Annotated in this window: 39 protein-coding genes, 4 tRNA genes and 1 pseudogene; 33 read left to right on the top strand and 11 right to left on the bottom strand. The window is 39.5% G+C overall.

What is annotated here, in order from left to right:
• Both filE and HMPREF0014_RS24850 read left to right on the top strand, forming a co-directional pair.
• Positions 1 to 884, top strand: an 884-nt coding sequence (gene filE, locus HMPREF0014_RS24845) for a putative pilus assembly protein FilE (RefSeq protein WP_020992404.1), incomplete at its 5' end; no start/stop codon positions are given.
• 18 nt (positions 885 to 902) lie between these two features.
• Positions 903 to 2,828 carry a hypothetical protein gene (locus HMPREF0014_RS24850; protein ID WP_006581516.1) on the top strand — a complete coding sequence of 642 codons (1,926 nt, stop codon included), beginning with the start codon at positions 903 to 905 and terminating at the stop codon, positions 2,826 to 2,828.
• Between the two features lie 46 nt (positions 2,829 to 2,874).
• Here HMPREF0014_RS24850 and HMPREF0014_RS24855 read toward each other — a convergent pair whose 3' ends face one another.
• Positions 2,875 to 3,423 (bottom strand): NUDIX hydrolase, encoded by a 549-nt coding sequence (locus HMPREF0014_RS24855; protein ID WP_000006666.1) that lies wholly within the window; start codon positions 3,421 to 3,423, stop codon positions 2,875 to 2,877.
• A gap of 114 nt (positions 3,424 to 3,537) precedes the next feature.
• Here HMPREF0014_RS24855 and HMPREF0014_RS24860 point away from each other — a divergent pair, with 114 nt between their 5' ends.
• The 6 genes and pseudogenes from HMPREF0014_RS24860 to fghA all read left to right on the top strand — a co-directional run bounded on the left by HMPREF0014_RS24860 (position 3,538) and on the right by fghA (position 8,723).
• On the top strand, positions 3,538 to 4,164 hold the full coding sequence (locus HMPREF0014_RS24860; RefSeq protein WP_006581515.1) for a CoA pyrophosphatase: 627 nt from the start codon (positions 3,538 to 3,540) through the stop codon (positions 4,162 to 4,164).
• 22 nt (positions 4,165 to 4,186) lie between these two features.
• Positions 4,187 to 4,714, top strand: a pseudogene (locus tag HMPREF0014_RS24865) (gamma carbonic anhydrase family protein).
• 132 nt (positions 4,715 to 4,846) lie between these two features.
• Positions 4,847 to 5,512 carry a tRNA (adenosine(37)-N6)-threonylcarbamoyltransferase complex dimerization subunit type 1 TsaB gene (gene tsaB, locus HMPREF0014_RS24870; RefSeq protein ID WP_006581513.1) on the top strand — a complete coding sequence of 222 codons (666 nt, stop codon included), beginning with the start codon at positions 4,847 to 4,849 and terminating at the stop codon, positions 5,510 to 5,512.
• A gap of 11 nt (positions 5,513 to 5,523) precedes the next feature.
• Positions 5,524 to 6,315, top strand: coding sequence for a class I SAM-dependent methyltransferase (locus HMPREF0014_RS24875; protein ID WP_004888684.1), 792 nt, complete (start codon positions 5,524 to 5,526; stop codon positions 6,313 to 6,315).
• 136 nt (positions 6,316 to 6,451) lie between these two features.
• The gene (locus HMPREF0014_RS24880) at positions 6,452 to 7,903 is read left to right on the top strand and encodes a C13 family peptidase (RefSeq protein WP_004888682.1); all 1,452 of its coding nucleotides are present in this window, start codon (positions 6,452 to 6,454) and stop codon (positions 7,901 to 7,903) included.
• On the top strand, positions 7,872 to 8,723 hold the full coding sequence (fghA, locus tag HMPREF0014_RS24885; RefSeq protein ID WP_020992406.1) for an S-formylglutathione hydrolase: 852 nt from the start codon (positions 7,872 to 7,874) through the stop codon (positions 8,721 to 8,723). Before HMPREF0014_RS24880 ends, fghA begins: the two co-directional genes overlap by 32 nt.
• Here fghA and HMPREF0014_RS24890 read toward each other — a convergent pair.
• A complete protein-coding gene (locus HMPREF0014_RS24890) occupies positions 8,720 to 8,992 on the bottom strand; it encodes a DUF2218 domain-containing protein (protein WP_004888677.1) in 273 nt (90 codons plus the stop codon). The genes fghA and HMPREF0014_RS24890 overlap by 4 nt on opposite strands.
• A gap of 184 nt (positions 8,993 to 9,176) precedes the next feature.
• On the opposite strand from HMPREF0014_RS24890, the gene rpe reads away from it, so the two are divergent.
• The 14 genes from rpe (at position 9,177) to HMPREF0014_RS24960 (ending at position 19,348) form a co-directional block, all read left to right on the top strand.
• Complete coding sequence (gene rpe, locus HMPREF0014_RS24895; protein WP_004710471.1) at positions 9,177 to 9,863, top strand: ribulose-phosphate 3-epimerase; 687 nt, start codon at positions 9,177 to 9,179, stop codon at positions 9,861 to 9,863.
• Positions 9,864 to 10,218: 355 nt separating this feature from the next.
• Positions 10,219 to 11,040 (top strand): Cof-type HAD-IIB family hydrolase, encoded by an 822-nt coding sequence (locus tag HMPREF0014_RS24900; RefSeq protein ID WP_006581511.1) that lies wholly within the window; start codon positions 10,219 to 10,221, stop codon positions 11,038 to 11,040.
• 101 nt (positions 11,041 to 11,141) lie between these two features.
• Positions 11,142 to 11,537, top strand: coding sequence for a hypothetical protein (locus tag HMPREF0014_RS24905; protein ID WP_016804354.1), 396 nt, complete (start codon positions 11,142 to 11,144; stop codon positions 11,535 to 11,537).
• Between the two features lie 40 nt (positions 11,538 to 11,577).
• Positions 11,578 to 13,512, top strand: a complete 1,935-nt coding sequence (locus HMPREF0014_RS24910; protein WP_006581509.1) for a copper resistance system multicopper oxidase — start codon at positions 11,578 to 11,580, stop codon at positions 13,510 to 13,512.
• Complete coding sequence (locus HMPREF0014_RS24915; protein WP_020992407.1) at positions 13,499 to 14,254, top strand: copper resistance protein B; 756 nt, start codon at positions 13,499 to 13,501, stop codon at positions 14,252 to 14,254. Before HMPREF0014_RS24910 ends, HMPREF0014_RS24915 begins: the two co-directional genes overlap by 14 nt.
• Positions 14,255 to 14,282: 28 nt before the next feature.
• Complete coding sequence (locus HMPREF0014_RS24920; RefSeq protein WP_006581507.1) at positions 14,283 to 15,278, top strand: cation diffusion facilitator family transporter; 996 nt, start codon at positions 14,283 to 14,285, stop codon at positions 15,276 to 15,278.
• Between the two features lie 148 nt (positions 15,279 to 15,426).
• Entirely contained in the window at positions 15,427 to 15,747 is a 321-nt protein-coding gene (locus HMPREF0014_RS24925) for a multidrug efflux SMR transporter (RefSeq protein WP_002050323.1), read from the top strand.
• 11 nt (positions 15,748 to 15,758) lie between these two features.
• Complete coding sequence (locus HMPREF0014_RS24930; protein ID WP_002050401.1) at positions 15,759 to 16,238, top strand: methylated-DNA--[protein]-cysteine S-methyltransferase; 480 nt, start codon at positions 15,759 to 15,761, stop codon at positions 16,236 to 16,238.
• A 136-nt stretch (positions 16,239 to 16,374) separates the two neighbouring features.
• Positions 16,375 to 17,595 carry a bifunctional glutamate N-acetyltransferase/amino-acid acetyltransferase ArgJ gene (gene argJ / locus HMPREF0014_RS24935; RefSeq protein WP_006581506.1) on the top strand — a complete coding sequence of 407 codons (1,221 nt, stop codon included), beginning with the start codon at positions 16,375 to 16,377 and terminating at the stop codon, positions 17,593 to 17,595.
• A 146-nt stretch (positions 17,596 to 17,741) separates the two neighbouring features.
• Positions 17,742 to 18,806 carry a quinolinate synthase NadA gene (gene nadA / locus HMPREF0014_RS24940; RefSeq protein WP_006581505.1) on the top strand — a complete coding sequence of 355 codons (1,065 nt, stop codon included), beginning with the start codon at positions 17,742 to 17,744 and terminating at the stop codon, positions 18,804 to 18,806.
• 142 nt (positions 18,807 to 18,948) lie between these two features.
• Positions 18,949 to 19,025, top strand: a tRNA-Pro gene (locus HMPREF0014_RS24945).
• Between the two features lie 56 nt (positions 19,026 to 19,081).
• Positions 19,082 to 19,158 (top strand) — tRNA-Arg (locus HMPREF0014_RS24950).
• Positions 19,159 to 19,191: 33 nt separating this feature from the next.
• Positions 19,192 to 19,267 (top strand) — tRNA-His (locus HMPREF0014_RS24955).
• Between the two features lie 4 nt (positions 19,268 to 19,271).
• Positions 19,272 to 19,348 (top strand) — tRNA-Pro (locus tag HMPREF0014_RS24960).
• A 157-nt stretch (positions 19,349 to 19,505) separates the two neighbouring features.
• Here HMPREF0014_RS24960 and add read toward each other — a convergent pair.
• A complete protein-coding gene (gene add / locus HMPREF0014_RS24965) occupies positions 19,506 to 20,501 on the bottom strand; it encodes an adenosine deaminase (RefSeq protein ID WP_031944404.1) in 996 nt (331 codons plus the stop codon).
• A 402-nt stretch (positions 20,502 to 20,903) separates the two neighbouring features.
• Here add and HMPREF0014_RS24970 point away from each other — a divergent pair, with 402 nt between their 5' ends.
• Positions 20,904 to 22,079, top strand: a complete 1,176-nt coding sequence (locus HMPREF0014_RS24970) for a zinc-binding dehydrogenase (protein ID WP_006581503.1) — start codon at positions 20,904 to 20,906, stop codon at positions 22,077 to 22,079.
• 90 nt (positions 22,080 to 22,169) lie between these two features.
• On the opposite strand, the gene HMPREF0014_RS24975 is transcribed toward HMPREF0014_RS24970, so the two are convergent.
• On the bottom strand, positions 22,170 to 23,117 hold the full coding sequence (locus HMPREF0014_RS24975) for a LysR substrate-binding domain-containing protein (protein WP_001254610.1): 948 nt from the start codon (positions 23,115 to 23,117) through the stop codon (positions 22,170 to 22,172).
• Between the two features lie 245 nt (positions 23,118 to 23,362).
• On the opposite strand from HMPREF0014_RS24975, the gene HMPREF0014_RS24980 reads away from it, so the two are divergent.
• From HMPREF0014_RS24980 to HMPREF0014_RS24990, 3 genes are all read left to right on the top strand, one after another.
• A complete protein-coding gene (locus HMPREF0014_RS24980) occupies positions 23,363 to 24,583 on the top strand; it encodes an acyl-CoA dehydrogenase (protein ID WP_006581502.1) in 1,221 nt (406 codons plus the stop codon).
• A gap of 224 nt (positions 24,584 to 24,807) precedes the next feature.
• A complete protein-coding gene (locus HMPREF0014_RS24985) occupies positions 24,808 to 26,130 on the top strand; it encodes an MFS transporter (RefSeq protein WP_006581501.1) in 1,323 nt (440 codons plus the stop codon).
• A gap of 51 nt (positions 26,131 to 26,181) precedes the next feature.
• Complete coding sequence (locus HMPREF0014_RS24990) at positions 26,182 to 27,411, top strand: CaiB/BaiF CoA-transferase family protein (RefSeq protein WP_006581500.1); 1,230 nt, start codon at positions 26,182 to 26,184, stop codon at positions 27,409 to 27,411.
• Positions 27,412 to 27,514: 103 nt separating this feature from the next.
• On the opposite strand, the gene tcuB is transcribed toward HMPREF0014_RS24990, so the two are convergent.
• The 7 genes from tcuB to HMPREF0014_RS25025 all read right to left on the bottom strand — a co-directional run bounded on the left by tcuB (position 27,515) and on the right by HMPREF0014_RS25025 (position 35,339).
• Positions 27,515 to 28,648 (bottom strand): tricarballylate utilization 4Fe-4S protein TcuB, encoded by a 1,134-nt coding sequence (tcuB, locus tag HMPREF0014_RS24995; RefSeq protein ID WP_006581499.1) that lies wholly within the window; start codon positions 28,646 to 28,648, stop codon positions 27,515 to 27,517.
• Positions 28,638 to 30,044, bottom strand: a complete 1,407-nt coding sequence (gene tcuA, locus HMPREF0014_RS25000) for an FAD-dependent tricarballylate dehydrogenase TcuA (protein ID WP_006581498.1) — start codon at positions 30,042 to 30,044, stop codon at positions 28,638 to 28,640. Before tcuA ends, tcuB begins: the two co-directional genes overlap by 11 nt.
• Before the next feature lie 103 nt (positions 30,045 to 30,147).
• Positions 30,148 to 31,077, bottom strand: coding sequence for a LysR family transcriptional regulator (locus HMPREF0014_RS25005; RefSeq protein WP_006581497.1), 930 nt, complete (start codon positions 31,075 to 31,077; stop codon positions 30,148 to 30,150).
• Between the two features lie 131 nt (positions 31,078 to 31,208).
• Complete coding sequence (locus tag HMPREF0014_RS25010) at positions 31,209 to 32,003, bottom strand: substrate-binding domain-containing protein (protein ID WP_006581496.1); 795 nt, start codon at positions 32,001 to 32,003, stop codon at positions 31,209 to 31,211.
• A 93-nt stretch (positions 32,004 to 32,096) separates the two neighbouring features.
• Positions 32,097 to 33,407 (bottom strand): MFS transporter, encoded by a 1,311-nt coding sequence (locus HMPREF0014_RS25015; protein ID WP_006581495.1) that lies wholly within the window; start codon positions 33,405 to 33,407, stop codon positions 32,097 to 32,099.
• A 278-nt stretch (positions 33,408 to 33,685) separates the two neighbouring features.
• Positions 33,686 to 34,615 carry a LysR family transcriptional regulator gene (locus tag HMPREF0014_RS25020; RefSeq protein WP_004710433.1) on the bottom strand — a complete coding sequence of 310 codons (930 nt, stop codon included), beginning with the start codon at positions 34,613 to 34,615 and terminating at the stop codon, positions 33,686 to 33,688.
• Between the two features lie 115 nt (positions 34,616 to 34,730).
• Positions 34,731 to 35,339 (bottom strand): LysE family translocator, encoded by a 609-nt coding sequence (locus HMPREF0014_RS25025; RefSeq protein ID WP_006581494.1) that lies wholly within the window; start codon positions 35,337 to 35,339, stop codon positions 34,731 to 34,733.
• Positions 35,340 to 35,594: 255 nt separating this feature from the next.
• Between HMPREF0014_RS25025 and HMPREF0014_RS25030 the strand changes: the two genes are divergently transcribed.
• The 7 genes from HMPREF0014_RS25030 to HMPREF0014_RS26420 all read left to right on the top strand — a co-directional run.
• On the top strand, positions 35,595 to 36,467 hold the full coding sequence (locus HMPREF0014_RS25030) for a LysR family transcriptional regulator (protein ID WP_006581493.1): 873 nt from the start codon (positions 35,595 to 35,597) through the stop codon (positions 36,465 to 36,467).
• A 368-nt stretch (positions 36,468 to 36,835) separates the two neighbouring features.
• Positions 36,836 to 37,822, top strand: coding sequence for a DUF1852 domain-containing protein (locus HMPREF0014_RS25035; RefSeq protein ID WP_020992410.1), 987 nt, complete (start codon positions 36,836 to 36,838; stop codon positions 37,820 to 37,822).
• A gap of 21 nt (positions 37,823 to 37,843) precedes the next feature.
• The gene (locus HMPREF0014_RS25040) at positions 37,844 to 38,887 is read left to right on the top strand and encodes a methionine synthase (protein WP_006581491.1); all 1,044 of its coding nucleotides are present in this window, start codon (positions 37,844 to 37,846) and stop codon (positions 38,885 to 38,887) included.
• A gap of 185 nt (positions 38,888 to 39,072) precedes the next feature.
• The gene (locus HMPREF0014_RS25045; RefSeq protein WP_004888630.1) at positions 39,073 to 39,564 is read left to right on the top strand and encodes a flavin reductase; all 492 of its coding nucleotides are present in this window, start codon (positions 39,073 to 39,075) and stop codon (positions 39,562 to 39,564) included.
• Positions 39,565 to 40,243: 679 nt separating this feature from the next.
• Entirely contained in the window at positions 40,244 to 40,795 is a 552-nt protein-coding gene (locus tag HMPREF0014_RS25050; RefSeq protein WP_020992411.1) for a TetR/AcrR family transcriptional regulator, read from the top strand.
• 423 nt (positions 40,796 to 41,218) lie between these two features.
• On the top strand, positions 41,219 to 41,920 hold the full coding sequence (locus HMPREF0014_RS25055; RefSeq protein ID WP_020992412.1) for a hypothetical protein: 702 nt from the start codon (positions 41,219 to 41,221) through the stop codon (positions 41,918 to 41,920).
• Between the two features lie 34 nt (positions 41,921 to 41,954).
• On the top strand, positions 41,955 to 45,198 hold a 3,244-nt coding region (locus tag HMPREF0014_RS26420; protein WP_020992413.1), incomplete at its 3' end, for a calcium-binding protein.

The following is a 45,198-nucleotide window of genomic DNA, read 5'->3' on the forward strand; positions in this document are numbered from 1 at the left end:
CACCGACTGCACCGACTGCACCGACTGCACCGACTGCACCGACTGCACCGGAGCTTCCTTTAAGAATGAGTAAAGCTCAGAAGGAGGAAGTTAAAAAACAGACTAGTAGCGTTAAGACAGAAAGTGTTCCAGCAAAAATTTATTCATCTTCACAAAGTACTTCTCAAACTGTTTCAATACAAGATCCTTCAAATGATCGATCTAAATTTACAAGTATTGATGGCGTAGAGTATGTAAATAATGAATATCTTGAAGATCAGGAATTTAATCTTGAAGGTAAAAAACGCTTTTATGTTATGCCGGATGGACTTGGAAGAACAGAGTTTATCGAAAGAAAAAAAGGTGTAAGCAAGTCTACTTTAGAACAATTGTTTAATAAGCAATCTCAGGAAGATCAAGGAGCGATTGTTTTAGCTCCAACTTATATACGACTGTCTCAAAAAGAATTAGAAACGACTTTTGAGCAAGATAAATGTTTTGTTCAAGGCTATAAAAAGTCAATCAAAGTGCTTGGAGCTAAAAAAGAAGTAAATTTATGGCCTCGAAAGCCATTAAAAGAAAAGTTTGAATATGAGTTGGTAAAACTAGATCCATCTGTACAACATTTACAACTTATGTCATTTGCAGCGAGTAATTCCGCACCTCTATATTATTGGCCTTTAGCTATATTCTTAGATGAGAAGGGCTGTATTTTAGAAGGGGCAAGTGGTTTCAAGAGCAAGTCTTATCCTTCTACGATATTACAACATGCATCGATTCAAGGTACTTTAAGAGTGCCGCCTCATGCGCGTTATATGATGTTAACTCCTTTATCTTCTTCGATAGATGTAGCAGAACAAGAGTTATCAAATCAGGGACAGATTCAAATTTCAGTATTACGTTAAAAATAAGTAGGGTATCTAATGAATAAAAAATTATTATGGCCTTTTGCATTAACCACATTAGCAATCATGCTGAATGGTTGTGGCGGTGGTAGCTCAACCATTAATGAAGATCCTACAAGTGGTTCTGGTAGTTCAAATGCAAATGGAAGTTGTGATGCATCAAATAGTGACTGCTTACAGTTTTCACTCGATTATCCCATTGCTGGTCTTAATTTTACCTGTAGTAGTGCTGCAAATCAGAGTTTTGTTACTAAAGCTTCAGGAAACAGTGTGGTTGGTACATGTAAACTTGGTGATACAGCAAATTTCTTTTTACAAGGCACTCAAACTAAAACAAAGATCGATTTAGGTTCTGTTCAATTAGATAATATTTCAAAGATTAAGGTGGTCGTTCCGCCACGTTTGAAAGTTATGGATATGGCTACGGCTTTAACAGGTGTAGCACCAGCTTCACTAAGTCCAAATGATCCAACCATCCGTGTAGCAATGGCCTTGGTTAAACTCTTTCAAAGCGTTGGTTTAGAGCGTGGTGATAATGTAGTGGGAGATATACAACCTACACTATTTACCGAAGATAAGAAAAATACGCTAAATGTAGTACTTCAAAATATTACTGCTGCTGAATGGCAAAGTGGAGCATACGCCAGTATCTTGAAACCTTGGTTAGATGTTAGCCAAATTGATGATAATCAGGCTTTTGCTTTAGTAACTCAATTGACTCATTTGAGTTTGGTAGGTTTATATCAGTCAGATTACTTGACCTTAGCTCAACCAAACTTAATTTCAGAAAATTTTTATGGATGTAATTTAGCTAATTTAGCGGATTGTCCAAAAAATGCTGCTAATACCCAACACGTAATAGGCAATTTATTTTTACTCTCAGATCGCCAAGGTTATACATTTGGTTACGGCTTACAGTGGAAAGGTACAAGTACTACTACAAGTAACTCAACAGTTACAGCAGTAATGGAAGTATTAACTAAATCTAAGCCAGCTCAACTTACAGCGAATGCTCAAACCACATGGCTCGATCCATTACAAGCTGAGATTAAATCGACGCAACCCTTCCATTTAAAAGCTTCAGCTAATAGCGCTGAAGATTTACTGATTTATCAAGGTAAATTATTAAATGATTCATTTATTGCTGGTCGCGAAAGTCTTTATTTAGGTGCAACAAATAGTAAAACACCAAATCCTCAACAATATGCGTTATGGCGCCAGAGTATAGGTAATCAAAACTATAATGGTTCGCTAGATATCTATAAAGTAACTCCAGCAAGTTATCTTGCAAAAGATATCTTTAGAACTTCAAAAAATGTGAGCTCAGGGCAAACTTATATTTTCCCGTTATATGGTACTTTAAATATTAAATTTGATACTGCTGGAATTTCACCAATCGATTTAGGTATTGTGATTGATGAAAATGGTGACATTCGTACTGATATTAAACCTAATGCAACAGCAACAGATATGTCTGGACAGTGTGGAGTGGTCTCAGATAACACTTTAATTGATAACAATGGCGTTCAACAGTATCGTATAGGGACAACCGGTGGTACAGAGTCTTCTTCAAATGACAAATCAATTACAGTAAAAATGATTTTTGCTGAACCGAAGCTCGGTAATCTCAATGGTATTTTGGCTGGTTTAAATTCGAATGTTGTTCAAGGTACTACTGCAACTGGTAGTCAAACACTGATTGTAAGTGGGGCAAAAATTAACGTTGCCAACTTATTACAAGGGCAGTTAAATGGTATTAACCTTACAACTTATGATAACAAGACAGTTTCATGGTTAAATCCATATGCCTTCTATCAACGAGTCTATAATAATATTAAGGATGTGAGCCCAGCTCCTACAGAAGAGGATAAAGCTTTAGCTGAGCGAATGAGTGGAACGATAACGATTAGAACGGCTGATTGTTATCAAATTAAGACAAAATAAAAACCATAAAAAAAGACCGTGAAAGCGGTCTTTTTTATTAACTAAATTAACCTGTATGGTCTAAACGAGTTCCTAGTGTTTCTAGGTGCGTTGGAAAAACTTGTTTTTTACGATCTTCAAAATAATGTCTGAGTGTGTGTTCGACACTCGGAAAGGCAAGTTCACCCCATGGAATCTCATGCTCTTCGAATAATCGGCTCTCTATGCTTTCTTCACCCGCACCAAAAAGTCCATCTTTTAGCTGAGCTTTGAAAAGTACATAAATTTGACCAATACGAGGAATATTGTACATACAGTAAAGTTGTTCTATTTCAATTTCGGCTTCTGCCTCTTCACGAGTTTCTCGCGCCGCACCTTGTTCCATGGTTTCGAACAACTCCATATAACCAGCCGGCAAAGTCCATAAGCCATAACGAGGTTCAATTGCACGACGGCAGAGGAGTACTTTATCTTCCCATAACGCTAAGGCACCGCAGATTACTTTGGGGTTTTCATAATGAATATTTCCACAATGAGTACAAACACGGCGTACTTTATGATCACCTAAAGGAATTTTTTGTTCGGTTTTATGCCCACACGCTACACAGAAACTCATAATTATCATCGAGTATAGAGATGCCTCAGCATAACTGAATTTTTAGACTTACGCATCAACTCTATTCCCTAAGTTTGATTTTCAGATATGATGCAAAGAGAGACAGAATAATAGGTGAATGGTATGGAAGAGCACTTGCTAACACAAAAGTTACAGCAAAGATTGCGCTTTTCCACCCGCATACAAGAAGCACAAGCTGCAGTACTGATTGCGATTACAAATGAAAATAATCCTAAGGTACTGCTTACACGCCGTTCAATACATATGAACAACCATGCGGGGGAGGTTTCTTTTCCGGGTGGCAAACGTGACCCTAGTGATACAAGTAATATTGTTGTAGCGCTAAGAGAGGCTCAAGAAGAGACGGCTTTAAATCCGTTTGATGTGCAGTTGCTAGGTGATCTGCCTATGCAACGTGCAAGAAGTGGCTTGTCTGTAAAACCGATTGTTGGGCTTATTCCTCCTGAGGTAACTTTAATTCCTCAGCCCACCGAAATTGATCGAATTTTCTTTGTGCCTTTACAGCAACTTATAGAGACGCGTCCGACGCCATATGAAGTGCGATATGCTCATCAATCTTTATACTTCCCAAGCTTGCAGATTGATAATGAAATTATTTGGGGGCTCACAGCGCGGATGTTAATTGCCTTATTTAAATATGGTTTAGGCTACCAAAAAGAGTGGCCATTTCTACTGAACTCACCAACGTTTGGAATGCCAAAATTTTCTCATAAAAAATAAAGATCAGGACTGATAAATTATGATGTATAGCTATTAAGGACAGCATCCAAAAGCCTTACATGAGCCATGGGATGGCTGGGTTGCTCCAACTGCAACGCTTATTGGACAAGTAGAATTAGGCCGTCAGGTCAGCATTTGGTTTGGTGCTGTAGTACGTGCCGATAATTGTATAGTGCGCATTGGTAATTTTTCTAATATTCAAGAAAATTCGGTATTACATACTGATGCTGGACTTGAGCTAAATATTGGTGAATATGTCACGGTCGGACATAAAGTCATGCTGCATGGTTGTACGATTGGTGATAATAGCTTGATTGGTATGAACGCCGTAATTTTAAATCGGGCTGTGATTGGTAAAAATTGTATTATCGGTGCTAATGCTTTAATACCAGAAGGTAAAGTGATTCCAGATAACTCAGTAGTGATGGGTTCACCAGGAAAAATTGTGAAAACTTTGGATGAAGATGGCGCGGCAAAAATACGTTTGAGCGCACTACATTATGCTGAACACTTTAAAAGCTATGCTGATTTAAAAGAATTTCACTTTTAAAATTTTAGTAAGATATTTTCTATGCCAAGCACTCGCTTGGCATTTTTATTTAGATAGGAACAACTCGCCTAACAGGGCCGAGTGGGGTATCATTACTTCCGTTTTTAATCTGATTGAATACTAAGGTTGTGCATGAAACTGCTGGCGTTGGAAACTGCAAACGAGCAATGTTCCATTTCATTAATTGATGAAACCCAAGAACTATTTTTCCAACTTGATACGCGAGCGAAAGCACAAACTCAAACCATTCTGCCAATGATTGAGCAGGGCTTAGAGCAAACTGGACTAGACGCTACTGGTTTAGATGCAATTGCCTTTAGCCGAGGGCCAGGTTCTTTTAGTGGTGTTCGAATTAATGCTGCTGTTGCTCAGGCTTTAGCTTGGTCACAAGATTTACCTGTGGTTCCCGTTTCTACCTTGCAAGCTCTCGCACAAGCGGCTTACCGTCTTGAAGGTTTAGAGCAGGTAACTGCGGTACTCGATGCACGTATGAACGAAGTTTACATTGCAAGTTTTGTTCTAGATGAGCAAGGCATCATGCAGTGTATCGATGAAGAAAAATTAATGAACTACGAGCAAGCGGCTGCCTATGCAAAGCATTGCTTGATTGGTTCAGGTGCTAAACTTCTTCAAGCTGATGCAGAGTATCAAACAATCACTGCCACTGCACAGGACATTGCTTCGATTGCACGTGTCTATGCTGCCCAAAAGCAGTGGGTTGATGCTGAACATGCTTTACCGGTTTACTTGCGTGATGATGCATGGAAAAAAATTGCGGATCAGGGTAAAGCAAAGTAAAGGCACTGCGCATGCATATATATTTTGAAGTGGATTTTCAAGAACAAGCACAGCATTACCAAGCTGTGCTTTCTTCTAGAGGCGTGACTGCCGATTTACAGCCGATTGAAAAGCTCAATGCCCGTTTTTTACGTTTAAATCCTGAATTAGCACTTTGTGTAGATGAAAACGGACTTTGGTTATCTGCGAACGGCATGAAAATGCAGCCTGACTGGAAAGCTGAAATCCCACGTTTAAAACGAGCAAGTCTTAAATCGGAAATGATTGCTCGTGCTTGTCAGTTAGGGGAAAAGCCAGTACTGGTCGATGCTACAGCGGGCTTAGGTCATGACAGCTTACTTATGGCTTATCTGGGTGCCCAAATCCAGCTTGTTGAGCGTCATCCGATTTTATTTACTTTACTTGAAGATTCAAAAGCTCAGGCACAGCGTGATCCATTTTTAAGTCAATTTATAGATCGTATTCAACTAATCTTTGCCGATTCCGCAAGCTATTTACAGCAATTAGATCAAGACGCACAAACGGTTGATGTAGTCTACCTTGACCCGATGTTCCCACAGCGCGACCAAAACCAACAAGCAATTAAAAAACAAGCCCAGGTCAAAAAGCAGATGCAACTTTTGCATTTACTTTTACCCGAAGATGGAGAAATGGATTTGGGAGATAATTTGCTTGATTTGGCCAAAAAAGTTGCCAAGCGAGTGATTGTAAAACGTCCACGTCATGCTGTTTTCTTAGCAAATCAAGAGCCAGCTCATCAGTGGCAGGGGGATGCTTGTCGTTTTGATGCTTACTTTCAGTAAGCTTATGTAAGGATAAGTTTTATTGTTTGAATAATGCACAAATATATGTGATATAGTTCAAAAGCATGATTGCTAAAATTCTTAGCAGGCATACACTTATGATGCCTGACAAAAACGAAATTTTTGAAACCTTTTTATGATTGATCTCAAACCTTCCATTAACTTTTGGCATGATTTTAAAAGTAACCAGCTTGCCGGAATGTGGTTATTTTTGGGGTCAAGACGTTCCTTACAGATTGTACATCCCTCTATTCTTCAACTTATAGTTTGGGGAATATTAGGCGGATGTACCAACTCACTTTATAGCTGGCTCGTAGCTGGTCAAATGGGTGATTTTAACTCCCAAGGCCTAATTGGGTATGCACTATGGCCTTTTATTGCGCTTATTGTTGGTATTTTTTTATCACAGCGTATTAATCAGCCGCGTTTAATGTTAGTCCCAGCCTTACTGTGGCTAGTTTTAGATACCAATATTTTATTAATTCAATGTTTAATTCAATATCTGGGCTCTAATGGTTATTTGAACTTTGTTCCCGACGCTATTTATAACGGTATTTTACCGAGTCTGTTTGTGGCACTTTTTGTGTGGCAAAGTTTGGCAGTTATTTGGGTTTTCTCGCGTGAGCTGAAATGGCCTTGGTGGGAGCGGGCATTGGTCATGGTTGCGACCATTGCAACTATGGTTGTTTGGCAGCTTTCTGTAAAAGATCAGCCTATTTGGAAAGTGGAAGATTCTCCACCTACCTTTGCCGAAGATGCTTTCTATGCACAAAGTAAGTTGCTTCATGATGCGTTAGAGCAAGTCCAATATGGTGAGCTAGCGAAAAGCCACTGGTATTTCTTAGGTGTTGCGGGCGACAGTTACCAAGACGTTTTTAAATCGGAAGTGGTTCGTATTAAAGAACAATTCGATACACGTTTCGGTACTGTCGGACGTTCGATGATGCTAGTCAATAATCCAGATACCCGAACCGAAATTCCGATTGCGTCTAAAACTAGTATAGAGTTGGCTCTACGCCGTATGGGCCAGCAAATGAACCGTGATAGTGATGTGTTATTTTTATATATGACATCGCACGGTGAACAAAACCATTTTGAAATTGAAAATGCACCGCTAGATTTGGGGCAAGTCGATCCGAAATGGTTACGTGAAACGCTTGATAAAGCGGGGATTCGTTGGCGTGTAATTGTCATTTCTGCTTGTTATTCAGGAAGTTTTATTCCTGCATTACAGTCGCCTGATACTTTAATTATTACTGCATCTGCTGCAGATAAAACTTCTTTTGGCTGTAATAACGAAGCTGATTATACGTATTTTGGACGAGCTTTCTTTGACTTGGCGATGCGAGAGCAGTCTTCAATGAAAGATTCGTTTAATGCCGCTAAGCAAACCGTAACCAAATGGGAAGTCGCTCAAGGTGTAGAACCTTCAGAGCCGCAATGGATGATTGGTAAGAATATGGAGCTTATGCTACCTCAGTTGGAAAAATATCTTTTCCCACAGCAAAGCACAGGTAGTGTAAATATTGCTCAAACACAAACAGAGGCTAAAAACGATGCAACTCCTGCAAAAAAACCGCTGCTTTGAAGGTGAGCAGCGCACTTACCAGTTCGATTCTCAATTATTAAAGGGCTCTACTAAGTTTGGTGTTTATTTGCCACCTGCAGCTTTGGAAGGTAAACCTTGCTCAACTTTGTTTTACTTAGCGGGTTTAACGTGTACTGAGGAAACTTTTGCAATCAAAGCCCATGCACAACACATGGCCGCGCAGCTTAGCCTCATACTGATTACACCAGATACTTCTCCTCGTGGTGAACAAGTCGCTGTAGGTGACCATTGGGATATAGGGCAAGGTGCTGGCTTTTATATTAATGCAACGCAAGCGCCTTGGTCTGAGCATTATCAGATGGAAAGCTATTTAATTGATGAGTTATATCCACTCATTTTAAAAAGTTTTCCGGTAAATACTAAACAAGTTGGTGTCTTCGGACATTCGATGGGTGGCCATGGTGCCTTAACTTTAGCTTTTAAATATCCTGACAAGTTTAAGTCGGTATCTGCATTTGCACCGATTTGCGCGCCAAGTGAATGTGCATGGGGTGAAAAAGCATTTAGCCATTATTTAGGTACAGACCACGATAGCTGGTTGGCTCATGATGCTACAGCTTTAGTCTTAAAAAATGGTGCAGTTTTTAGCGAAATTTTGGTTGATCAGGGATTGGATGATCAATTTTATGAACAACTTCACCCTGAAAAATTTAAGCAAGCATGTTTAAAAGCAGGACAGCCCTTAACTTTAAGACAACATGCTGGCTATGATCATGGCTATTATTTTATCCAGACCTTTATGGATGAGCACTTGCAGTTTCATGCAATCCAGTTAGAAAAGGTAACATCAGCGAGTTAGTGCTGCCATTCCACCTGAAATTCTTGTTGAGCCATACGGTTTAGGTGATCAAGGACAACTTTTTCCAAGTGGTCGTGATCATCTAACTGACTATCAATAGCAACATTTAATTGCTCTGTTTGAGGTGCAAGTGTAATGGTTGCACTAGGCATGAAGATTTTAAAATCTTGATCAGTTTCTTGTACTTCAAATTTGTGCTTCCAATGATTGACTAGACGTTTTGCAATGCGTTTACCATCATTTGTTAATAGATGAGTTGTGCTTTTCATTATCAATCCTCACATTGGTTTAATGTACCTTAACAAATTCGTTTGGCACTTAGCATTCTATAGTAGCAACGTTACGTTGCAAGTTTGAAATGTTGCCATTTAAGCAAGGAAGAGCGGGCCAACTAGGTTCTTTTTTGTTATAATTTTTAGCCTCTCCTTAAACTTCTAGCCAGGTCATCCACCTATGTCCAAGCCTTATTTGATTGCTCCTTCTATTTTATCTGCCGATTTTGCTCGTTTAGGCGAAGATGTAGACAAAGTGTTAGCTGCAGGTGCAGATGTAGTGCATTTTGACGTTATGGATAATCATTATGTTCCAAACTTAACTTTTGGTGCAGGGGTGTGTAAGGCTCTAAAAAAATATGGTGTTAAAGCTCCTATTGATGTGCATTTAATGGTATCTCCAGTTGATCGTATTATTGGCGATTTCCTAGAAGCTGGCGCAGATATTATTACGTTTCACCCAGAAGCATCTCACCATATTGACCGTTCATTGCAACTTATCAAGTCAGGTGGTGCTAAAGCAGGTCTAGTTTTCAATCCAGCAACCCCATTACATTATTTGGACTACGTACTTGATAAAGTTGACCAAATTTTATTAATGAGTGTAAACCCAGGTTTTGGCGGACAAAAGTTCATTCCAATGACTTTAGAAAAATTACGTGAAGCTCGTAAAATTATTGATGCAAGTGGTCGAGATATTCGCTTAGAAGTAGATGGTGGTGTTGGTCCTGCAAATATCCGTGAAATTGCAGAAGCTGGTGCAGATATGTTTGTTGCTGGTTCAGCAATTTTTGGTCAACCAGATTATAAAGTTGTAATTGATCAAATGCGTGCAGAGCTTGCTAGAGTTGGTACTGTGAGCGTTTAAAAAAGCTTATTAAGCTGAGAGTAAACTTGTGGATAACTTTGTTTATAACTTTATGGATAACTGTGTTGATAACCGTATGGATAAAATGTTGGTAAAATAAACAAAAAGAGATCAACCGATTACTCTCTACACAAAATATATAAAAAAAGAACGCTTTGGGGTTCTTTTTTTATACGTATTGGATATTTTATTGTCTGTTTTTTTATTAAGCTTTGCTAAAAAATGACCTGTGCAAAAAATGAGATGGAGCTGTGTAAAACTTTTAAAACATAATAAATAGAAAACTGTAAAAGTGTCATGAAAAGTAAAGCTAAATTTGATTTAATAAGATTTTAGTAAGAGACCTAGATCATTAATGACAGTAAAAATTTTAGCGGTAGATATGGATGGGACTTTTCTTAATTCTAAGAAGCAGTACAACAAAGCACGTTTTTTAAAACAGTATGAACAACTAAAACAAAATAATATTCATTTTGTGGTGGCCAGTGGTAACCAACTTGCAAAGCTTGTTACTTATTTTCCAGAAATTAATCATGAAATTGCTTTCATTGCAGAAAATGGAGCACATGTTGTAGATGCAGGGCAAGAACTCGCTTTTGCTCATTTAAGCAAAGAACAGTTTGGTAAGATTCTAAAAGCGATTGACCCTGCGTATACCTCGACCATGGTGATCTGTGGGAAACAGAGTGCTTATGTACATAGGAGTATGAATGCAGAGGACTACGCTAAAGTCGCTCGATATTTTGAGAAGCTGACAGTTATCGATGACTTTTATACGTTAGATGATCTGGTGTGTAAAATTACTTTTACTGCTCAGGAAAACGAAAGTTTTGCAATTTTTGAACATTTTCAGAAGCAAAGCTTCGTAGCAGATAAGGTTTTAGTGCCTGTTTCTAGTGGCTTTGGTTTTATTGATTTGATCCTTCCAGATCAACATAAAGCGCATGGTTTGAAACTATTACTACAAAAATGGCAGATTGAAGCCAATCAAGTGGTTGCGATTGGCGATAACAATAATGATATCCAGATGATCAAAGCAGCAGGTTATGGGTTTGCGGTTGAAAATGCTATTGAAGCTTTAAAAGCAGTAGCACCTTATACAACACGAAGTAATGAACGAGAAGGTGCACTAGAAGTGATTGATTTAGTTCTTCAGCATCAACCTCCGTTTGCTTAATGACCATAAAAACAATCAATTAAGATGTAAAATTGTATCTGTTTTAAAACTTGGTTATGCTTATACCCCATAGATAAATGGATTGCTCAAGGCAATAAATGATGACGCTGCAACACTTACGCAAGTATGCTTGGTTTGTGTTCCTAATGACTTTGGTCATTGGGTGGAGTGGCGTGTCTGTTGCTCAGATGCCTATGCAGCATGATCTTCATACAATGCCATGCCATAGTAAGCAAATGACACATCACACTATGCATGTTCAAGCTGATGATCAAGCGATGTGTCATCAATCTATGGTTAAAGTTTCTCATCAACATGGTGAACACTGCCAAGACTGTAACCCAGTCCATTGTCAAATAGTGAATCTGGCTTTACAGCAAGCTGTACCAGATATTGAAACATCATTTATTCCTAGTACATCTCAATTTAGTAGTATTTATCAGGCACAGCATTTAGCTGGATACTGGCAAGAAATCTTACGTCCACCAAAAGCTTAATCCTTTCTTAATTATTTTTTTAGTTAAAAGGATTACAGCAATGTCTCATAAAACAATTAGCAGCCTCGTCGCTGTATTTGGTCTATTGGTTTCACCATGGACCCTCGCGGCAATTAAGGAATATCACCTTAATATTAATGAACAACAGGTCAATGTTACGGGAAAACCCCTTAAACGAATTACCGTAAATGGCAAGTTTACAGCCCCACTTCTTGAGTTTGAGGAAGGGGATGAGGCTGTTATTCATGTTCATAACCAATTAAAGAATCAAGATACCTCTTTACACTGGCATGGGTTGTTACTACCGGGGTTAATGGATGGTGTGCCGGGTTTCAATGGTTTTAAAGGAATCGCGCCAAACGGAGATTTTGTTTACCGTTTTAAGGTGAAACAAAATGGCACATATTGGTATCACGCCCACAGTAAAGGCCAAGAACAAGATGGTCTATATGGACCACTCGTGATTTATCCAAAAGGAAAAATACCCGTTGCAGCGCATGAAAAAACTGACCGTGATTATGTGGTGATGCTTTCAGATTTTCATCAGTCTTCTAGCGATAGTATTTTAAAGAATTTAAAGAAATCTGCTGAGTATTATCAAAACCGCCGTGAAACCGTATCTGATGTTTGGAAGCAAGTGAAAGCACAGGGCTTAAAAGCAACTTGGCAAGATCGTTCGATGTGGAATCAGATGCGGATGTTAAAAACCGATATGTCTGATGTGACGGGTTATACCTTCTTAGTTAACGGCAAGACACCAGAGCAAAACTGGACAGGTAACTTTAAAGCGGGCGATAAGGTTCGATTACGATTTATTAATGCTTCAGCTATGTCTTTTTTTGATGTCAGAATTCCAAATTTAAAAATGACTGTCGTGAGTGCAGACGGACAGCCAGTTAAACCTGTTGCAATTGATGAGTTTCGTATTGGTACAGCCGAAACTTACGATGTCATTGTAGAACCTAAACAAGCAAATTATCAGATTGAAGCAGAGTCTATTGACCGCAGTGGTTTTGCCATTGGTACTCTGCATGATGAAAACACCCAAGCTGTAGGGCCAATTCAAATGCCACAGCCGCGCCCACGTGCTTTATTAACCATGGACGATATGGGCATGAGTCATGGGGGTAAAAGCGATCAACATGCTGGCCATCAAATGAACATGCAGCATGACATGTCGGCTATGCCTGAGATGAAAAAAGAGACGAGTCAGGCTAATCATGATCACACAATGATGAAAATGGACCATGACATGAAAGATATGTCATCTGACGGGCATGATCATTCCATGATGCACATGAAGCATGACATGTCGGCCATGTCTGAAATAAATCATGATATGCAGACTATGTCATCTAGCGAACATGATCACGCTATGATGAATATGAATCATGAGATGCCATCTCAATCTGAGAATAAGCCTAAAAATGATGAACCCGTTTATGGCTGGGCAAATGCTTCAACACCAGCAGGTATGAAAGCACTGCAATATAGTGATTTGCAGTCTTTAACACCGCAGCCAGATACTCGTGCGCCCGAGCGTGAATTAGTCATTCGTTTAGGGGGCAACATGGAACGTTATATCTGGACTATTAATGGTAAGAAATTTAACGAAGCTGAACCATTACAAGTTAAATATGGCGAACGTATTCGCTTGAAGTTTGTAAATGACAGCATGATGGCTCATCCAATGCATTTACATGGCATTTTTATGCAATTGGAAAATGGTCAACAAGCTGAAAACTTACCAAATAAACATACCGTTATTGTTCCACCCGGAAAAACCGTTACTGCGTTATTGACAGCCGATGCTTTGGGAGAATGGGCGATTCATTGTCATTTGCTCTATCACATGAGTGCGGGGATGATGAATAAGTTGATTGTTGCTCAAGTAAATGACAGCCAACAACCAGCTCAATCACAGCCACCTGTTCAATCTGAAAATGAGAAAGGAGCTAGTCATGCGCATCACTAAGTTATTTTCTCAAATGATATGTTGCGGTGCTTTCTCGGGTATATCTTTATTTGCTTTTGCTCAAGAACCTTTAACACACGATCATTTACGCGAACATGGTGGACAGGTTTATCAAGCAACTAAGATTGATACTGGCTGGACTCAAAATGAAGAGGGTGAAGGCAGTTTTTCTTCTGAATTGGAAAGCTGGGTGGGAACGGATGAAAATAAATTGTTCATTAAAGCCCATGTTGAAAAGGCCGAGTCGGAAGATGCCAATTATGGCGGTTCAGTACTTTATAGCCGCAATATAGCTGATTATTGGGATGTACAGGCTGGGGTAAACTATGAACGTTTACAACGGGAAGACGAAAAGCAAGAACGTTGGGCTGGTGTAGTGGGTTTACATGGCATGGCGCCTTACTTTTTTGAAACCGATGCTTATCTTTATGCAGGTGAAGATCAGTTATGGAAGTTGAGCCTAGAGACCGAAAGGGACTTACTCTTTACCCAAAAGTTGATTGGTAAGCCCTATTTAAAAGCAAATGTTGTTTTGCAAGATGAATCTCGCTATGCCAGTAAAACGGGGCTATCAAGTTTACAGGCAGGTTTTCAAACCCGTTATGAAATCAATAAAAAGGTCATGCCATTTGTTGATGTCGGTTATGGTTATGAAAAAGGTTTAAAACAAACCGCTTGGCAAACTGGAACCGACTCAGAACATGGTTGGTATTATGGAGCTGGGTTAACACTAAAATTCTAATTGCCGAACAAAAAGTAAGCTTAATGACATGCCATTGGTTTATACTGATGGCATTGTTTTTTGTGTCAGTTATGGTGCAAAGATGGCTTTAGAAAAACAAGAGAATCAAATAAATGTAAATAAAAGCTGCTCAAGCTGTGGGTGTTCAAGCGTAGTAACTCAGGAATATTCTATGCCGAGTGAACTTATGGCAAATAAAATCCAATGGGTGAGTTATTACCATATTCCTCACATGGATTGTGCAGCCGAAGAACAAATGGTGCGAATGGCGTTAGCACCTTATGCTGGACATATTCAAGAACTTGATTTTGATTTGCCTGCTCGGCATTTAGCGGTATATCACAGTACAGAAGCTGAAAAAATTACCCAAACCCTGCAACGCCTAGGTTTAGGGGCAGAGTTACAGCAAACTCAACCTCACTATGAACCCGTTGAAAAGCCTAAAAAGGTACGTGTTAGCTCTTCAGCTAATGCAGCACAAAAACAGGTTTTACAATGGTTGTTACTTATTAATGCAGTGATGTTTTTTATCGAATTTATGGCAGGCATCATTGCGTCATCAACAGGATTAATTGCTGACTCACTCGATATGTTTGCCGATGCGGCAATTTATGGAATTGCTTTATTTGTGGTAGGTAAAAACCTCAATGCTCAATTAAAGGCTGCACATATTTCCGGATGGTTTCAGTTTGGCTTAGCCATGATTGTGTTAGTTGATGTATTACGTCGTTTTATATACGGCAGTGAACCTGTTTCAATTCTCATGATTTTAATTGGCGGTTTAGCGCTTGCAGCCAATGTTAGTTGTCTTTATTTAATGAGAGATCATAAGGAGAGTGGGGCACATATGAAGGCGAGTTATATATTCTCTGCCAATGATGTCATCGTAAACTTAGGTGTCATTATTGCGGGAATATTAGTTGCAATCACTGGCTCTCGTTATCCTGATTTAATTATTGGATTGATTATTGTTTTGTTTGTTTTAAATGGTGCTCGGAAAATTCTACAACTCAAAAATGAATAATATTTTCTGATAAAGGCAAGCTTGAGTTCGGGTTTGCCTTCATTTTTTATTTTAAAGTAAACTGAGTCTTCACATAAGGAGGAACGACCTCCCCCATAATGGGTAATCATGTCAGGACGACCTGACACTATAAAAATTAGTGAATGTTATGGCTTGGGCTATTTTAATTTTAGCAGGTGTATTTGAAATCATTTGGGCATATTCTATGAAAATGTCTGAAGGTTTTACACGTTTAACCCCTAGTGTTATTACCGTAGTTTTTATGATTTTGAGTGTGGTTCTGCTTTCAATATCAATGAAAACTTTACCCCTTGGTACTGCTTATACGGTTTGGACAGGCATAGGTGCAATTGGATCATTTTTAGTGGGTATATTTTTTCTCAATGAACCTATTGGTGCAATGAGAATGATTGCCGCTGTACTGATTGTATCGGGACTGGTTCTAATGAAAATTTCGTCTCCATCTTAAAAGGATAAAGTATGTTGCTGTCTTATAAGTATATCAATTCGCCTGTTGGGCAATTAAAACTAGTTGCGAATGAAAATGCTTTGGTGGCAGTACTTTGGGACAATGAAAATCCAAAACGTGTTCGACTGGCAGAGCTGGTCGAACAAGCTGAGCATCCGGTTTTATTAAAAACTGAGCAACAGTTAAAAGAATACTTTGAAGGCAAACGCCGTGAATTTACATTGCCATTAGATTTTGAAGGTACAGCATTCCAAAAACAGGTGTGGACCGCATTACTCAGCATTCCTTATGGCGAAACAAGAAGTTATAAAGAAATTGCTGTTCAAATTGGAAATGAAAAAGCAGTGCGAGCAGTAGGGGCTGCCAATGGTAAAAACCCAATTTCGATTATTGCACCTTGTCACCGAGTCATTGGCGCGGGTGGCGCTTTAGTGGGTTTTGCTGGTGGTCTTGATAAGAAAGATATTTTATTAAAATTAGAGCAAAAATAAGCTATTTTTAGCGCTCGATTTTTTCAGGCTTTTCTAATAAGCTGTCAATACTGATATTTCATATAAAGCGGGTTTTATGACCTCGCTATTTTCTGAAATATTGATCTTTTCATAACAAACTCTGGATGTTCTAAAAATGGCTGTCGGCGACGTAACAATGCCACAAATGCATGTGGTAAAAGGTGTAAAAATTGGCTCAACAGAAGCATATGTACGTTACCAAAACCGACGAGATTTAGTCATTTTTGAGTTTGCAGAAGGTTCAAATGTTGCGGGTGTATTTACTCAAAACGCCTTCTGTGCAGCACCTGTTCATGTCTCTAAAGCTCATCTTGCCGAAGGCAATCCTCGTTATTTAGTAATTAATACAGGTAATGCCAATGCAGGTACTGGACCTACAGGCTTAAAAAATGCTCAAGCTACTTGCGCGAAGTTAGCTGAGCTTGCTGGTGTGAACAGTTTTGAAGTACTTCCGTTTTCTACAGGGGTGATCGGTGAACAGCTTCCAATGGAACGTTTACTTGCTGGTCTTCAACCTGCATTAAATAGCGTACAAGATGCTGCTTGGAATGATGCAGCAACTGGCATTATGACGACAGATACAGTTCCTAAAGGTGCATCTGAACAATTTGAACTTGATGGCATTACTTATACCATGACTGGTATTAGTAAAGGTGCTGGAATGATTCGTCCAAACATGGCAACCATGTTGAGCTTTGTTGCTACAGATGCGCCTATTAGCCGCGATTTAGTCCAAAAGCTATTAAAGACAACGGTTGAGCATTCATTTAACCGTATTACCATTGATGGTGATACTTCAACAAATGACTCTTGTATTTTTGTGGCGACTGGTCAGGCTGGTGGCACTGAAATTACATCGGAAAGCGATGTGCGCTACGCAAAAGTATTAGAAGTGCTTGCTCGTGTCATGAACCGTTTAGCACAGTTAATTATACGTGATGGCGAAGGTGCGACCAAGTTCATTACTGTTGCTGTAGAGGGTGGTGGTAATACTCAAGAGTGTTGTGACATTGCGTATAGCATTGCACATTCTCCACTCGTTAAAACTGCACTGTTTGCATCTGACCCGAACTGGGGACGTATTTTAGCGGCAATTGGCTATGCAGGAGTGAAAGACTTAGACGTGTCTAAAATTCAGGTGTGGTTAGATGACGTTCAAATCTGTAAAGATGGTGGTGCAGCCGAGGACTATACCGAAGAAGCGGGTGCGCGCGTTATGGCACAAACCGAAATTACCATTCGCGTTGATTTAGGTCGCGGTCAAGCCAAGGACACAGTCTACACATGCGATTTATCTTACGACTACGTCAAGATTAATGCAGATTACCGTTCGTAAATATTCAGTTATAATCAAGCCTCGACAAAGAGGCTTTTTTATTAGCCCCATCTTTTGATATTAAATGATTCAATTTAGTAAATCATTTAAGCAGTAACGTTATATGCGAGCAGGTATGCCAGCATGAAGGATAGAGAAGACGTTTTATGAGTGATGCGACTTTAATTGCCAACGATGCAAAAAACATTGTACAAGCGCATTTAGACCGTTTAGGTGAACCAAAAGACAACCGCCTAAGTGAAGAAGCAAAACAACAAAAGTTTGCACAGATCGAAGCAGAGCTCAAAAAACGTGATGCTGTCCTTGTTGCTCACTACTATTGCGATCCCGATGTACAAGAACTTGCAGAAAAAACAGGTGGATGCATTTCTGACTCTTTAGAAATGGCCCGTTTTGGACGAGATCATGCAGCCTCTACACTGGTTGTAGCTGGTGTTAAGTTTATGGGAGAAACAGCTAAAATTCTGTCTCCTGAAAAAACAATCCTGATGCCGACTCTTGAAGCAACTTGTTCACTTGACTTAGGTTGTCCAGTCGATGAGTTCACAGCATTTTGTGATCAACACCCTGACCACACCGTAGTGGTTTATGCCAATACATCGGCTGCTGTTAAAGCACGTGCGGATTGGGTAGTGACTTCCAGCTGTGCAGTTGAAATTGTTGAGCACCTAGACAGTTTGGGCGAAAAAATTATTTGGGCACCAGATCAGCACTTAGGTCGCTATATTCAAAAGAAAACTGGTGCAGATATGTTGCTTTGGGATGGCGCATGTATTGTGCATGAAGAATTCCGTGCACGTGGCATTGCCAACATGAAAGCATTGTATCCAGATGCGGCTGTATTGGTACATCCAGAGTCACCAGAGTCGGTAGTAGAAATTGCCGATGCGGTAGGTAGTACTTCTCAACTCATTAAAGCTGCACAGACTTTGCCAAATGAAAGACTCATTGTGGCAACTGACCGTGGTATTTTCTACAAAATGCAGCAAGCAGTACCAGATAAGATTTTAGTTGAAGCTCCAACAGCGGGTGAGGGAGCAACTTGTCGTTCATGTGCTCATTGTCCGTGGATGGCAATGAATGAACTCGACGGAATTTTAGAAGTTTTACAAAAAGGCGATCAAGAAATACACGTTGATCCAGCGCTAGCTGAACGTGCCAAAATGCCTTTAGATCGAATGTTAGCCTTTAGTGCATCGTTAAAACGTTAAAAAGCCTCAAAATGCTTGTTAAATATACATTTGATAAGGATTTTTAACTTTTTTTGACAATAGGTGTTGACGTCTGAGGGCGTCGCGCCTAGAATGCACACCGTACCGCACGATGTGCGATACAGCAAAAGCTGAGATAGATCGGAGCATAGCACAGCCTGGTAGTGCACCTGGTTTGGGACCAGGGGGTCGTAGGTTCGAATCCTACTGCTCCGACCACTTAAAAGAATATTTTAAGATCGGCGAAGTATCGCATGATAAGCATCATCGGTTAAGCGCCTGTAGCTCAGTTGGATAGAGCATCCGCCTTCTAAGCGGATGGTCACAGGTTCGAATCCTGTCAGGCGCGCCATTTGGTAGCTTGGTACATAGAACTTATTTGATGGTGGATGTAGCTCAGTTGGTAGAGCCCTGGATTGTGATTCCAGTTGTCGCGGGTTCGAATCCCGTCATTCACCCCAATTTCGGAGCATAGCACAGCCTGGTAGTGCACCTGGTTTGGGACCAGGGGGTCGTAGGTTCGAATCCTACTGCTCCGACCATATTTAAAAGCGTTCAAGCTTTCTAAAATATCCCAAATATTGAAAATAATTTCTTCTAGTCTTACAGACAGAAGGAATTTTTTTGTTTTTATATATTTAAATTTTAATTCATACACACTCCAATATTTGAACTTGTTTAAATAAGTTCTGTTCTCTGTTATTGATATTTCTGCCTTAACTCATCTTTTTCTTGTTCTGATAAAAATGCGATTTTAAGTCCATTTTGTTGAGCTGTATAAATTTGCTCTGGGCTTAAACCTGCTAGTGGGGCAGCAGTTAAATATTCATGTTGTATTTCAATACCTTCAACCGCTGGGTCATCTGTATTAATAGTGGCAAGCACACCATGTTCTAAAAAAGTCTTTAATGGATGCTCTGCTAAAGAAGGCACTGTGTTGGTTTGAATATTTGAGGTGAGACAAGATTCAATACCAATCTGGTGTTTAGCCAAATAATCTAGAAGTTTTAAATCTTGAACGGCTTTAACACCATGCCCAATCCGTTCTGCACCTAATTCTTCAATGGCTTGCCAAATACTCTCTGGGCCAGCAGCTTCGCCTGCATGTACCGTAATGTGCCAACCTGCATCACGCGCTTTTTTAAAGTGTTCAATAAATAAATTGCCCGGAAAACCAAGCTCATCTCCAGCGAGATCCAGCGCTTTAATATCATTTTTATGGGCAAGTAGGGCATTTAATTCTTTTTCGCAGGCTTCTTGGCCAAAAGTACGGCTCATAATGCCAATTAAATTCGCTTTTACCCCGTAAGCTTGGCTGCCTTCTTTTACGCCAGCAATAACTGCTTCAACAACCCCTTCAAGTGGAAGTTGATGTGTCATTCCCATATAACCCGGTGAAAAACGTAACTCTACATAGTCTAGGCCTTGTTGTGCTGCATCTTGCATATTTTCAAAAGCAATACGTTTGCAGGCATCTAGGCTCGCTAATACCTTTACGCCCCAATCGAGCTTCGATAAAAAACTTAATAAGTCTGGTTGGTTATCCATCACTTGTACGTGTGGTCGTAAAGATTCAATGTCGTAAGCAGGTAAATCTAAATGGTATTGTTGCCCCAACTCTAAAATGGTTTGAATGCGAATGTTTCCATCAAGGTGGCGGTGTATATCTGTAAGTGGAAGCGTTTTTGCAATCATGGATTTCTTCTTATCTGTTCGTATCAGTTCATCATGCCTGTTTAGAGCCACTGATAATAGTTTGGTTTTGCTATGTTTTTGTGAAAAGCGTTGAGTTGAGTTTTTTGAACTTACTATATTTGTATAAGTTTTAATTTTGATGACATTGTTCTGGCCTAAGAAGACAACCCAGTCTGTGTAAGATACGAGCATAAAGATTTTTATTGTTTTTAATTTCGCTGAGCCTGTTTTTTGTTGACTCTTCAAGAGTAGATTGGCTGAAGAATGGTCATTGGTATTTTGGCTTTTACTTGTAAAGATGAATAAAGGCTTGCTAAAGACCAAACCGATAAAGCGATTAATTTATCTGTAGAAATCTATTTCTGGCAAGTAAATGAAAAAGAAGAAATAGGAAGCACTCAAATGAAGTCGGTACTTTGTCATCAAGCAACATTACAAGTCGTGGAGCAACCGAACTTAACACCTGCAAAAGGGCAAGTTTTATTGGAAGTGGTGCGATGCGGGATCTGTGGTTCAGATTTACATATGCAGCACCACTGCGACCACATGCATGATTTGGCTGCACGTGTAGGGTTTAATGGTTTAGCGAAGTCCACAGACCCGTTTGTACTAGGACATGAGTTTTGCGGCAAGGTTTTAGACTACGGCCCAAAAACACGCCATAAATTTAAAGCGGATACACTCGTTTGTGCAATGCCGCTTTTAAATGTAGATCAGCATGGTTATTTGTCAACAGGCCTTTCTCCAAATGCTTCGGGTGGTTATGCCGAGCAAGTATTGGCTCAATCAAGCTTGATGTTTGAAGTACCGAATGGTCTAGATGCAGATAGTGCTGCCATGACTGAACCGATGGCAGTTGCATTGCATGCTGTTCGCCGTAGCCGTGTAAAAACAAGTGAGCCTGCGATTGTGGTCGGTTGTGGTCCTGTTGGGTTAGGTGTCATATTAATGCTTAAAGCAGCGGGGGTTAAAACCGTAGTTGCCAGTGACTTTTCTCCAAACCGCCGTAAGCTTGCCGAGCAATGTGGTGCGGATATTGTGGTAGACCCTAAAGAGACATCGCCATTTGCCAACTGGAAAGAGTTTGGTTTACTTGGCAATGTTTCGGATGCCATTAACATGGGCATGGGGCTGTTTGATAAGTTACAAGCGACTCGTTTACCGTGGTGGCATGGATGGCGCATGATTGATAAATTAGGCGCTCTGCCAAAACGCCCTGTTATTTTTGAGTGTGTTGGCGTACCGGGCGTTTTACAGCAAATTATTGAAGGTGCACCTTTATTTTCCCGAATTGTTGGGGTGGGCGTGTGCATGCAAAGTGACAAAATAGAACCAGCACTTGCGATTAATAAAGAGTTAGAAATTCAGTTTGTATTGGGATACACGCCGCTTGAGTTTAGAGATGCGCTACACATGATTGCAGAAGGTAAAGTGAACTGTTCACCGCTCATTACGGGTGTTGTTGGCCTAGAAGGTGTAACTAATGCATTTGAAGCGTTACGTGATCCTGAACAGCATGCCAAAATCTTGATTGACCCTAAACGTAGCGGTTCAGATATTCAATTAATGAGTCATTAATTTCAAAGCCATTAACGCTTAACTAAAAAGGTTGTGATTTGATTAATCACAACCTTTTATGAGTATTGAGTGTAAATGAAAGCTGCTGAGCTAATTCGTATTAGTCTTTAGTTGTTCTAGTTCTTGGTAAATCCACTCAACAAATTTTTGAATAGTCGGTGAGATGTCTTGGCTCGAATGAATGAGATAGTACTTCCGGCTGCCTTTTAGTTTTTTATTGGAAACAATCACCAGTTCTTTTTTTTGTAGTTCAGACTCAATCAGCATTTGTGGAATTAAAGCCATTCCCATGTCATGACTCGCAGCAACCGCAAGCATTGAAAATAACTCGTGACGTTGTCCATCAAAAGGTTTCGGGTGCTGCATGTGATGAGTCAGAAACCATTCTTGCCAAATACTAGGCCGAGTGGTTTGTTGTAGTAGGGGGATTTTCAGCAAATCTTCAGGGCTTAAATCATAAGTATTCTCATTAATCATCACAGCATCTGGAAAATACTTTTCGATGAGTCTTGGTGAGCACACAGGTACAATTTCTTCATCCATTAAATAATGTGCTTGTATGCCGGGCCAGTGGTCAATCTGCTGCTGCGTACCTGCAAAAATCGCAGCATCAAAAATATTGTCATTAAATAAAAAGGGCTTGGTACTGGTTTCTAAATGAACCGTAATTTCAGGGTGTTTTTGATTTAAAAGATGGAGCTTGGGTAATAACCATCGCGTTGCGAAGGTAGGAACTACACCTAACTTTAATGTTCCACCTAAACCTTTATGAGAAATCACATCGGCCGTACATTTCTCTAAGCCTAATAAGTAAGGTTTAATACTTTTAAAATACTGTTGACCAGCAATGGTGAGTTCAACACCATGCCGAGTACGTATAAAGAGTTCAACGCCCAAGAAGTCTTCTAACTGCTGAATTTGGCGCGAAACTGCACTTTGAGTAATGCATAGCTCTTGCGCAGCATAGGTATAACTTAGATGTTTTGCTGCACTTTCAAAGCAAATCAGGCCCTGAATGGATGGGATGCTTCTTCGCATAAATAAATCCTTTTATTTGTCATCATATTTCAAAACAGCATATGACCTACATGCAAATATCCGAGTTTAGTATAAAAATAAGCCATTTTTAATGAAATACAATGAATTAAATATCTAAATTTAAACCTTCTTATTTTAAATATGCGTAAGTTGCATATCTGCATGAACATTTATCGTTTGATTACTGAATTTTTCACGCATAACATCGAGTTAAATAAAGAAGATCAAATCAAGCAGAGGATGCGATGAATCACATGGTGACAACAAAAAAAGCAAAAGTTCAATTTAACTGGCAAGACCCATTTTTAATTGAGCAACAGCTTAGCCCAGATGAGCGCATGATTCGTGATGCGGCTCATGCCTATTGTCAAGAACGTTTGCAACCACGTGTACTTGAACAATTTCGTCATGAAACAACAGATCCATCTATTTTTCGTGAAATGGGAGAGCTTGGCTTACTGGGGCCAACCATTCCTGAGCAATATGGCGGCGCGGGTTTGAACTATGTGAGTTATGGTTTGGTTGCGCGTGAAATTGAATATGTCGACTCGGGCTACCGTTCTATGGCGAGCGTGCAAAGCTCATTGGTGATGGTTCCAATTCATGAATTTGGTACTGAAGAACAAAAGCAAAAGTACTTACCTAAACTTGCCACTGGTGAATACATTGGCTGTTTTGGTTTGACTGAACCTGACCATGGTTCAGACCCGGGCAGTATGATTACTCGTGCTAAAAAAGTTGACGGTGGTTACCGTTTAAGTGGCGCAAAAATGTGGATTACCAACAGTCCAATTGCTGATGTATTTGTCGTTTGGGCAAAAGAAGTTTCTGCGGAAGGCAATGTGGGTGACATTCGAGGCTTCATTTTAGAAAAGGGCTGGGAAGGTCTATCTGCGCCTGCCATTCATGGCAAGGTCGGTTTACGTGCCTCGATTACAGGTGAAATTGTGATGGATAACGTTTTTGTACCTGAAGAAAATGCGTTTCCTGAAATTCGAGGTTTAAAAGGCCCATTTACCTGTCTAAATAGCGCTCGCTATGGCATTGCATGGGGGGCAATGGGTGCTGCTGAGTTCTGCTGGCATACTGCACATCAATACACCATGGACCGTAAACAATTTGGTCGTCCGTTGGCTGCAAATCAGCTGATTCAAAAGAAACTGGCAGATATGCAAATGGAAATTGCTTTGGGTCTACAAGCAGCTTTACGTTTCGGCCGTATGAAAGATGAAGGCATTGCATCAGTTGAAGGCACGTCCCTAATTAAGCGTAATAACTGTGGAAAGGCACTTGATATTGCCCGCATGGCACGTGACATGATGGGTGGAAACGGCATTAGTGACGAGTTTGGCGTAGCACGTCATTTGGTCAATCTTGAAGTCGTAAATACTTATGAAGGCACACATGACGTTCATGCCTTGATTTTAGGTCGTGCACAAACAGGCATAGCCGCATTTAGTAACTAACTCATTCATTTTAAAAATAGAGGTGTTCTTTTGGGAGCACCTGTAGGGATTTTTACGCAAAAATTTATGGAAAATGACAAGATTCATCGTAAGGATACTCATGTGAAGATGTACCTCTGTGTACTTAAAACCAAATGTAAGATGATGAAAATGTAAAAGATTAAGTCATACAGAAAACATAAGTAGGCTGCCGATGACTCATTTGGGAAAATGAGGAACTAAAGATGAACAATGACGTTCAAGTAATATCGAAAGAATTGAGAACTACATTTCCAAGCAATCTTGGAACATATGAAAAGATCGGACCGAATACATGGAAATGGGCATTGTTATTTGCTTATTTTGCGATGGTGGTCGATGGCATTGATATTATGCTGCTGTCTTATAGCTTGACCAGTTTAAAGGCAGAGTTTGGGTTAAGTACCTTTCAAGCGGGTGCCTTAGGTAGTGCTTCTTTAGCAGGTATGGGTATTGGCGGGATTTTGGGTGGCTGGGCATGTGACAAGTTTGGTCGTGTACGAACCATTGCCAACTCGGTGACCTTCTTTTCTGTAGCAACTTGCTTATTGGGCTTTACGCAAAGCTTCGAGCAATTTATGGCTTTACGTTTTACTGGTGCTTTAGGAATCGGAGCACTCTATATGGCTTGTAATACCTTAATGGCTGAATATGTGCCCACCACTTACCGTACCACGGTCTTGGGCACGTTACAGACGGGTCAGACTGTAGGTTATATTGCAGCGACCCTATTAGCTGGCGCAATTATTCCAGATCATGGCTGGCGTGTTTTGTTCTTTCTGACCGTAGTACCTGCTTTCGTTAATATTTTCCTGCAACGATTTGTGCCAGAGCCAAAATCTTGGCAGCTCACCAAAATTGAAAGCTTACAAGGCAATAGACAACCAAAAGAAATGGTGGTGGCTGAAAAGCCGAAAAGTAGCAGTATCTATAAGCAAATCTTTAATAACTTTAAGCACCGTAAAATGTTTTTGTTATGGATGACCACAGCATTCTTCTTGCAGTTTGGTTATTACGGCATTAACAACTGGATGCCAAGCTATTTAGAAACAGAAGTGCATATGAACTTTAAAAACTTAACCAGTTATATGGTGGGTTCATATACAGCAATGATTCTAGGCAAAATTTTAGCGGGTTATCTTGCTGATAAATTTAATCGCCGTGCTGTTTTTGTGTTTGGAACAATAGCCAGCGCCGTGTTTTTGCCAATCATTATTTTCTTCAATACCCCTGACAATATTTTGTATTTATTAATCACCTTTGGCTTCTTATATGGCATTCCATACGGTGTAAATGCGACTTATATGGCTGAAAGCTTTTCAACCGATGTACGCGGAACAGCCATTGGCGGTGCTTATAACATTGGTCGTGTCGGGGCAGCGATTGCACCAGCCACCATTGGTTTCTTGGCATCGGGTGGAACTTTTGCCATGGCCTTTATTGTGATGGGTGCTGCGTATTTTGTTGCAGGGGTATTGCCAGGCTTATTTATTAAAGATCGTCAGTACGATCCACAAAGACAATCATAAACAATGACAGGGAGGTGCATTAGTACCTTCTAAAAAGATAAGGGTATCGTTATGGGTGCATTACAAGGAATTCGAGTTTTAGATTTAAGTCGTGTACTTGCAGGGCCTTGGTGCGGGCAAATCTTGGCAGACCTTGGCGCGGAAGTGATTAAAATTGAACGTCCTCGAGTTGGTGATGACACTCGTATGTGGGGGCCACCATGGATGCCCGATCAAGACGGAAACATGACCCGTGAATCTGGCTATTTTCAGTGTACCAACCGCAATAAATATTCGGTTGCGGTGGACATTACTACACCCGAAGGTCAGGCCGTAATTTATGAAATTGCCAAGACTGCCGACGTGGTGATTGAAAATTATAAGACAGGGTCTTTGGCTAAATATGGTTTGGACTATGCTTCCTTAAGTGAGCTGAACCCGAACATTGTGTATTGTTCGATTACCGGTTTTGGGCAAGATGGCCCACGTGCAGAAGAACCCGGCTATGATTTTATTATTCAGGGTATGTCAGGCTTAATGAGCATTACCGGCGAGCCTGATGATGTTGCCGGCGGTGGTGCACAAAAAGTTGGCGTGGCTGTTGTTGATATTCAAACTGGTTTATATTCAACCATTGCCATTCAAGCCGCATTGATTGCACGCTCGCAAACGGGACGTGGTCAATATATTGATATGTCACTCCTTGATGTACAGGTCGCGGCACTGGCAAATCAGGGAATGAACTATTTAGCTTCAGGTAAGGCCCCACAGCGCATGGGTAATCAACACCCAAGCATTGTGCCTTATCAAACTTTTAAGGCTAAAGATAAAGAATTTATTATTGCTTGTGGTAATGACAAACAGTTTAAAGACTTGTGTGTTGCGATTGGTTATCCAGAACTACTCGAAAATGAAAAGTTTGTGCGTAACCAAGACCGCGTCAAATATCGAGATGAATTGATTCCTTTATTGTCGGAGCACTTTTTGCAGAAAACTGCCAAAGAGTGGGTCGACATGATTCATGCGCTTAAAGTACCCGTAGGTGTAATCAACTCTATTGAAGATGCTTTGGCTGAACCACAAATCGTCCATCGTAATTTGGTGGTGAATATTCCTCATCGTTTAAATGAAAACTTTCAAACCATAGGCTCACCCATCAAGTTGTCTGATACTCCCGTTGAATATCATCATGCACCGCCAGAGTTGGGTGAACATACCGCTCAAATCTTATCGAGATTTAAAACAGCAGAAGAGCTTGCTGCATTAAAAGAGAAGGGCATTATTGATGGAAAAATTGCTTAAGCTATTACCGTTTTCAATATGGCCATTCAATTATCATTGTAGTTGAATATAAAAAACCGCTTTTATAGCGGTTTTTTATTAGGAAGTTTTTCTAATCTTGAACTTATGACTTTTTAGAAATACGCTCTTCGATGGCAAATTTGAGTAAAGAAGCACTGCGGTAAAAACCGTGTGCGAACTTTCCAAATGGCATGGTAATGAAGAAGGTCATGACTGTAGCTAAATGGAAAATCAGTAAAAGTGCCATGTAAGGGGTATTACGAAATGCCATGAGAGCTAAACCTGAAGCACTGACTAAAATTAAAAGGAAAATAAAGCCTCGATCTACAGGTTTTTGCTCGCGGTCACCATGTAATGGGTGGCGTTTAAGGTTTAAATAGAGCAAGCCAGATGGTCCAATCACTAAGCCAAACCCACCCAACGTACCCAAAATCACAGGCAAGCTAAAGATAGGGTAAGGTGCATGCAGGTTAAGGAAATAGTGATATAAAGTCGCTACGCCTGTGGCTGCAAAGCAAAGCATAAAGCCATAAAAGGTGAGGTGATGGAACACGCGGCGAATTTGTGTGTAACGGTCATCTTGCTCATTACAGCCTTTGCCATGTCCACCATCTAAATATTTAAGCGTTAATACATTTTGGGTAGCTTGAACTAGATCTGGTTTCTCAACTTTGCCATGAATAACTTTAGAGGTTTGACGCCAGAATTTACTAATGCCAATGCCGAGCAAAACAATCGCAACTGTAAAGGTCACTCCAAAAAGTAGAGCTAAAAAGTTATGCGGGAAAATCGCATAGAAATTACCTTGATAGCCTGCAATCAGGTCAGTGCCTTTGTACCACACCACAGCTAACATGCATAAAAAGAAAATAGCTGATAATGCTGAGACAAAAGGAATTCCTACAGACTTATAAAGTCGGCCTAAAGGCTGAGGGGTCGCAAACTCTTGGTAAGTTTCCAAACGTACTTGCGCCATCGCTTTTGGAATATTTACACCAAACTCATGTGGCGGGGCATATTGGCAAGCATGTAAACAAGCACCACAGTTATGGCATAGGTTTGCGAGGTAATGAATATCGGCTTGATTAAACTCAAGACGTTTGGTCATGGCCGCAAATACAGCACAAAATGACTCACAGTAACGACAAGCATTACAAATTTGTAGGGCTCTTTGAACTTCCTGCTCATGGTCAGAGAGTTGAACAACTGGAATTAGGGCTTTAGTACTAGCATTCATGTTCAACTCCTTGTGAAAGTGCATAGTGGGCTGCATTTTTTCCGGCAATGCGTCCAAAGGTTGTGCCGATCGACATACCGACCCCAGCGGTATAACCCTGACCGAGTACGTTACCTGCCATCATTTCACCTGCGACAAACAAATTGCGGCTTGGCTTATTGTTAAAACGCACCGCAGCATCATCTTCGACTTTTAAACCTAAATAGGTAAAGGTAATGCCGGGTTTAAGGGCATAGGCATAGAAAGGTGGCTGATTGAGAGGAACCGCCCAATGGGTTTTGTTGGGAACAATATTTTCGGTGGTGCAGTCATCTAAAACGGTATGGTTAAAGGTGCCTTGCACACAGGCTTGATTAAATTCTTCTACGGTGTGGCATAAGGTTTTTGCATCTAGCCCGATTTTTTCGGCCAATTCTTGAATGGTATTTGCTTTTACGCCCGCAAACACAGGTGGCATAAAGCGACCAATGGCTTTTGAGTCGATAATAGAATAGGCAATTTGCTGTGGCTGTTTGGCAACAAGGCGGCCCCAAATCGCATAACGTTTTGGCCAGAAGTCTTCGCCTTCATCGTAAAAACGTTCGGCTTTGTTATTGACCACAATACCCAGTGAAACGCAGTCAATACGGGTACAGATGCCGCCATCATATAACGGTGCGCGTGCATCTACGGCCACACAGTGCGATTGCGATGGGTCACCAATAATATCGGCGCCTTGATCTATCATAAATTTGAGTAAGTTGCCTTGATTAAAACGAGTACCACGAATAATGAAATTATCGGCAGGCCATTCGCCGTTTTCATTTTGTCCCCATGCTTCTCTTAACCATTCTAAATTTGACTCAAAACCACCTGCGGCCAATACACAGCTTTTCGCCTTAAACACACGGCCATCTTCGGCAATTGCAGCTTCAAAATGTCCTTGGTTTAACTTTAGATCTTTAATTTTTGTGTTGTATAAAATCTCAATGCCAAGTTCTTGGGCACTACGGTAGTACGCATTAATAAGAGCTTTACCGCCCCCCATAAAAAAGGCATTGGTACGTGCAACATGTAAAGCACCTGAGAGCGGTGGCTGAAAATTCACGCCATGTTTACGCATCCAGTCGCGGCAAGTCGCCGTGCTACGAATGACCAGACGAGCTAAGTGCTCATTAGTTTTTCCAGCAGTGACTTTAAGTAGGTCTTGCCAATATTCTTCTTCGGGATAGGCATCGACTAATACATCTTGAGGAGCATCATGCATGCAGCGAAGGTTACGGGTGTGTTGTGAGTTACCACCACGCCATTCTTTAGGTGCTGCTTCTATGACAAGCACAGAAGCGCCGCTTTCTTTTGCCGTGAGCGCGGCACACAGTGCGGCATTCCCACCACCAATTACAATAACATCATGCATGGATTTCTCCCTTTCTCAGCTAAGGTTAATGTAGCTTTAAAAAGGAAGGTGAAGTGAGAGGCTAAGCTTGAATGGGTGTTTAGTAAAAATAAACACTAAGCGCTTAAGTGTTTATGAGTTCCGCACCTGGCCAGCGCTTTTCATTAATTAAGTTAGTCACACAAGCACGAATCACTACTTTGGTGGCTAAAGTAGCAGGTGAGAGCTCTTCTTCAGACAAACTAATTAAATAGTTAATACGCTCAATGGCAGGCTCTACAACGCGTAGCAAACATAGGTCTTGTCGCGAGTTTAATGATGCACCCGCAGGTTGGATAGTTGCCATTTCGAGTTGGCTAATGCTTTCCATTAACAAATGCAACCCATCAATTTCATAAGCCACTTTAAGTTGATGAATTTTCTGTTCGAGCAACAAACGTAGTCCATGTCGTTGGCTCGGTAAAATCAGCGGAAGTTCTTTAAGCTGTGAATGAGTAATGGTTTGAGTGTCGATACAACTTTCAAGATGGTACTGACTCAGCACTTCTTTAGGCGAGATTAAAAACATTTGCTCTTTGACTAAAGGCTGTATGGCCCACTGTGGGTCGACATCGTCACTAAAGATGATAGCCACATCGAGCTGCCTTGCATTAACTAAAGCTTTTAAGTCACCCGATAACCCTTCGATTAAACGGACTTTAATATCGGGATAACGGTTTCTCATGAGTTTTAAAAAATGCGTGCCTATAACAGACGCGACACTTGGTGAAAAACCGACGATAACATGACCACTTAAGCGTGAAGAATGTGCAGAGTCTACCGCATGGTCTAGGTGCCTAAGCGCAAGTTGAACCTGTTGAAAAAAAGCTAAACCCGCGGGAGTAGGAACCGTACCCAAAGCAGTACGTTGTAAAAGGCGAATAGAAAGCTCGCTTTCTAATTTTGAAATTTGCTGACTTAATGCAGACGTTCCAATATCGAGATTTTTTGCAGCTTTACCCAAGCTTCCAGACTCGATCACTGCAATAAAGTACTTTAATTGTTTAAGTTCCACGGCAAATTCTACTTTGTCCTTTGTTAATTATTCTACACTGGTTTATTACGCTATATTTTGTTCTATTTTGCTGCGTAAACCGTTCAAAGAGTAAAGGCAACACCTGCTCAAGACGTTGCCTTTTAGAGCTTTTATTGTTTAACCTGCTCAAGACCCTGTTCTTCAATAATTCGTGTCGCTTGAGGCGATTTCACAAATTGAATAAGTTCTTTTGCGACTTTTGCATGTTCCGAATTTTTACCAATACCAGCAGCAAACACGGTAACTTTTTGGTAAGGCGCAGGGATTGGACCAACTAACTCAACTTGCCCATATTGGCCAGTGAAAGGTTTGATTTCACTAATTTGCTGGAAGCCAATATCAAACTGACCTTCGGCAATACGTTTTGCAACACGGTCGCCGACTACTTTTTCTGCTTTACCAGCAATCACTTTGTACTCGACAGGTGGGAAGCTTGGGAAAACATCTTTTTCAAGATGTGTACCACTCGCACTTGCTGAATAGCCGATGTGCTTGGCATTTAATAAAACTTTTTCAAATTTTGCCGCAGAGCTAATGTCTGGCTTTGGTGCACCTTTAGGCACAGCCATACCAATGCTTGAATTGACTAAAGTGCTTTGTGAATTTGGGTCGACATAACCTTTTTCTGCAAGTTTGCTTAGTTCAGGAGCAGCCAATACCACCACATCAAAGCGTTCACCACGATCGAGACGGTTTGGAATTGCAGTTGGCGATGCACCCATAGATGAACCAGACGAAAGGTGAACCGTATGACCAGTTTGCTTTTCAAATATTGGAATGAGTTTTTCCATAGATGAATAGAAACCGCCAGAGCTAATCACTTCTAACGTATCTGCGTTAGCAAGCGTTGAACCTAAGCCAGCACCAGCTAGGCAAATGGTCATGAAGATAGGGGACTTTTTCATAGTATCTCACTTTTAATGACAGGAGAGCACAGTACGGAGACTTAAGATCTGCCGTACTGTTCATTAAAATTTCAGGTTAAGTAGTTAGTTGTTTTAAGCGCTAACCTTTGCAGGTTCAGCAATCGCGTCAGATTTGTTCTGCTTAGAACCGCGACATAGATATAAACTTGAGATGAGACTACATACCGCAGCAAGCATGAGCCAGAACGCTGGTGTGCTTGCATTGCCAGTGTTTTCTACTAGGAAAGTACACGCCATTGGAGTCATACCACCAAAAATCGCGGCTGCAAGACTAAACGCTAAAGAGAAGCCAACGGTACGAACACGTTTTGGCATTACTTCGGCAAGCGTTGCGACCATAGTCCCGTTGTACATATCAAAGAAGAACGAGAAGTAAGCAAGAGTAATAAGTAGGTTTGAGAAGCTAATGTCGCTCACCAACCAGCTTAAAACCGGATAGCTGGTAAAGATCGCAAGAGTCGTAATACCTACTAATACTGGACGGCGACCAATTTTGTCTGAAAGTAAGCCACCCATTGGTAACCAGAAGAAATTCGATAAACCTACAAACACGGTTGCTAAAAGGCTATCTGTGACCGACATTTCTAAAGTACGTTTTGCATACACTGTGGTGTAAACCGTAATGAAATAGAACGTGGTTGTGGTCATCGCACTCATCATCATACCTGCAAGTACAATGCGCCAGTTGCTTGCCAATGTACTGAAAATTTCTTTGGTTGAAGGATGAGTTTTTTGTGCTTTAAATGCTTCAGTTTCCTCTAAAGTACGGCGGAATAAGAAGATTAAAGGAATGATCAAACAACCAATTAAGAACGGAATACGCCAGCCCCATTCACTCACTTGTGCATGAGTTAAAACGGTGTTGAGCCAATAACCAAATAACGCTGCAAACACGACCGCAATTTGTTGGCTACCAGACTGCCAGCTAGTAATAAAACCACGGTTTTTATCGGTTGCAATTTCTGCAAGGTAAATAGACACGCCGCCAGATTCAACACCTGCCGAGAAGCCCTGTAACAGACGGCCAATAACCACCAAAATAGGGGCCATAATACCGATGGTGTCATAACCCGGTACAAAGGTAATTAAAATCGTACCAATAGCCATCAGGCTTAAAGTCACAATCAACCCTTTACGGCGACCAATTCTGTCGACATAGGCACCCAAGAAAATAGAGCCAAGAGGACGCATAAGAAAGCCCGCAGCAAACACGGTAAATGTCATCATTAAAGAGACATATTCATTATCTGAGTGGAAAAATTTTGCTGCGATATAGGTGGCATAGAAACCAAAAAGAAAAAAATCGTACTGTTCTAAAAAGTTGCCACTCGTTACGTTTAATATTTTTTTAAAAGTAGCCCTACGGTTATTAACGACATCCATTGGAGACCTCCTTGGCCTGACAAAATGGAAACATTCACGATCTTCAAAGTTTGGACGTAAATTGATTCAATCAATAAACCTAAATAGGAAATGGGTTAGAGATGAGATTTAAAGGTGTCCTTCGTAGAAAATGTGATGCCTTGTTTCCAGTTCAAACTACACATCTATGTTTCGATAAACAGAAAACCACTTATCATTCGAAGGAAAATGTAATCTTAAAAAGCAGGGAGGAGTGAGAGGCGAAAATTAATTAGGTATTTAGAAAAATTAATGACCCTTTAAACAATAATTTCAGAACATGGCCAAATTTGGTTTTGAATTAACTCTTTAACACAGGCCTTAATGGCTGACTTGGCAGCAAGTGCAGCGGGTGATAATTCTTCTTCGGCAAGGCTTACCAAGTAGTTAATTCGTTCAACTTCTGGGTCGACGACCTTAAGCAATTGCAGCTTATGTTTATACTCTTGCAGGCAGGCACTTCCGGGCCTCACACTTGCAAGGTCAAGGTGAATTAGGCTGTCCATAAGCAAATGCAAGCCATCAATTTCATAGACGACATTAAGCTGTCCAATCTTGTGCTCAAGCAGCTTTCGTAAGCTATGGCGCTGACGTGGTAGTACTAAAGGAATATCGCCAATTTGCTGCGACTGAATAATTCCGCTTTTAATACATTCGCTAAGGCCGTATTTTTCGAGCACTTCTTTGCGCGCCATCAAGTACATTTGTTCGCGTACTAATGGCTGTATCGACCATTGTTTATCAATCTCATTAGTAAAAATAATAGCGATATCAAGCTGACGTGAATTAATCGACTGAATCAGGTTCCCCGACAGGGTTTCCACAATCTCTAAACGAATATCTGGATAACGTTCAGACATTAGTTTCATTAAAGGGATACCGATTAAAGCGGTAATGGTCGGTGGAAAACCAAGGCTGACATGACCAGACAACCGTGCCGAATGTGCAGCATCTATGGCAAAGTTCACCTGACGCAAAATAAGTTGCGAGTGTTTTAAAAAGGCAAGACCTGCTGGGGTTGGGGTCACACCAAAAGCATTACGCTGTAATAAACGAATGCTTAACTCTTGTTCGAGCTTACTAATTTGCTGACTAATCGCCGAAGCACCGACATCGAGCTTTTGGGCAGCTTTTCCGATACTGCCTGATTCAACGACCGTCAAAAAATACTTTATTTGCTTGATTTCCATAATAAATGTATTCGCTCATCATCCTTGATTTATAGAGATATGAAGGATTGGGAAATCTATCATGTATTTTTATATTAACAGCAATGTGTAAAAAGTTTCTGAAAATTAAGCGGCTCTACTGAAACTTAGTAAAAAGCAAAATCACACCTAAGACACATAAGATTGAACCAATCACCTTATTAATCTGTACTTGCTTGGCTAACATTTTTTGTCTCAGCAGCATGGATGAAAACAGCACCGCCACCAGTGAAAACCATATGAAATGCGCAAAAGACATAAAAAAGCCATAAGCCAAAAGAATAGTTTTCGGTGTCGTTAAACTCACAATTTGCGTATAGGTACTAATCACAAATAGTGTAGTTTTAGGGTTGAGGGCATTGGTAAAAAAGCCGTATTTTATGGCTTGAATACTGCCTATAGCGTTTAAAGCAACAGCGTCTAAAACTGGTTTTTGAGTAAAAGTTTTATAGCCAATATAGATCAGATAAAGCGCACCAATGTACTTAACAATATTCAAAATTTGCGGTGTATAAGTCATCACAAAGGCAACGGCGACTAATGTGTAGGTCACATGCACCAACACGCCAAGCGATATTCCGAGTGAAGTGAACACACCTATTTTTCTGCCATACAGATAACTATTTTTCGTCACGATCGCAAAGTCTGCTCCGGGACTAATCACTGCCAAAATCGTAATGAGAATAACTGCAATGAACTCTGCCATTATTTTGCCTCCACACTACAAATGAACAGTTTTATCTGTACTTTTTGGAATGTATTTGAGAGGGGAGCTGTTTTGCTTAAAGCTATTATTCTTTTGGTGAGGAAGATTGGGGCTTTACATTTATGAAGATAGATAGCGATATTCAATATGTTTTTCATCATCTAAAATGGGGTTTAATAAAGATGATTTTTATTTTGAACAGAAATCTAAAAATAAAAATCGATAAAAACGACTACACATTTATGAGTTTTTGGAATGATTGAAAGAATATCGCTGAATTCATTAAAATTTTTCTACTTTGTGGTGAAGTATGGCAGCGTCACTTTAGCTGCAAAGAAATTATTTGTGACGCAAAGTGCGGTCAGTAAACAGATTTATAATTTAGAAGAAGCTTTAAATACGACTTTGTTCGACCGAAAAAATAAAACGCTTGTGATGACTAAGCAGGGTGAAATTTTAATGAGTTGTTGCCATCAAGTTTTTGGTCAGCTTGATGAATGTTTAATAGAACTAAGCCAACCTAAAACTCACAACAAACAACTGGTCTTGTCGTGTGAACCGACGCTTTCCATGAAATGGCTCATTCCACGGTTATCAAAATTTAAAAAGCTCGGGCATGATTTTGAGATTGTGCTACTCACAGCAGGCGGTGTGGTCGACTTTGAAAAAGATAATATTGATATCGCAATTCGCCGAAATGACTTTGATTGGGGAGAGCATATTTATAGCGAAAAGATTGCCGATGAATATATCGCTCTAGTTCAAGCAACCAAGCCATCGGAAACAAACGACTTACTGATTTCGACCTCTAGACCGAATTTTTTCAAAAGCATGAGTCGCATTGCTGAGCTAAAGCAAAGTTTAAAAGGCTACACCAAAGTTGAACTCGAGCATTTTTATCTATGTTTAGAAGGCTGTTTGGCGGGACTCGGCGCGACGGTCATCTCAATTTATATAATTGAAAAAGAGCTTGAGTGGAACGCAATACAGAAAATTTCACCAATCGTTCAAGATAATTCAGCCTATTTTTTACTTTCTCATAGTGCTTTTGAGGAAGATCCACGCAAAACCATATTTTTAGAATGGCTAAAAACAGAGATGAATGAGAGTCAACATAAATTGCTTTAGGTTGAGCTGTTTTATTTAAAGAAAAATTATTTAATTGATTGAAAATAATCATAAATTTAAAAATTACAGGTGCTAAAACGTGAGTGCCGTATATTGAATTTCTGCTGTCTAAAAAAAACTAAGATGAAAAATATTTAACTCCCTACTTATTTATAAAACTCTAAACATGAATTTCACTCAGTTTTGAATGAGACTAAATCATTTTTATTCATGTTTTGATTGCGGTATAAATCTATTCATGCTCTGAAGCGCTCCAGTAATTCACTTTGATAAGACCATAAGGCACAAATCTGACAAGTCTGGAAAGTTTAAAAAGAGCAAAAAGTTTTTATTTAGGTTTTATCTCAGAAATTAGGGTACTGATCACAATGAGTAAAGAATTTACATTTACGATTAAGAGTATTTGTTTCGATGAGAACTATCGTCCAGCAGACAATACGCGTATTACAACCAACTTTGCTAACTTGGCGAGAGGGATGAGCCGCGAAGAAAATTTGCGCAATACATTACGGATGATCGACAATCGTTTCAATGCCTTAGCTCATTGGGACAACCCTAAGGGCGACCGCTATGGCGTTGAACTTGAAATCATTTCTGTTGAAATGAATATTGATGCCGAAAACCGTACTAGCGGGCTTCCTTTAATCGAAATATTGAAAACCAATATTGTTGATAAAAAGACCAATGAACGCATCGAAGGTATTGTAGGTAACAACTTCTCGTCTTATGTACGTGACTATGACTTTAGTGTGTTGTTGTTAGATCACAACAAAAATAAGTCTACGTTTAGCACGCCAGAAAAGTTTGGTGAACTGCACGGCAACTTATTTAAGAGCTTTATTAACTCTGAAACTTACAGAGCCAACTTTAAAAAGGCGCCTGTGATTTGCCTAAGCGTTTCAACAACTAAAGAGTACCACCGTACTGAAAACGAACATCCTGTTTTGGGTGTGGAATATAAGCAAGAAGACTATTCATTAACCGATGAATATTTCCAAAAAATGGGCTTAAAAGTTCGCTACTTCATGCCGCCAAATAGCGTTGCGCCGTTAGCGTTCTATTTTACAGGCGATTTGTTGAGTGATTACACCAACCTTGAGTTGATTAGTACTATTAGTACGATGGAAACATTCCAAAAGATTTACCGTCCTGAAATTTACAACGCAAACTCAGTGGCTGGAAAATCTTATCAACCAAGCTTGAAGCACCAAGATTATTCACTTACTCGAATTGTGTATGACCGTGAAGAACGTAGCCGTCTGGCTATAGAGCAGGGGAAGTTTGTTGAAGAGCAATTTATCAAACCATACCAAGCGATTCTTGAGCAGTGGTCTGCGAATTACGCTCCTAATTAATCAACATACAGGTCATTTAACATGAAAAAATTATTACCGACTTCAACTGCTGGCAGCTTACCTAAACCGTCTTGGCTTGCAGAACCTGAAAAGCTTTGGTCGCCGTGGAAACTTGAAAACGAAGGCTTAGTTGAAGGTAAAAAAGATGCGTTACGTTTAGCGTTACACGAACAACAACGTGCGGGCATTGATATTGTCAGCGATGGTGAACAAACCCGCCAACACTTTGTGACCACGTTTATTGAACACTTAAATGGCGTAGATTTTGAAAAGCGTGAAACAGTTCGTATTCGTGACCGTTACGATGCAAGTGTACCGTCTGTGGTTGGTGCGGTATCTCGTCAAAAGCCTGTATTTGTTGAGGATGCGAAGTTTTTACGTCAGCAAACTGATCAACCTATTAAATGGGCGTTACCTGGCCCAATGACTATGATTGATACACTTTATGATGGTCACTACAAGAGCCGTGAAAAGCTTGCTTGGGAATTTGCCAAAATCTTGAACCAAGAAGCGAAAGAGTTAGAAGCTGCTGGTGTAGATATTATCCAGTTTGACGAACCTGCATTTAACGTATTCTTTGACGAAGTAAATGACTGGGGTATTGCAACTTTAGAGCGTGCAATTGAAGGTCTAAAATGTGAAACTGCGGTGCACATTTGCTATGGTTACGGTATTAAAGCCAATACTGACTGGAAAAAGACACTCGGTTCAGAATGGCGCCAGTACGAAGAAGCTTTCCCGAAACTTCAAACTTCTAACATCGACATCATCTCGTTAGAATGTCACAACTCGCGTGTGCCAATCGACTTGCTTGAACTCATTCGTGGTAAAAAAGTCATGGTCGGCGCAATTGATGTCGCATCTAACCAGATTGAAACACCAGAAGAAGTGGCTAACACACTGCGTAAAGCACTTCAGTTTGTAGACTCAGACAAGCTTTACCCTTGCACAAACTGTGGTATGGCGCCTCTTTCTCGTGAAGTGGCACGTGGCAAGTTAAATGCGTTAACGGCAGGTGCAGAAATCGTTCGCAGAGAACTTACGGGTTTTGAACTTACTGCTTAATACTTACCAATAAGTGGTATAAAGGGTTACTTTTTTGATGGTAGTTGATAATCAAACAAGTAACCCTCATTTTACTTACTACATGTCGCTCTAATCAGATCGCATGTCGATAGTACCTTCCTGATGGAGTTGGGCGGTATAGCAAACACACAGGAAAAGGTACGGTTCAATTTAGGAATAATGTCATGGTTCAAGCAACAGACTTTAGAAATGCAATGTCTTTACTCACAAGTGCGGTTAGCGTTGTGACCACGGCAGGCATGTCTGGCCGTTTTGGATTTACTGCCTCTGCTGTTTGTAGTGTGACTGACACACCGCCGACATTATTGGTCTGTATGAACCAAGCTGCGAGCTCACATGCACATTTCCTAGATAACAAAATCTTAACCGTGAATGTGTTAGGCGCGCACCACGAACATATTTCAAAAGCATTTTCATCTAAGCTCACACCAGAAGAACGCTTTAAACATGGCGAATGGATTGAGTTAGAAACAGGTTCACCTGTGTTGGAAGATGCTTTAGTAAGTTTTGACTGCGAGATTGAACAAATTCAACAAGTCGGCACACACACGATTTTTATATGTCCGATTGTGGCGATAAAACAAAGCCAACATGACCAAAGTTTGGTTTACTTTAACCGTGCTTATCACCAAGTAGGGCAGACTGAGATTGTCTAATCCTACTTATCATTTCGTTATTTCATATAAAAAGACTCATTAAGAAATCAATAAGCATGGATCGCTTCTGTTTAATTTTAAAAATACAATTAAATATAATATCTTAAATAATAATTAAGTTAATCTAATGAAAAACAAAAAGAAATTTAAACACTTGTCATTAAAGCCACATTGACACATCCAAACTCTCAGATTATGCTTTGCGTGCTGGCCACATTGCCAGCCGGTTTTAGCAGACCGATCTTTGAGGACATTGAAAAAACACGTTTTTTTTGATGTAGACCCACTCGTCTCCCTTTTTGTAGCGGTAGGACGGAAGGGGGACACCTTCGGGTGTGCTGGGTTCTCGAAGCCAGTCTGCTAACCCTCTTTCGTTCTGCCACCATAATTCCAAATGAATGCTTTGGCAGAACTCCCAAAATTAGGAGTTGGCTATGCACATCCATCATTTCTTGGCACCCCGCGCCAAAAGCTATAACAACACAGCTTAAAAAATTACAGCAGCTTGAACGCCGTAGGGTTTTCAGGCTTAAAGTCATTTTTACTTAAAACTTAGCAAAACAAAATTTGAGATGTTCCAAGCACCGTCTTACGGCTTTGCTGTGCCTTTTTTTCTCCCAGAAAGGGCACAGGCTTTTTATCTCATTTAGAAACAACAAGAATTTATAACGGTAAAACTATGCCAACTTTAGAAATATCTTCCAGAAAATTACAGGTTATTCAAACTGCCATCCAACTCTTTACTACGTATGGGTTCCATAATGCAGGGGTAGACCTCATTGTTGAAAAGGCCCAAATAACCAAAACCACCTTTTATAAATATTTTGGCTCAAAAGAACGCCTAATTGAAATGTGCATCGCCTTTCAAAAAAGTCTACTCAGAGAAGAAGTGCTCTCGATTATTTACTCAAGTCGTTACTACACCCAAAAAGATAAACTCAAAGAAATTATTGTTTTACACGTCAATTTAAACAGCCTATACCATTTGCTGCTTAAAGCAGTTTTTGAAATAAAACGACTGTATCCGCAAGCCTACCGTATGGCAGTTGAATACCGAAAATGGCTACATCGGGAACTTTTTGACCTGATTTTTAGCTGTGAGACCCGTGCTTTCAAATTTGATGCAGACATGGTTTTAAACCTGATCGATGGTTTGCTGCTACAGGTTTTAAGTTCTACCAGTTTGAATGAACGGGATGTGGTGTTGGAACGGTTTTGGGGGAGGGGATGATAATATTTTTAGAAGAATAATTAGAATGTCTACTTTTTTGAACAATATATCAATTTAATTAAGAACATCTTAACTATTATCTAATTTAGATTAATTTCCATTGGAAAAAATCAAATTTTTATATGAATAAATTTTTTTATATATTTTTCTTATAAATTTTTTTATCTAAATATGAGGGGAATGATTGTGATTTATTTAACTATAAATTTAAAATTAAATAGTTTTAAATTTTATAAAAATTTAGTTTAATTACTTCGTTTTTTATTGGGGATTTCACTATAAATTTAATTTGTAGTGAAGTTTAATTTGAATAAAGCTATCTGAGCGACAAATTTTGTCGCTTATTGGTTTTTTCGTCTAATAAAAAATCATTTTAATTGTTAATATCTTCAACTTAATTTTGTGAACACACAGGGGAAAATTATGTCTAACAATGTATGGACTACAACTATAATGTTTGATGAAAACTATCGGGTATTTGGTTTAACTTTTCCTGATAAGTTTGACTATCTTGAATTTTATAAACTTAAAGAAGATACAGTAGAAGAAAAAAAACATAGATTACAACTGCTTGATGCTCGAATAGAAATTACTAAACGATATCATTTAGCTGAAAAAATATTATCTGAAAATGCTCCTACTATTTTATATGCACATGGCTTTGGTAAAACAGTCCAATTACCAAGTTTTTTTCGTACTCAGGAAGGGTTTGTAATTTTGACAGAGGCATGTGCTAACGTCCTTAAAAAATTTCGTTTGGGGCAGAGTGCTCTTTATCCATTATCTTTTTTTGATATTAAATTAAATGAACCGGTAAATGATCAAACATATTATTTTCTTAATATTGCTGAATTAAGAAGTTATTTATGTCCAGAATTTAGTACAGAAGAATTAACAAAATATAGAAATACTCGGCATAAAGGTTATCAACTTTTTGAGTTATACCATGCGGATTATGTGGATCATGCTATTGCCATAAAAAAGGAGGCTGTTGAATGTGAGGTTGACTTATGGCGAGATCCTGAACTTGATAATTCAATTTTTATGTCTGATGAGCTTAAGAAAGCTTTAGATGACGCACAGCTTAGCGATGCTTGGCAATTATTTTTATGCGATCTGAAATAATAACAAAAAATAAATAATATTAGGAATAAATAAAATGGCAAATTCTTTCCAAGTACATCATATATTACCTGTTGAACTATTTAACTCTGAATTTAAAGATGAAATAAACAAAATATTAGGTAGTGATACCTCACGTGTTACGGACGATAAGTTTAAAAATACAGCTTTACAGTCATTTAATAATCGAATTGCTCTATATTCAGATGCTGATCGCGCTGAAATGGCAAAAGCTTTACAGGACAGTGGACATCCCATCTCAGATAATCCGATTGGTGCGACACAGCATTACACTAGTCATCCTGAGTATAATAAGGCTGTTAAACAATGGGTTAAAGAAATTATTATTGATTCTAATTTAACACCTGAACAAAAAAAACTGGCAATTTTTGATCTACAAGCAACGCTTAAAGAGGGATTAACCACAGGCGAAATTATATTACATGGTGATAACGCTAAACAAAGTATTAATGATTATCTAAATAAACATACTATAACGCTCGAGCAATTATCTAATCCTGATAGTGAGCGCTATAAGCAAGCTGAAACTAGATTGGAAATTCATGCCGAAAATGACATAAAATATGCAAAAGTTGCAAATGAAAATGTAACGGTTACTGATGGTAAAACAAGTGCTGGAAATGTTGAATTTACTAAAACAGCTATTGCCGAAGCTATTGAGATAATAAAAACCCAGTCGTACGACTCCATTCCTTTAACTAATTTAATGAAAAATAATTTAGAAAAGTTAATTAATGGAGAAGCATTGTCTGATTCAAGTAAAAAGCAAATTATAGAAAATTTTAATCATGTTAAAGCGTATGTAAATGGTATTACCGACAAACCACCTTCAGGTGTTTATGAAAAATTGGTTAATTCATCTGCTGATCTATTGCAGAATGAACAAAAAACCAATCAATTAACAGAATCTTTGAAGAACTCGGCCCTCTCAGATAGTGAAAAATCAAATATTCAGAATGAAATTTCTAGATTGCAAGGTGAAAAAGTACTTTTAGATAATATTATTACAAAGCTTCAGGGCACTGTAGATTCTGCTAAAGTTGAATTAAGCTTGGGTGGCTTGAAGCATTCACAAGCTGGTTATGTTGATCTTCAACCTTTATATGATTCATTAAAGAATACTAAAGAAACCGTCCATCAAGATATTAAAGATATTGTTAAAAATAGTATGCTTAATATTGTAGATGGTCAAATTAAACTTAATCCTGAAATGTCAAATAATTTAGGCAAATACCTCAGTGAAAGTTTAATTGGTGGGAAAGTTGGCGCTGGTGTTATGGCGGCAGATTTCCTAAACAATACATTTGAAGGATTGGTAGTTGGGCTTGAAACTGGAAATTGGCAACCATTTCAAGAACAGGCAATAGAATATGGCCCACAAGCAGTTGTTGGTACAGTTCTATTTGCAGCAGGTGCCGAATTAATTCCTGTCGTAGCTGGTCTACTTGGTGTACCTGTTTTAGGTGAAGTTGTTTTAGGTGGGTTGCTTGTATACGGTGCTTATCAAGGTGGTAAAGCGATTGGTGAGCTTTTATATAAAATTTATGATCACATTGTTGACCATGGTATTCCTATTCCATTTGGTTTAGATAAATTATTTGATCCGAACAATATTTCAAAATGGATGGATGATGTTACACCTGACTTTATTAAAGACTGGTTAGGCCTAAATCGTGAAGGGCATCACTATTACTATGATCCACTTATTTTAGATTTAGATGGTGATGGTATTGAAACGGTTGCACATAATAAGCTAAATGGCGCGCTGTTTGATAACGATGCGGATGGGCTTAAGACTGCAACAGGTTGGGTAAGTCCTCATGATGGCTTATTAGTCTTTGATCGTAATGCGGATGGCATTATTAATGATGGTACAGAAGTTTTTGGTGATAATACTTACTTAAAAAATGGTGAAAAAGCTGAACACGGCTTTGATGCTTTAGCTGATTTAGATACAGATAAAAATGGAAAAATTGATGCGAATGATGAAGATTTTGCCAAATTAAAAGTTTGGAGAGACTTAAATCAAGACGGTAAAAGTCAAGAAAATGAATTGTTTGGTTTAGCAGATTTAGGTATCAAATCTTTAAATGTAGCCTATAACAATACTAATACTACTCTAGCCGGAAATAACATTTTAGTACAAGTCAGCTCGTATGAAAAAACAGATGGCTCTACTCTTAAAATGGGGGATGTTAATTTCAGTTTTGATTCAATCTACAGTGAATTCACGAATAGAATTGAAGTAAGTAAAGAAATTAAAGACTTACCAGAGCTGAAAGGTTATGGACGAGTACGCGATTTGCATGAGGCCATGTCTTTATCTTCTGATTTGGAGCAATTGGTAAGACAGTACGAATCAGCACAAACTTCAGAAGAGCAAAAAGGTCTATTACCTGAATTATTAAAAGCTTGGGCGAAAACAGATCCGTCATACCATGAGTATACAGAAAGTCTCTGGGCTTCAATGGTGAGTTCAAGCGGTCAGGGGGTCGCAGTTGCTGGTGGTAATAGAGGAGCAACAATTAGCTTTGATCAAATTGACCCAGCTATTCAAGCTGCGTTCAGCAATGCTAAATCTAAAATAGGTGTAATTGATAGTTTCTTAGGGACGAAAACTGAAAAACTGTTTTATATCGCTGAAAAAGATATTTTGAAGACAACTGAGTCGATCAATAATATTTATTCAAACATCACTTTCTCTATTTATAAAGGGCTTTATGGGCAAACAGCAATTTATAAGAATTATGCTGATAAAATTGCGAAAGAATGGTTTTTGACAGATAACGGTGATATTAGTTTTACTCTCAATTTTAAGAATGTTGAACAGGTATTTGAAAGCAAGTTTTCTTTAGATAATAAAAATACCTTTTTTGAATTGGTTGAGTTTACAGATCATATTATTAACATTTACAAGGATGTGCCTAAAGAGAGTTTTGAAGGTCTCCAAATTCTACTCTATAAAAAATATGAAGACTTTGATGATATTACCTTACTTGAAATAAATACTTTCTTAACCCAATACTCACCTACTCTTAACTATATTACAGGTACTAATGATGCAGACATCTTAAATGGAACTGCGAAATCAGAAATATTCTTGGGTGGTAAGGGTAATGATACGTTGAATGGCGATGCTGGTATCGATACTCTGGTTGGAGGTACTGGTAATGACAAACTGTATGGTGGAGCTGGTGCAGATATCCTGATTGGTGGCACGGGTAATGACTATCTTGAAGGTGGCACACAAGGTGATACCT

Origin of the sequence: Acinetobacter sp. RUH 2624, assembly GCF_000162375.2 — a bacterium.
Lineage (GTDB): Bacteria > Pseudomonadota > Gammaproteobacteria > Pseudomonadales > Moraxellaceae > Acinetobacter > Acinetobacter nosocomialis.

Bases quoted from the DNA above. Each gene is read 5' to 3' on its own strand.
- HMPREF0014_RS24850 (WP_006581516.1), top strand. From the start codon at position 903: ATGAATAAAAAATTATTATGGCCTTTTGCATTAACCACATTAGCAATC.
- HMPREF0014_RS24855 (WP_000006666.1), bottom strand. From the start codon at position 3,423: ATGAGTTTCTGTGTAGCGTGTGGGCATAAAACCGAACAAAAAATTCCT.
- tsaB (WP_006581513.1), top strand. From the start codon at position 4,847: ATGAAACTGCTGGCGTTGGAAACTGCAAACGAGCAATGTTCCATTTCA.
- HMPREF0014_RS24875 (WP_004888684.1), top strand. From the start codon at position 5,524: ATGCATATATATTTTGAAGTGGATTTTCAAGAACAAGCACAGCATTAC.
- HMPREF0014_RS24880 (WP_004888682.1), top strand. From the start codon at position 6,452: ATGATTGATCTCAAACCTTCCATTAACTTTTGGCATGATTTTAAAAGT.
- fghA (WP_020992406.1), top strand. From the start codon at position 7,872: ATGCAACTCCTGCAAAAAAACCGCTGCTTTGAAGGTGAGCAGCGCACT.
- HMPREF0014_RS24890 (WP_004888677.1), bottom strand. From the start codon at position 8,992: ATGAAAAGCACAACTCATCTATTAACAAATGATGGTAAACGCATTGCA.
- rpe (WP_004710471.1), top strand. From the start codon at position 9,177: ATGTCCAAGCCTTATTTGATTGCTCCTTCTATTTTATCTGCCGATTTT.
- HMPREF0014_RS24900 (WP_006581511.1), top strand. From the start codon at position 10,219: ATGACAGTAAAAATTTTAGCGGTAGATATGGATGGGACTTTTCTTAAT.
- HMPREF0014_RS24905 (WP_016804354.1), top strand. From the start codon at position 11,142: ATGACGCTGCAACACTTACGCAAGTATGCTTGGTTTGTGTTCCTAATG.
- HMPREF0014_RS24910 (WP_006581509.1), top strand. From the start codon at position 11,578: ATGTCTCATAAAACAATTAGCAGCCTCGTCGCTGTATTTGGTCTATTG.
- HMPREF0014_RS24915 (WP_020992407.1), top strand. From the start codon at position 13,499: ATGCGCATCACTAAGTTATTTTCTCAAATGATATGTTGCGGTGCTTTC.
- HMPREF0014_RS24920 (WP_006581507.1), top strand. From the start codon at position 14,283: ATGCCATTGGTTTATACTGATGGCATTGTTTTTTGTGTCAGTTATGGT.
- HMPREF0014_RS24925 (WP_002050323.1), top strand. From the start codon at position 15,427: ATGGCTTGGGCTATTTTAATTTTAGCAGGTGTATTTGAAATCATTTGG.
- HMPREF0014_RS24930 (WP_002050401.1), top strand. From the start codon at position 15,759: ATGTTGCTGTCTTATAAGTATATCAATTCGCCTGTTGGGCAATTAAAA.
- argJ (WP_006581506.1), top strand. From the start codon at position 16,375: ATGGCTGTCGGCGACGTAACAATGCCACAAATGCATGTGGTAAAAGGT.
- nadA (WP_006581505.1), top strand. From the start codon at position 17,742: ATGAGTGATGCGACTTTAATTGCCAACGATGCAAAAAACATTGTACAA.
- add (WP_031944404.1), bottom strand. From the start codon at position 20,501: ATGATTGCAAAAACGCTTCCACTTACAGATATACACCGCCACCTTGAT.
- HMPREF0014_RS24970 (WP_006581503.1), top strand. From the start codon at position 20,904: ATGAAGTCGGTACTTTGTCATCAAGCAACATTACAAGTCGTGGAGCAA.
- HMPREF0014_RS24975 (WP_001254610.1), bottom strand. From the start codon at position 23,117: ATGCGAAGAAGCATCCCATCCATTCAGGGCCTGATTTGCTTTGAAAGT.
- HMPREF0014_RS24980 (WP_006581502.1), top strand. From the start codon at position 23,363: ATGAATCACATGGTGACAACAAAAAAAGCAAAAGTTCAATTTAACTGG.
- HMPREF0014_RS24985 (WP_006581501.1), top strand. From the start codon at position 24,808: ATGAACAATGACGTTCAAGTAATATCGAAAGAATTGAGAACTACATTT.
- HMPREF0014_RS24990 (WP_006581500.1), top strand. From the start codon at position 26,182: ATGGGTGCATTACAAGGAATTCGAGTTTTAGATTTAAGTCGTGTACTT.
- tcuB (WP_006581499.1), bottom strand. From the start codon at position 28,648: ATGAATGCTAGTACTAAAGCCCTAATTCCAGTTGTTCAACTCTCTGAC.
- tcuA (WP_006581498.1), bottom strand. From the start codon at position 30,044: ATGCATGATGTTATTGTAATTGGTGGTGGGAATGCCGCACTGTGTGCC.
- HMPREF0014_RS25010 (WP_006581496.1), bottom strand. From the start codon at position 32,003: ATGAAAAAGTCCCCTATCTTCATGACCATTTGCCTAGCTGGTGCTGGC.
- HMPREF0014_RS25015 (WP_006581495.1), bottom strand. From the start codon at position 33,407: ATGGATGTCGTTAATAACCGTAGGGCTACTTTTAAAAAAATATTAAAC.
- HMPREF0014_RS25020 (WP_004710433.1), bottom strand. From the start codon at position 34,615: ATGGAAATCAAGCAAATAAAGTATTTTTTGACGGTCGTTGAATCAGGC.
- HMPREF0014_RS25025 (WP_006581494.1), bottom strand. From the start codon at position 35,339: ATGGCAGAGTTCATTGCAGTTATTCTCATTACGATTTTGGCAGTGATT.
- HMPREF0014_RS25030 (WP_006581493.1), top strand. From the start codon at position 35,595: ATGATTGAAAGAATATCGCTGAATTCATTAAAATTTTTCTACTTTGTG.
- HMPREF0014_RS25035 (WP_020992410.1), top strand. From the start codon at position 36,836: ATGAGTAAAGAATTTACATTTACGATTAAGAGTATTTGTTTCGATGAG.
- HMPREF0014_RS25040 (WP_006581491.1), top strand. From the start codon at position 37,844: ATGAAAAAATTATTACCGACTTCAACTGCTGGCAGCTTACCTAAACCG.
- HMPREF0014_RS25045 (WP_004888630.1), top strand. From the start codon at position 39,073: ATGGTTCAAGCAACAGACTTTAGAAATGCAATGTCTTTACTCACAAGT.
- HMPREF0014_RS25050 (WP_020992411.1), top strand. From the start codon at position 40,244: ATGCCAACTTTAGAAATATCTTCCAGAAAATTACAGGTTATTCAAACT.
- HMPREF0014_RS25055 (WP_020992412.1), top strand. From the start codon at position 41,219: ATGTCTAACAATGTATGGACTACAACTATAATGTTTGATGAAAACTAT.